The sequence below is a fragment of the Martinezella tropici genome (genome assembly GCF_008370325.1).
Taxonomy (GTDB): Bacteria; Pseudomonadota; Alphaproteobacteria; order Rhizobiales; family Rhizobiaceae; genus Rhizobium; species Rhizobium tropici_B.
The window spans coordinates 281,987-338,263 of record NZ_VNIP01000010.1; the positions used below are offsets into that span (position 1 = coordinate 281,987).

At 60.0% G+C, this 56,277-nt stretch carries 55 protein-coding genes and 1 riboswitch (1 of these 56 running past the window's edge); of the genes, 22 read left to right on the forward strand and 33 right to left on the reverse strand.

Features of this window, described 5'->3' with window-relative positions:
- The 3 genes in view from FP026_RS20205 to FP026_RS20215 are tightly spaced (each overlapping or abutting the next) and all read right to left on the reverse strand, a layout consistent with a single transcriptional unit that may run on beyond the window.
- Positions 1-228, reverse strand: the 5' portion of a protein-coding gene (locus FP026_RS20205; protein ID WP_149636391.1) for a Fur family transcriptional regulator. 171 nt of this gene lie to the left of the window's left edge; the window shows 228 of its 399 coding nt (coding positions 1-228); it begins with the start codon at positions 226-228; its stop codon lies off the left edge, out of view.
- Positions 225-1,052 carry a zinc ABC transporter permease subunit ZnuB gene (znuB, locus tag FP026_RS20210; protein ID WP_149636525.1) on the reverse strand — a complete coding sequence of 276 codons (828 nt, stop codon included), beginning with the start codon at positions 1,050-1,052 and terminating at the stop codon, positions 225-227. Before znuB ends, FP026_RS20205 begins: the two co-directional genes overlap by 4 nt.
- A complete protein-coding gene (locus FP026_RS20215) occupies positions 1,045-1,920 on the reverse strand; it encodes an ATP-binding cassette domain-containing protein (RefSeq protein ID WP_149636392.1) in 876 nt (291 codons plus the stop codon). Before FP026_RS20215 ends, znuB begins: the two co-directional genes overlap by 8 nt.
- A gap of 100 nt (positions 1,921-2,020) precedes the next feature.
- Here FP026_RS20215 and znuA point away from each other — a divergent pair, with 100 nt between their 5' ends.
- Positions 2,021-2,989: a zinc ABC transporter substrate-binding protein ZnuA gene (gene znuA, locus FP026_RS20220; RefSeq protein ID WP_149636393.1), complete on the forward strand. Its 969-nt coding sequence runs from the start codon at positions 2,021-2,023 to the stop codon at positions 2,987-2,989.
- Between the two features lie 91 nt (positions 2,990-3,080).
- Positions 3,081-4,286, forward strand: coding sequence for a zinc metallochaperone GTPase ZigA (zigA, locus tag FP026_RS20225; RefSeq protein WP_149636394.1), 1,206 nt, complete (start codon positions 3,081-3,083; stop codon positions 4,284-4,286).
- A gap of 187 nt (positions 4,287-4,473) precedes the next feature.
- Here the strand turns inward: zigA and FP026_RS20230 are convergent, their stop codons facing one another.
- The 14 genes from FP026_RS20230 to FP026_RS20295 form a co-directional block, all read right to left on the reverse strand.
- Entirely contained in the window at positions 4,474-5,196 is a 723-nt protein-coding gene (locus FP026_RS20230; protein ID WP_149636395.1) for a PAS domain-containing protein, read from the reverse strand.
- A 273-nt stretch (positions 5,197-5,469) separates the two neighbouring features.
- Positions 5,470-6,402, reverse strand: coding sequence for a lipid A biosynthesis lauroyl acyltransferase (locus FP026_RS20235; RefSeq protein ID WP_149636396.1), 933 nt, complete (start codon positions 6,400-6,402; stop codon positions 5,470-5,472).
- A 5-nt stretch (positions 6,403-6,407) separates the two neighbouring features.
- Positions 6,408-7,436, reverse strand: coding sequence for a zinc-binding dehydrogenase (locus tag FP026_RS20240; protein WP_149636397.1), 1,029 nt, complete (start codon positions 7,434-7,436; stop codon positions 6,408-6,410).
- Between the two features lie 54 nt (positions 7,437-7,490).
- Positions 7,491-8,771 (reverse strand): beta-ketoacyl-ACP synthase, encoded by a 1,281-nt coding sequence (locus FP026_RS20245; protein ID WP_149636398.1) that lies wholly within the window; start codon positions 8,769-8,771, stop codon positions 7,491-7,493.
- A 10-nt stretch (positions 8,772-8,781) separates the two neighbouring features.
- Positions 8,782-9,987 carry a beta-ketoacyl-ACP synthase gene (locus tag FP026_RS20250; RefSeq protein WP_149636399.1) on the reverse strand — a complete coding sequence of 402 codons (1,206 nt, stop codon included), beginning with the start codon at positions 9,985-9,987 and terminating at the stop codon, positions 8,782-8,784.
- Between the two features lie 46 nt (positions 9,988-10,033).
- Positions 10,034-10,507 (reverse strand): 3-hydroxyacyl-ACP dehydratase FabZ family protein, encoded by a 474-nt coding sequence (locus tag FP026_RS20255; protein WP_149636400.1) that lies wholly within the window; start codon positions 10,505-10,507, stop codon positions 10,034-10,036.
- Between the two features lie 122 nt (positions 10,508-10,629).
- Positions 10,630-10,908 (reverse strand): acyl carrier protein, encoded by a 279-nt coding sequence (locus tag FP026_RS20260; protein ID WP_041677496.1) that lies wholly within the window; start codon positions 10,906-10,908, stop codon positions 10,630-10,632.
- Between the two features lie 216 nt (positions 10,909-11,124).
- Positions 11,125-11,553 carry a L,D-transpeptidase gene (locus FP026_RS20265; protein ID WP_112343986.1) on the reverse strand — a complete coding sequence of 143 codons (429 nt, stop codon included), beginning with the start codon at positions 11,551-11,553 and terminating at the stop codon, positions 11,125-11,127.
- A 119-nt stretch (positions 11,554-11,672) separates the two neighbouring features.
- On the reverse strand, positions 11,673-12,653 hold the full coding sequence (gene cbiB, locus FP026_RS20270; protein ID WP_149636401.1) for an adenosylcobinamide-phosphate synthase CbiB: 981 nt from the start codon (positions 12,651-12,653) through the stop codon (positions 11,673-11,675).
- 86 nt (positions 12,654-12,739) lie between these two features.
- Entirely contained in the window at positions 12,740-13,759 is a 1,020-nt protein-coding gene (cobD, locus tag FP026_RS20275) for a threonine-phosphate decarboxylase CobD (protein ID WP_149636402.1), read from the reverse strand.
- Positions 13,756-15,063, reverse strand: coding sequence for a cobyrinate a,c-diamide synthase (locus tag FP026_RS20280; RefSeq protein WP_149636403.1), 1,308 nt, complete (start codon positions 15,061-15,063; stop codon positions 13,756-13,758). Before FP026_RS20280 ends, cobD begins: the two co-directional genes overlap by 4 nt.
- A complete protein-coding gene (gene cobA / locus FP026_RS20285; protein ID WP_149636404.1) occupies positions 15,060-15,908 on the reverse strand; it encodes a uroporphyrinogen-III C-methyltransferase in 849 nt (282 codons plus the stop codon). The genes FP026_RS20280 and cobA overlap by 4 nt, the downstream gene beginning before the upstream one ends.
- 289 nt (positions 15,909-16,197) lie before the next feature.
- Positions 16,198-17,157, reverse strand: a complete 960-nt coding sequence (locus FP026_RS20290; protein WP_149636405.1) for a nucleoside hydrolase — start codon at positions 17,155-17,157, stop codon at positions 16,198-16,200.
- A gap of 161 nt (positions 17,158-17,318) precedes the next feature.
- Positions 17,319-17,723, reverse strand: a complete 405-nt coding sequence (locus tag FP026_RS20295) for a cobalamin biosynthesis protein (protein WP_149636406.1) — start codon at positions 17,721-17,723, stop codon at positions 17,319-17,321.
- A 160-nt stretch (positions 17,724-17,883) separates the two neighbouring features.
- On the opposite strand from FP026_RS20295, the gene FP026_RS20300 reads away from it, so the two are divergent.
- The 3 genes from FP026_RS20300 to FP026_RS20310 all read left to right on the forward strand — a co-directional run bounded on the left by FP026_RS20300 (position 17,884) and on the right by FP026_RS20310 (position 19,935).
- On the forward strand, positions 17,884-18,669 hold the full coding sequence (locus tag FP026_RS20300) for a TSUP family transporter (RefSeq protein WP_149636407.1): 786 nt from the start codon (positions 17,884-17,886) through the stop codon (positions 18,667-18,669).
- Positions 18,670-18,769: 100 nt separating this feature from the next.
- Positions 18,770-19,135 (forward strand): nuclear transport factor 2 family protein, encoded by a 366-nt coding sequence (locus tag FP026_RS20305; protein WP_149636408.1) that lies wholly within the window; start codon positions 18,770-18,772, stop codon positions 19,133-19,135.
- Positions 19,132-19,935 carry a helix-turn-helix domain-containing protein gene (locus FP026_RS20310; protein WP_149636409.1) on the forward strand — a complete coding sequence of 268 codons (804 nt, stop codon included), beginning with the start codon at positions 19,132-19,134 and terminating at the stop codon, positions 19,933-19,935. The genes FP026_RS20305 and FP026_RS20310 overlap by 4 nt, the downstream gene beginning before the upstream one ends.
- 15 nt (positions 19,936-19,950) lie before the next feature.
- Here FP026_RS20310 and cobO read toward each other — a convergent pair whose 3' ends face one another.
- The 5 genes from cobO to cobU all read right to left on the reverse strand — a co-directional run bounded on the left by cobO (position 19,951) and on the right by cobU (position 27,149).
- The gene (cobO, locus tag FP026_RS20315) at positions 19,951-20,595 is read right to left on the reverse strand and encodes a cob(I)yrinic acid a,c-diamide adenosyltransferase (RefSeq protein ID WP_149636410.1); all 645 of its coding nucleotides are present in this window, start codon (positions 20,593-20,595) and stop codon (positions 19,951-19,953) included.
- On the reverse strand, positions 20,592-21,191 hold the full coding sequence (locus FP026_RS20320; protein WP_149636411.1) for a dimethylsulfonioproprionate lyase family protein: 600 nt from the start codon (positions 21,189-21,191) through the stop codon (positions 20,592-20,594). Before FP026_RS20320 ends, cobO begins: the two co-directional genes overlap by 4 nt.
- Positions 21,188-25,333 (reverse strand): cobaltochelatase subunit CobN, encoded by a 4,146-nt coding sequence (gene cobN, locus FP026_RS20325; RefSeq protein ID WP_149636412.1) that lies wholly within the window; start codon positions 25,331-25,333, stop codon positions 21,188-21,190. Before cobN ends, FP026_RS20320 begins: the two co-directional genes overlap by 4 nt.
- Before the next feature lie 236 nt (positions 25,334-25,569).
- The gene (cobW, locus tag FP026_RS20335; RefSeq protein ID WP_149636413.1) at positions 25,570-26,619 is read right to left on the reverse strand and encodes a cobalamin biosynthesis protein CobW; all 1,050 of its coding nucleotides are present in this window, start codon (positions 26,617-26,619) and stop codon (positions 25,570-25,572) included.
- A 5-nt stretch (positions 26,620-26,624) separates the two neighbouring features.
- Positions 26,625-27,149 carry a bifunctional adenosylcobinamide kinase/adenosylcobinamide-phosphate guanylyltransferase gene (cobU, locus tag FP026_RS20340; RefSeq protein ID WP_149636414.1) on the reverse strand — a complete coding sequence of 175 codons (525 nt, stop codon included), beginning with the start codon at positions 27,147-27,149 and terminating at the stop codon, positions 26,625-26,627.
- 141 nt (positions 27,150-27,290) lie between these two features.
- A riboswitch (cobalamin riboswitch) is annotated at positions 27,291-27,690 on the reverse strand.
- 180 nt (positions 27,691-27,870) lie between these two features.
- On the opposite strand from cobU, the gene FP026_RS20345 reads away from it, so the two are divergent.
- Positions 27,871-29,667 carry a chloride channel protein gene (locus tag FP026_RS20345; protein ID WP_149636415.1) on the forward strand — a complete coding sequence of 599 codons (1,797 nt, stop codon included), beginning with the start codon at positions 27,871-27,873 and terminating at the stop codon, positions 29,665-29,667.
- Between the two features lie 123 nt (positions 29,668-29,790).
- Here FP026_RS20345 and FP026_RS20350 read toward each other — a convergent pair whose 3' ends face one another.
- Positions 29,791-31,245 carry a cobyric acid synthase gene (locus FP026_RS20350; protein ID WP_149636416.1) on the reverse strand — a complete coding sequence of 485 codons (1,455 nt, stop codon included), beginning with the start codon at positions 31,243-31,245 and terminating at the stop codon, positions 29,791-29,793.
- A gap of 235 nt (positions 31,246-31,480) precedes the next feature.
- Here FP026_RS20350 and FP026_RS30295 point away from each other — a divergent pair, with 235 nt between their 5' ends.
- The 5 genes from FP026_RS30295 to bmt all read left to right on the forward strand — a co-directional run bounded on the left by FP026_RS30295 (position 31,481) and on the right by bmt (position 36,798).
- On the forward strand, positions 31,481-31,624 hold the full coding sequence (locus tag FP026_RS30295; RefSeq protein ID WP_188112638.1) for a hypothetical protein: 144 nt from the start codon (positions 31,481-31,483) through the stop codon (positions 31,622-31,624).
- 797 nt (positions 31,625-32,421) lie between these two features.
- Positions 32,422-33,420 (forward strand): ABC transporter substrate-binding protein, encoded by a 999-nt coding sequence (locus FP026_RS20355; protein ID WP_149636417.1) that lies wholly within the window; start codon positions 32,422-32,424, stop codon positions 33,418-33,420.
- Positions 33,421-33,668: 248 nt separating this feature from the next.
- Entirely contained in the window at positions 33,669-34,580 is a 912-nt protein-coding gene (locus tag FP026_RS20360) for an ABC transporter permease (protein ID WP_149636418.1), read from the forward strand.
- The gene (locus FP026_RS20365) at positions 34,573-35,625 is read left to right on the forward strand and encodes a quaternary amine ABC transporter ATP-binding protein (RefSeq protein WP_149636419.1); all 1,053 of its coding nucleotides are present in this window, start codon (positions 34,573-34,575) and stop codon (positions 35,623-35,625) included. Before FP026_RS20360 ends, FP026_RS20365 begins: the two co-directional genes overlap by 8 nt.
- 159 nt (positions 35,626-35,784) lie before the next feature.
- Positions 35,785-36,798, forward strand: a complete 1,014-nt coding sequence (bmt, locus tag FP026_RS20370; protein WP_149636420.1) for a betaine--homocysteine S-methyltransferase — start codon at positions 35,785-35,787, stop codon at positions 36,796-36,798.
- 107 nt (positions 36,799-36,905) lie between these two features.
- On the opposite strand, the gene glf is transcribed toward bmt, so the two are convergent.
- The 6 genes from glf to FP026_RS20400 all read right to left on the reverse strand — a co-directional run bounded on the left by glf (position 36,906) and on the right by FP026_RS20400 (position 43,431).
- Positions 36,906-38,081 (reverse strand): UDP-galactopyranose mutase, encoded by a 1,176-nt coding sequence (gene glf / locus FP026_RS20375; protein WP_188112639.1) that lies wholly within the window; start codon positions 38,079-38,081, stop codon positions 36,906-36,908.
- Positions 38,082-38,117: 36 nt separating this feature from the next.
- Positions 38,118-39,092 (reverse strand): hypothetical protein, encoded by a 975-nt coding sequence (locus FP026_RS20380; RefSeq protein ID WP_149636421.1) that lies wholly within the window; start codon positions 39,090-39,092, stop codon positions 38,118-38,120.
- Positions 39,093-39,174: 82 nt separating this feature from the next.
- Positions 39,175-40,107, reverse strand: a complete 933-nt coding sequence (locus FP026_RS20385; protein ID WP_149636422.1) for a glycosyltransferase family 1 protein — start codon at positions 40,105-40,107, stop codon at positions 39,175-39,177.
- A 134-nt stretch (positions 40,108-40,241) separates the two neighbouring features.
- A complete protein-coding gene (locus tag FP026_RS20390; protein ID WP_246665393.1) occupies positions 40,242-40,970 on the reverse strand; it encodes a phosphodiester glycosidase family protein in 729 nt (242 codons plus the stop codon).
- Between the two features lie 86 nt (positions 40,971-41,056).
- Positions 41,057-41,749: a 4Fe-4S dicluster domain-containing protein gene (locus tag FP026_RS20395; RefSeq protein ID WP_149636423.1), complete on the reverse strand. Its 693-nt coding sequence runs from the start codon at positions 41,747-41,749 to the stop codon at positions 41,057-41,059.
- Between the two features lie 101 nt (positions 41,750-41,850).
- Entirely contained in the window at positions 41,851-43,431 is a 1,581-nt protein-coding gene (locus tag FP026_RS20400; protein ID WP_149636424.1) for a trimethylamine methyltransferase family protein, read from the reverse strand.
- Positions 43,432-43,692: 261 nt separating this feature from the next.
- On the opposite strand from FP026_RS20400, the gene FP026_RS20405 reads away from it, so the two are divergent.
- Complete coding sequence (locus FP026_RS20405) at positions 43,693-44,394, forward strand: corrinoid protein (RefSeq protein WP_047633207.1); 702 nt, start codon at positions 43,693-43,695, stop codon at positions 44,392-44,394.
- 64 nt (positions 44,395-44,458) lie between these two features.
- On the opposite strand, the gene FP026_RS20410 is transcribed toward FP026_RS20405, so the two are convergent.
- Complete coding sequence (locus FP026_RS20410) at positions 44,459-44,620, reverse strand: entericidin A/B family lipoprotein (protein WP_149636425.1); 162 nt, start codon at positions 44,618-44,620, stop codon at positions 44,459-44,461.
- Between the two features lie 15 nt (positions 44,621-44,635).
- Here FP026_RS20410 and FP026_RS20415 point away from each other — a divergent pair, with 15 nt between their 5' ends.
- The 7 genes from FP026_RS20415 (at position 44,636) to FP026_RS20445 (ending at position 50,962) form a co-directional block, all read left to right on the forward strand.
- On the forward strand, positions 44,636-45,274 hold the full coding sequence (locus tag FP026_RS20415; protein WP_149636426.1) for a DUF1638 domain-containing protein: 639 nt from the start codon (positions 44,636-44,638) through the stop codon (positions 45,272-45,274).
- Positions 45,275-45,508: 234 nt separating this feature from the next.
- Positions 45,509-45,811 (forward strand): virulence factor, encoded by a 303-nt coding sequence (locus FP026_RS20420; RefSeq protein ID WP_015340223.1) that lies wholly within the window; start codon positions 45,509-45,511, stop codon positions 45,809-45,811.
- Positions 45,804-46,382: a methylenetetrahydrofolate reductase C-terminal domain-containing protein gene (locus FP026_RS20425; RefSeq protein ID WP_149636427.1), complete on the forward strand. Its 579-nt coding sequence runs from the start codon at positions 45,804-45,806 to the stop codon at positions 46,380-46,382. Before FP026_RS20420 ends, FP026_RS20425 begins: the two co-directional genes overlap by 8 nt.
- Before the next feature lie 3 nt (positions 46,383-46,385).
- Positions 46,386-47,492, forward strand: coding sequence for a methylenetetrahydrofolate reductase (locus FP026_RS20430; RefSeq protein WP_149636428.1), 1,107 nt, complete (start codon positions 46,386-46,388; stop codon positions 47,490-47,492).
- Positions 47,493-47,594: 102 nt separating this feature from the next.
- Positions 47,595-48,560: a methyltetrahydrofolate cobalamin methyltransferase gene (locus FP026_RS20435; protein WP_149636429.1), complete on the forward strand. Its 966-nt coding sequence runs from the start codon at positions 47,595-47,597 to the stop codon at positions 48,558-48,560.
- 2 nt (positions 48,561-48,562) lie between these two features.
- On the forward strand, positions 48,563-48,916 hold the full coding sequence (locus FP026_RS20440) for a hypothetical protein (RefSeq protein WP_149636430.1): 354 nt from the start codon (positions 48,563-48,565) through the stop codon (positions 48,914-48,916).
- Between the two features lie 45 nt (positions 48,917-48,961).
- The gene (locus FP026_RS20445; RefSeq protein WP_149636528.1) at positions 48,962-50,962 is read left to right on the forward strand and encodes an ASKHA domain-containing protein; all 2,001 of its coding nucleotides are present in this window, start codon (positions 48,962-48,964) and stop codon (positions 50,960-50,962) included.
- Between the two features lie 18 nt (positions 50,963-50,980).
- Here FP026_RS20445 and FP026_RS20450 read toward each other — a convergent pair whose 3' ends face one another.
- A complete protein-coding gene (locus FP026_RS20450; protein WP_149636529.1) occupies positions 50,981-51,880 on the reverse strand; it encodes a LysR family transcriptional regulator in 900 nt (299 codons plus the stop codon).
- 122 nt (positions 51,881-52,002) lie between these two features.
- On the opposite strand from FP026_RS20450, the gene FP026_RS20455 reads away from it, so the two are divergent.
- From FP026_RS20455 to FP026_RS20465, 3 genes are all read left to right on the forward strand, one after another.
- A complete protein-coding gene (locus FP026_RS20455) occupies positions 52,003-52,248 on the forward strand; it encodes a hypothetical protein (RefSeq protein ID WP_149636431.1) in 246 nt (81 codons plus the stop codon).
- 73 nt (positions 52,249-52,321) lie between these two features.
- Positions 52,322-52,528, forward strand: coding sequence for a hypothetical protein (locus tag FP026_RS20460; RefSeq protein ID WP_149636432.1), 207 nt, complete (start codon positions 52,322-52,324; stop codon positions 52,526-52,528).
- A 303-nt stretch (positions 52,529-52,831) separates the two neighbouring features.
- Complete coding sequence (locus tag FP026_RS20465; protein WP_348642322.1) at positions 52,832-53,851, forward strand: GlxA family transcriptional regulator; 1,020 nt, start codon at positions 52,832-52,834, stop codon at positions 53,849-53,851.
- A gap of 32 nt (positions 53,852-53,883) precedes the next feature.
- Here FP026_RS20465 and FP026_RS20470 read toward each other — a convergent pair whose 3' ends face one another.
- A complete protein-coding gene (locus tag FP026_RS20470) occupies positions 53,884-55,215 on the reverse strand; it encodes a diguanylate cyclase (protein ID WP_149636433.1) in 1,332 nt (443 codons plus the stop codon).
- Positions 55,216-55,402: 187 nt separating this feature from the next.
- Positions 55,403-56,233 carry a response regulator gene (locus tag FP026_RS20475; RefSeq protein WP_149636434.1) on the reverse strand — a complete coding sequence of 277 codons (831 nt, stop codon included), beginning with the start codon at positions 56,231-56,233 and terminating at the stop codon, positions 55,403-55,405.
- Positions 56,234-56,277 lie beyond the last annotated feature (44 nt).

The window sequence follows — 56,277 nt, forward strand, 5'->3', positions numbered from 1 at the left end:
GCAATCCTCGTTTGGATGGGCGCAGGCGACGAAGGAGTTGATACTCTCAAGCCGGTGCACCACGCCATATTCGAGCAGCTTGTCCAAGGCGCGATAGACCTGCAGCGGCGCGCGAAAACCTTGATCGCGCAGCTTGTCGAGAATGGTATAGGCGCTCAGCGGCGCTTCCGCCTTGGTCAGGACATCGAAAACAAGCGTCTGGTTCTTGGTGAGCATCGGAGTCGTCATGATGACTGTCCTCTCTGTTGCGCCGCTGGCGTGCCGGCCCTGCGAACGAGCGGCAGCAGACTGATGATAAACAAGACGAGCGCTGCAACGACGATGGAAGGCCCGGACGGCGTATCGTAACGCAGCGATCCGAAAAGGCCGCCGACAACAGCGATGGCGCCGAGCAGCGAGGCAAAAATCGCCATCGTCTCCGGCGTCGCGGCAAAGCGGCGCGCGGTGGCGGCGGGAATGATCAGCAGCGCGGTGATAAGAAGTATGCCGACGATCTTCATGGCGATCGCGATCACTACGGCCATCAGCAGCATGAAAAGCAGCCTCGCACGCTCAGGTCGCAACCCTTCGGCCTCGGCAAGCTCGGGATTGACGGTCGAGGCCAGCAGCGGCCGCCAGAGCCAGACGATCGCGGCCAGAACGAGGATGCCGCCGCCCCAGATCACCGCGATATCGGACTGGCTGACGGCCAGGATATCGCCGAAGAGGAAGGCGATGAGATCGATCCTCACCCAGCTCATGAAAGCGACGATGACGAGACCGATCGCCAAAGTCGCATGCGAGAGAATGCCGAGCAGCGCATCCGCCGACAGCGCCTGCCGCCGCTGCAGCAGCAGAAGCAGGATCGAGACGAGTGCCGCAACCGCAAAGACGGAGAGCGTGAGGTTGAGCTGGAAAAGCAGCGACAGCGCCACGCCGAGCAGCGCCGAATGCGAAATCGTATCGCCGAAATAGGCCATGCGGCGCCAGATGATGAAGCAGCCGAGCGGCCCGGTCGTCAGCGCCAGCCCGACACCGGCGACGACGGCCCGCAGGAAGAAATCGTCAAACATGGCGCTCTCCCTCGGCATGGTCATGGCCGTGATGATGATCATCATGATCGTCATGCGCATGATGATGGTGGCCGTCGTCGGCATGACAATGATCGGTTATTGAGCCGTCGGCATGCCGCACACGGCCATCGGGCAGATGCGTATGGTCGTGATGATGGCTGTAGATCGCCAGGGATTGCGCTGCGCGCGTGCCGAACAGCTTCACATATTCAGGGCTCTGGCTGACGCTCTGCGGCGTGCCGCGGCAGCAGACATGGCCGTTCAGGCAAACCACCGTATCCGTGGCCGCCATGACGACATGCAAATCGTGCGAGATCAGCAATATGCCGCAGCCTTGCGAATTGCGGATCGACTTGATCAAGTCGTAAAGCGCGATCTCGCCGCTGAAATCCACCCCCTGCACCGGCTCGTCCAGAACAAGCAGATCGGGCTTGCGGGCGATGGCGCGCGCAAGCAGCGCCCGCTGGAATTCGCCACCGGAGAGATACTGCACCTCGGCCTTGACGAGATGGGCAATGCCGACAGCTTCCAGCGCTGCGATCAGCTCGCGCTCCGGCAGAGGCCCAGTCAGCGTCATCAATCGCTGCACGCTGAGCGGCAAAGTCCAATCGATGGCAAGCTTCTGCGGGACATAACCGACCTTCAGATTGGCAATACGGTCGACATGCCCCTCGTCCGGCTTCAAAACGCCGATCGCCGTCTTGGCGCTGGTGGATTTGCCGGAGCCGTTCGGGCCGATCAGGGTGACGATCTCGCCTCGGCTCACGGAAAAATCGACGCCGCGCACCAGCCAGCGGCCATCACGGCGGACGCCGACATCATGGAGCGACACCAGTGGCCGGCTCTTGCTGTCGATGGAAGAAAGCATGAAATTTCCAATTGCACTATTGCGCCATGCTATCGCACACGTTATAGCATAACGCAATTGATGTAATAACATAACAGACCCATTCAAGGGCATTTATCGCATGAACGCAGCAAAAGCTTTTATTCCCCTCGCCGCCACCCTCCTGCTTTCCGGCCTGCTTGCCGGCACCGCCGCGACCGCAGCCGATGCACCAAAGGTCGTCGTCTCCATCAAGCCGATCCATTCGCTTGTCGCCGCGATCATGCAAGGGGTCGGCACGCCTGATCTGATCGTTGACGGCGCCGCCTCGCCGCATACCTATGCGCTGAAACCTTCGAATGCCCGCAGCCTCCAGCAGGCTAAGGTGGTTTTCTGGGTCGGGCCAGGCATGGAAGCCTTCCTGGAGAAGCCGCTCGCATCCCTCGGCGCCAACGCCACTGTCGTGGAACTCGACGATGCGCCCGGCATCACCAAGCTCAAATTTCGCGAGGGCGGCGCCTTCGAGCCGCATGACGACGGCGACGAACATGACGCCGGGGGAAATCATGCGCACGATCATGGCGACCACGATCACGGTGAGTTCGATACCCATCTCTGGCTCGATCCACACAATGCCAAGGCGATGGTCGCCGAGATCACCACATCGCTGGTCGCGGCCGACCCTGCCAATGCGCTGACCTATGAAGCAAACCAGAAGGCTCTGAACGACAAGCTTGACGCGCTGGATGCGGAAATTGCCTCCACGCTCGCCCCGGTAAAAGAAAAGCCTTTCATCGTCTTCCACGACGCCTACCAATATTTCGAGCATCGCTACGGCGTGCGCGTTTCCGGCTCCATCACGGTCAGCCCGGAAACCATTCCGGGTGCACAGCGCGTGGCCGAAATTCACAGCAAAGTCGCAGATCTCGGCGCGACCTGCGTCTTCGCCGAACCGCAATTCGAGCCGAAGCTGGTCAATGTGGTGCTCGAAGGCACGCAGGCGAAATCGGGCGTTCTCGATCCGGAAGCCGCAACGCTGCCGCAAGGGCCGGATCTCTATTTCGACCTGATGCGCGGTATCGCAAGTTCTCTGAAAGCCTGCCTCTCCTGAATGAGGCCACATACGCCGAAGGAAGCGAGTCAATTGCTCGCTTTTTTCATCGCAATAAATGTAATGATATTACATTACAAAAGAGGTTGCCATGAACAAGAAGCTTCCGGTCACTGTCCTCTCCGGTTTCCTCGGCGCCGGCAAGACGACACTACTCAACCATATCCTCAACAATCGTGAGGGCCTGCGCGTCGCCGTCATCGTCAACGACATGAGCGAGGTGAATATCGATGCCGCACTGGTGCGCGATGGCGGCGCCAATCTCTCGCGCACCGAAGAACAGCTGGTCGAGATGACCAACGGCTGCATCTGTTGCACATTACGCGAGGACCTGCTGAAGGAAGTGCGCCAGCTCGCGGAGCAGGACCGTTTCGATTATCTCCTGATCGAATCGACTGGCATCGCCGAACCCCTGCCCGTCGCCACTACTTTCGAGTTCCGCGACGAGGATGGCAGCAGCCTCTCCGACGTCTCCCGGCTCGATACGATGGTGACGGTCGTCGATGCCGCCAACCTTCTTGCCGATTATGGTTCGACGGATTTCCTTGCCGATCGTGGCGAAACAGCCGGCGACGGCGATAACAGGACCATCGTCGACCTGTTGGTCGAACAGATCGAATTTGCCGACGTCGTCATCTTGAATAAGGTCGGCTCCGCAACCGCCGAGCAGCGCGACGCGGCCCGCAAGATCATCGTCGGGCTCAATCCGGATGCCCGGTTGATCGAAACTGACTTTGGCATGGTTGAGCCGCAAGAGGTTCTCGGCACCGGCCGCTTCGACATCGACCGTGCTGAAACCCATCCGCTCTGGTACAAGGAGCTGCACGGCTTCAAGAATCACGTTCCGGAAACGGAGGAATACGGAATCCGTTCTTTCGTCTATCGCGCGAAGAAACCGTTCGATCCCACTAAATTTCAAGCCTTTCTCAATCGTTCCTGGCCGGGCGTTGTCCGGGCCAAGGGCTTCTTCTGGCTTGCGACCCGGCCCTATTATGTCGGCGAGATGAGTCAGGCCGGCGCTCTCGTTCGCACGAGCAAGATGGGGCTCTGGTGGGCTGCCGTGCCCAAGGACCAATGGCCACGCGATCCCTCTTTCAAACAGGCCCTCGCACCTTATCTCGACCCAATTTGGGGCGACCGCCGCCAAGAACTGGTGTTCATCGGCGCCGACCCGATGAGCGAGAAGCAGATCACGGCAGAGCTGGATGCTTGCCTCGTCAAGGCGGATCGTTTCACGCCGGAGCGCTGGCGGGACCTGCCCGATCCCTTTGCAAGCTGGAACAGGTTGACGGCATGAAGAAACCGAAAGTGATCAGGTTTCGCTGTCAATGCTTCGAGTGTGGGAGCGATGACACTCCGGCGGGCGACGGGTTGCGATCCGCCGCGGCCGAGCCGGACCGGAGCGACAGAAAATCAGGTAAAACGGATCCTCGCTTGATGGCGGATGCGATCGGAAAACTGCTGTTTGGGGCCTGAGCGCGAGGTCAGGCCACCAGCATGCCCGTGGGAACGGCGATGATCTCATGCATGACGAGTAGCGCGCCGATCACTTCTGTCTTGGCACGCAGCGGCGTCATCGTGCAGTGAAGCACCTTGCCGGGCTCCACCTGACGATAGGACGGATAGAGGCACTCCACCTTCTCGCCGGCAAAGCAGGCATCGAGCTTTGCCTTCACACTGCTTTCGAAATAGTCGGAACCGACGAATTCGGAGATATGGCGCCCGACGAGCTCCATCGATTTCGATTTCAGAAATTCCGAATTGGCCGCGTTGCTGTAGAGATAACGATAGTCCCGCGTGACGACCGCAACGCGATCCGGCAAGCTATCCAGAATGACATCGTTCAAAACGCTGCCTTCCTCGAATCCCAATTCATTGTCGAGACTGGTTTTCTCACTCGCAAACGCTCGCAGGACTTCGCCGGCCACTTGGTTTGCGCCGCCGAAATAACGGTCGATCAGCACCGAAAGCGAAACGGAATTGTGCATCACTCGCGACCGATCATCCGCTTCTTCCCGGATGAGATTGTTCATGAACTGGAGCTGCATGTAGATTTCGAGCAGGCTCGTGGCTTTGTACGCCAAAATCGCCGCGATAAGTGGCTCCAATTCACGATCAAGCGACGCTACAAGCTCGTCGTCGCCAAGTTTTATCGCACGCTGAATCTGATTACATTTCGTGGAGAAGGCATGAAAGAGTGCCAGCAAAATTGCCCTCCTGTCCCTGAACACAACAGGACGCAGGGGCCTCGTTTCCCGGCGTTGCCATGCCCAAAGATACTCAGTTTGGTGTCCGCATTCTCACCAAACTTTCTACATTGTGAATTAACATGACTTACCTGCACTTTCAATCCGGATGAATGGAAGTTCTCGGGAAAGGAGAACTTTCTGAAAAGCAAGGCTTACCGGAAGCAATGACTGCATGAAGGACAGGATGGAAATCTGCGCTTAGATCCGTCGCGCACGCGCCTGAATACAGGCCTAGAAAACGGTTTTCTTAATATTCCAGCGATCGTGATACCAGAGCCATTGTTCGGGATTTTCCCTTACCCAGCTCTCCACCTTGTCGTTCAGCATCTGCGCCGTCGCTGTTAGATCGAGGCTGCCCGCCTCGTTGCGCGGCATCTCAAGCTTCGGCTCGATTTCCAGCCGGTAGCGATTGCCGGGCAGCCGGATGCAGCGAGCCGGATAGACCTCGCAATTGAACTGGCGCACAAGTTTCGGCAAAAGCGGATTCGTCTTCACGTCCCGGCCGAAGAACCGGGTCTTCAAGCCCTTGCGAAATTTCTGATCGACCAGTACGCCGACACCGCGACCCGCCTCCAATTCCCTCGCAAGGCTGAAGGATGATCCGGCGTGAGACGGCACAAGACTGCCCATGCGTTTGGCGCGGAAGTCGAAGACTTTCTTCGCGACATAGGGGTTGTTCGGCGGACGGAACAATACGGTCACCGTCAGGCCGAAAGCGGCGCCGGCGACCGGCAGCAGCTCGAAATTGCCGGTGTGCCCGGTAAAGACGATGAACGGTCGCGGATTGTCCCTGAGATCGAGGAAAATCGGAATGCCCGAAACTTCGATCCGCCCGGGCTTGTCGCTATGGGGATCGAAGTCGAACAGCCGGTCGAGAAAGACATATTCGGCTGCAAGCCGGCCCATATTCCCCCAGCTTGCGCGTGCGATCTCCTCGATTTCCGCCTCGCTCTTTTCCGGAAAGGCATTGCGCAGATTGGTCAGCATCAGCTGATGCCGGCGCATTCGCGGGCCGATCTTGCGGGTCAGCCGATCGGCAAAATTTATGCCCGCATCCGCCGGAAACATCTTCAGGAAATTGAGGAATCCGAAAATGACCTGCGCCACCAGCCACTGCTGGAAATTTCTGAGCGCCAGGACGATCCGGGTGATGAAAAGCTTCACGCGGCTCAGTCCATCTTCAGGATGATCTTACCGAAGATCTGGCGCGATTCCATCCGCTCCAGCGCCCGGTCGATGTCACCGAAGCTCACTTCGGTATCGATGACAGGATGAACGAGGCCGCGTGCCATCTTCTGCATGGCATTGGCCATGTTCTCCATACGGCAACCGAAGGAGCCGAGCAGCTTCAATTGCTGCTGAAACAGCATCATCAGATTGATATCGGTCGAAACGCCCGAGGTCGAGCCGCAGGTCACGAGACGGCCACCGCGCTTCATGCAGAGCATGGAGCCGGCCCAGGTATCCTTGCCGACATGTTCGAAGACCACGTCGACACCCTTCTTCTTCGTCAGCTTGCGCACGACGCCCTCGAAGCGGTCGGTGCGGTAGTTGATGACGTGATCGGCGCCCAGCGCCTTCGCCTTCTCGATCTTGTCGTCGGAACCGACCGTGGTGATCACGGTACAGCCGATCTTCTTGGCAAGCTGGATAGCGGCAGTGCCGATACCCGAGCCGCCCGCGTGAACGAGGATCGTCTCGCCCGGTTCGAGCTTGGCATTGTCGAAGAGCATATGCTCGACGGTGCCGAAGGTTACAGGAGCAAGGGCCGCGCCGATCGCATCGACGCCGGGAGGCGCCGGAACAAGCAGGCGAGCCGGAAGATTGACCTTCTCCTGAGCGAAACCATCAAGGTGGAAGCCGTGCACGCCGCTGACATGTTCGCAGAGATTGTCGCGGCCTTCGCGGCAATGGCGGCACAGGCCGCAGGTCTGCGCGCCGTAGATCGATACGAGCTGCCCAGGCAGGACGTTGGCAACGCCCGGCCCGATCGCTTCGACGACGCCCGCGGCCTCAGCGCCGATGACCAGCGGCATCTTGCGCTTGGCGAATGCCATGCCGCGCCAGCCCCAGACGTCGATATGGTTGAGCGCGACGGCCTTAACACGCAGGGTCACCTCACCCGCGCCCGGCGCATCCGGCTCCGGCAGATCGGTGATCTCGAGTTTGCGGTCGTCGATCAGTTGCAAAGCACGCATGGCAAAGTCCCTCGCCCCTTGGGCGCAGTTGTATTCTGTTTTTCAGACGTCCGATTAAGCCGGTTCAAGCGCCATGACAAGGCTGGCATTCTGGCCGCCGAACCCGAAAGAGTTCGAAAGGACGGCGTTCACCTGCTTTTCACGCTTCTTGTTCGGCACCACGTCGAGGATGATCGACGGATCCGGATTGTTGTAGTTGATGGTCGGCGGCAGCGTGCCGGTGAGCATGGTCTGCAGCGAGAACACCGCCTCGACCGCGCCCGCAGCCGTCAGCGTATGGCCGATCATCGATTTGTTCGACGAAACCGGAATGGTCGGAAGCCGCTCGCCGAAGACGGCGGACATGGCACCATATTCCATCTTGTCGTTCTCCGGCGTCGAAGTGCCGTGAGCGTTGATGTAGCCGATATCGGCCTCTTCCATGCCAGCATCCGCAAGCGCGGCGCGGATCGTCGCGATCGCAGGGCCGCCATCGGGCGAAGAGCGCGTGCGATGGAAGGAGTCGGCCTTGTCGCCGGCGCCCTTCATGATACCGAGGATCTTCGCGCCGCGCGCAACCGCTGCTTCCAGCGATTCCAGCACCAGCGTCGCCGCTCCTTCGGCAATGACGAAGCCGTCGCGGTCCTTGCTGAAGGGCTTGGAGGCTTTGGTCGGCGGATCGTTCTGGGTCGACAAGGCCGACAGCAGCGAGAAGCGGATCAGCGCTTCGGCGCTGAGCGAGCCATCGGTTGCGACCGTGAGCGCCCGCGTCGTGCGGCCCTGGCGGATCGCCTCGATGCCGAGCTGGATCGCCGTCACGCCCGATGCACAGGCCGTCGACAGCGTCACCGGCAGCCCGCGCGTGCCGAAGCGATCGGCAAGGCGTTCGGAAATGGCGCCGAAAAGTGCCGCTTCATGGAAGGCAGGATCCGGACGCTCGCGCATGGCGGCGAGGAAGCGCTCATAGGCGTCACCCTGATGATCGGCCGGCGGTGAGCGGTCGGCGAGCTCGAAACGCGCGCTCCATTCCGGCTCGATCGGTGGCGCGGCCAGGAAGAGCGGTGCGTCGAAATCGCCCGAAATGCCGGCCTGCGCCAAAGCTTCGATGGTCGTTTCGCGGGCGAAGGCGTAGGAACGCTCGACGGCGTTCGGCGCCGGAATGTCGATGAAATCCACCGTGCCGGCGATACGCGTCGAAAGCCCGTCGGTCGGGAAGCGCGTAATGCCGTGAATGCCTGATGTGCCGGACGAAAGCGCGTTCCAGTTATCCTGCAGGCCCTGCCCCAGCGACGTGATGATTCCCATGCCGGTGACGGCGACGATCGGACGTCCGAGATGATCCTTGTAAGCGGTCATATCCTGCTCCTCACGCTTCAGCGGAAAGTACGGCGATGCCTTCACCGCGCGAATGCCCAACGGTCGTCACCACGGCCTTGCGCGCACCCGTCGCCATCGGCTTTTCGTGCCCGGCATCGAAGGGCGGCACCTTGGCCTGGCTGGCGACAGCAAGTGCCGCGAAGGCGAGCCCAAGCGGGAACTGGCTTTCCAGCCCGTGTCCGGAAATACCGGAATAGGCGCGGATGGCCGCGCCCGGAAGCTGCGCCTCGAGCACCGTCTTTTCGCGCTGGGCCAGATCGGGGATTGCCGTCGTCCCGGAAAAGACGACCGTCGCATCGCCAGACGCCTGCTTGGCCGCCGGTGCGAGCAAGCGCTCCAGCCGCGCTTCGAACTTGCCCTCGTCGCGACGACCACGATCACCCTCGACCGCATCGATGGTCGCATAAATATGCGCGCCGCGGCCTTCGGCATGGGCACGCGATTCAAGAACGAGGAAGGCGCTCAGCGATCCCATGATCATGCCGCCGTCTTCCGGCTTGCGCGACCAGACGGGATGCCAGTCACCCCGAGCATGGGCATTGATCGCCTCGATCAGCAGGATCATGTCCAGGCGCTCCGCTGAAAAGGCGCCCCCCACCAGAGCATGGCTCGATTCGCCCGACTTGATGCGATGAAAAGCGGTTTCGACGGCGGAAATACCGGCAGCTTCCTCACCCATGAAGGTGCGCGACGAGCCCGTGACCTTGTGGACGATCGAGATATTGCCTGCAAGCAGGTTGGAAAGCTGCGCCAGGAACAAAGTCGGCCGCAGTTCTGTGGTCAGTTTCTCGTTTAGAAGCAATTCGCGATCGTTGCGCTTCAGGCCTTCGTTGACGATCAACGTATCGACATTGGTGTCGCGCTCGCCACCGCCGGCTGCAACGATCATGTCCATGGTGCCGCAGGCTTCCAGATCATCCTTGAAGCCGGCATCATCAAGAGCAAGACCGGCGGTGAAGACGCCGATGCGCTGCCAGTTTTCCATCTGGCGCTGATCGCCCCGCTTGGGGATCTGCTGGGACCAGTCGATTTCAGGCAGCGGATGCACGGGATAGGGCTTGAACTTCTCGGTTTCGACGATGGTCGCCGGCGCCTTGTCGGCCTTCAAAAGGGCGATATGCGCGTCCTTGCCGACACCCTGACAGGTAACGACGCCGATACCCGTGATCACCACATCATTCTGAGCCTTGCTCATTCATCAATCCTCTTCGAATGCGGCGGTGCCGAACAAGCCCGCAGCATCAACCGTTGGCGGCGATGGCGTCGAGAAGCCCGACTTCGCCTGCCCGCTTGCGCACGATATCGCCTAGCGGCAACTCATTAAACGGCATGGTCCGCAGCTTCAACTGCGCATCGCAGACCTTCTTTCCGGCGATGGTGATGCGCGCCTTGGTGACGGCGAAACCCGAACCGTCATGCTCAAGTTCGGCTTCGATATCAAGTTTCGCTTCCGGCTCCACGAAGGTCCGCATCTTGGCGCCGTCGACCGACATCAGGAATGGCATATAGGCGAATTTCGTCGCGGCAAGCACGAGCATGCCGGAGGCCTGCGCCATTGTTTCGATCAGCAGAACACCCGGGACGAGCGGCATGCCCGGGAAATGGCCTTCGAAAACCGGGCTTTTCGCCGGAACGACGGAATGCGCCTTCAACAGACCCTTGGACAGATCGACGGATTCGATCCTGTCGATCATCTGGAAATATTCCAGCAGCATCAACGCCTCCGCTCCAACCCGATAACGCAGGATGCGCCGGGCCGGGACATGCTATTTAAGAATGAAACCGCCCGGCCGCCATATTCAGGGCGGCTGGGCGTCAAAAAATGCAAGGATGTTGCTCAGCCCTTGGCGGCGCGCAATTCATCGATCTTGGCGCAGAGATTCTTCAGCACGAAATACTCTTCGGTCGAGACCTTGCCTTCGTTGACTTCCTGCGTCCACTTCTCGAGCGGGATCTTGATGCCGAACTCCTTATCGATAGCGAAGACGATATCCAGGAAGTCCAGGCTGTCGATACCGAGGTCGTCGATCGTATGGCTATCCGGGGTGATCGTGTCACGATCGATTTCGCTGGTTTCAGCGATGATGTCGGCAACTTTGTCAAATGTAGCAGTCACTGCCCATACCTCTTGAAATAATAATTCACCCCCTCATAGGGAAATCCATATCAAAAGCCAATGGTTTCCACCAGAAACTCCGGCAATTTGGCGAAGCACTGTTGCGCAAACAGCAAAGTGACAATCGCGTCACAATTGCGGGATCAAGGGCGGCATGCGCGCAAGATGCGGCAGCATTGCGGCCACACCGAAGCGAAAGGCTTGCACGTTACGGCGCTAGTCGCTGATCACGATACGGGTATTGTGAAGCCCCGCATCCGATGTCATCGCGAAGAAGGTGGCGGCGTTGCGCGTATCGAGCCGCACGCAACCATGCGATGCCGGCCGGCCAAGCCGCCTCACCTCGTAAGTACCGTGAATGGCATAGCCGCCGTTGAAGAACACGGCATAGGGCATCGGCGCATCGTCATATTTTTTCGAGCGGTGATCCCTGGACAGCCATTTGGCGGTGTAGGAGCCGACAGGCGTGACATAGCCCGTGCGAGCCGTCGATACGCGCCAGCGATATTTAAAAGCCCCGTCCTCGGAAACGGTCATTGTTTGCGATCGAAGATCGACCACTGCAAGAACAGTTCCGGCATGAGCCGAAATGGCATGAAACTGCATGAACAGACATGCCGTTGCTACGAATGCGACACGCTTCATCTTGTCCCCTCCGACTGTTTGCTTCCTTCCGGAGCAATTCAGACGATGGGAGAGTCTATCGCTATGCTAATTATACCAAATTAATACATATAGTGAGCGATTGCTTAATTTAGGGGCGCTCACAGCAGCAGCAGAAATCCCAAAAAGGCGAGAAACGTCAGCATCGAGCATGCGGAATAGAAGATGGAAATACCGGCTTCGATATCGCTGACGGTAGCGGTGTCGCGGCCGGAGCCGTTGATCATCGGTTCACGCACGAGTTCCCCGCCATAGATTCGCGGACCGGCAAGCTGGATATCGAGCGCGCCTGCCATGGCCGCCTCCGGCCTGCCGGAATTGGGAGAACGGTGCAGCCCGCCATCCCGGACCGCGATGCGGATCGCGTTTCCAAGCGCGGAGATCCCCCGCTTGGCCAAGGCTCCGGCGGCAATCAGCAGAATGGAGAGCCGTGCAGCCGGCCAGTTGGCAATATCGTCCAGGCGCGCGGCGGCGCGACCGAAATCTATATAGGTCTCGGACTTATGGCCGATCATCGAATCGGCGGTATTGAGCATCTTGTAGAAGAACAGCCCCGGCAGGCCGAAAACGCCATACCAAAGGGCCGGGGCAACGACGCCGTCGGAAAAGTTCTCGGCGAGACTTTCGATGGCCGCGCGGCAGATCGCGGGCTCGTCCAGTGTCTCGGGATCGCGGCCGACGATGCGCGATACGGCGAGCCGACCGCCCTGCAGACCGTCCGCACGCAACGCTCGTGATACCTCGCCGACATGATCGGCAAGGCTTTTCTGCGCCAGGAAAACCGCCGCGAGTATCGCTTCGGCCAATATGCCGAGCCAGCCGAAGAAGGCGAAAAATCCGTGAACGGCCCAGCCGGCGATGACGGCTCCCATGAGCAGCGCGATGATCGACATGATCCCGTTGCGGCGGCGGAGCACGCCGGGCAGATGCTTTGCATTGAACCGGCCATCGAAATATGAAATCGCCCTGCCGAACAGCACGACCGGATGCGGAAAGCGCTCCCACAACCAGTGGGGATCGCCGACGATGCGGTCGAGCAGCAACGCAAGGACCAGAATGAGCAAATGTTCGTCGGCGGTCATGTCGAATAATCCTCTAGAGCATGATGCCGAAAAGTGTTTGAGCGGTTTTCGGCATCATGCTCTACTTCTTTGATTCTAGAGCGGATTCAGATTTTAGGTCGAACAGACCTAAAATCATCCGACTCTAGTGCCCCGGCGAGTCTTTGATCCGCTTCCTCATCCGGCGAAAGCCCGAAGCGCAGCCAATTGCGCGCATAATCGAACTTGCGAACCAGAATATGGCGGCGGCAGAGATGGGTATATATGCCCTCGGCGCGGTCGTCTGCAACCAGTGCAAATAGGGCGGTGCCTCCGGCGACATGTAGCCTCGAGCGACGAAGAACCGCCTCAAGAGCCGCGTGCCGCTCAAGAATACGATTGCGGATGGCGCTTGTGTCGCCATCCATGAGGGACGCCGCGATCGAAAGCGCCGGTCCGGAAACAGCCCACGGACCAAGCCAATCCTCGAAGCGATCCAAGATGGAGACCTCGGCAATCACGAAGCCGAGTCGCAGGCCGGCCAGGCCGAAAAACTTTCCAAAGGAGCGGAAGATAATAAGATTCGGCATCGAGGCGGCAAAAGGCGCCAAGCTTGCCGCCGGTTCGATATCGCCGAAAGCCTCATCGACCAGAAGAATGCCGTCGTGCTGGCGCTGCCTTTCATGCAGATCCCGCAACTGCTCGACGGACAGCGTCCGCCCATCGGGATTGTTGGGATTGACGGCAACGACGAGCCTGTCATCGACGGTGAGCTCGGCAATCGTCGAAACCAGGCGAACCCGCAGGCCCGCGAGCGTGAAGGCGCGCGCATATTCGCCATAGGTCGGAGAGAGGATCGCAACGCTGCCGCCGGGCACGAGCCTCGGAAGCAATTGAATGACCGACTGCGTGCCTGGAACCGGCAAGGGCAGGATATCGCCGCTGCGATAATAGCTCCTCGCCGCCTCTCGCGCTCGCTCCTGCAAGTGCTGATCCGGCAGCCGGTGCCATGCTGTGACGGGAATTTCGGGCAGCGGCACGGGATTGGGGTTGATGCCCGTTGACAGGTCCAGCCAATCCTCCGGACGTCCGCCATATTGGCGCGCCGCCGCGGTGACGCCGCCGCCATGAATAATCCTGCTCGTCATGCTGCATCACCGGCAAGATCGATCAGATGCATATAGGAGCCGGCGACATTGGCGCGTTGCAGACCAGCAGCGCCCAGATCGGCATCAAGCGCATCCCTGACCGCAAACAGGCGATCCGCCTTGCCTTCCGACACAATGGTCGAATAATGAAACTCATGCGCCGTCATCGGCTTGTCGAAGAAGGAGCCGGCAAGCGGCATCACGCGCCGATAGCCGAGATGACGCTGCCGCTTTTCGTAGCTGGTGACGACGGGCAATAGGCCGAGCATCCCGTGACGGACACCCGCAGCATCGACCAGCCCGTCGCCGAGCACCATGTACCCGCCGCACTCACCATAGATACGTGCTCCACGCCCGGCAGCAGCCTTCATGCCATCCTGGAAATGCCGGGCAGCGGCCAACTTTTCAGCGTGCAATTCCGGATAGCCGCCCGGCAGATAAACGGCATCGGCATCGCCCGAAGGCGCCTCGTCCGCAAGCGGGGAAAAGAAGGAAATCTCCGCCCCTCGGCGCCTCCAGCCGAGCAGCATATGCTCGTAGCAGAAGGCAAAGGCGATATCCCGCGCCACGGCAATGCGCTGACCAAACGGCATCAGACGGGCAATATTCGCAACGGACGAGCGGACGACATGCCGCTGCGCCGCCCGCAGGAGCAGTTCGAAATCGCAGGCTTTCGCAACGACCTCAGCAGCCGCTTCGATGAAATGCTCCAGCGCTCCATGCTCTCCCGCCTGCACCAGGCCGAGATGCCGCTCCGGCAATGCCAAGCTGGCATCACTGCGGATAACCGCGACAACAGGCATGCGTATGGCATTCAGCGCCTGGCGCAGCATTCTCTCATGCCTGTCGCTGGCGACGCGATTGAGGACCACACCGGCAATGCGGATATCGGCACGAAAATTGGCGAAACCGGCAACTACGGCGGCAACCGATTGCGACATACGCGAGGCGTCGACGACGAGCACGACGGAAAGACCGAGCAAGGCGGCAAGATCGGCCGGCGTCCCCGTGCCGTCAGCAGCACCGTCGAACAGGCCCATCATCCCCTCGATGACGAGCATTCGTCCGCCGGCGCGATGAAGTGCCGCGTTAGCGGAAATGAGTTCGGCTCGCATGGCCCAGGGATCGAAGTTGAGGCAGGCTGATCCGACCGCTGCCGCATGAAAGGCGGGGTCGATGTAATCCGGTCCGGCTTTGCCGGATGCGACCGCAACACTTTTGTTTCGCAGCGCCCGCAGCAGACCGAGCGTAAACGTGGTCTTGCCGGAGCCTGAAGAGGGTGCCGCGATCAAAAGGCCGCTCATGCCGGCACCTTGCGTCCGCTTTCGCCGGGCCTTTCAGCCGCCGGCACTAGCGTACGGCCGGAAAGTGCGCCAAGCCAATCCAGCGACGGCCGCAATTTCACCACCTCGCCGACGACGACGATGGCGGGCGGCTCGAGGCCGGAGGCTTCGACATCAGCAGGCGCACGCCCAAGCGTCGTCACCAGGACTTGTTGAGAGGGTGTGGCCGCATTGCAGACGAAGGCAACAGGCTCGTCCGCCGAACGGCCGGCGGCGATGAGATTGGCGCTGATCTGGGCGATGTGCTTCATCGCCATATACATGACGATGACGGGCGATCCCCTGCCAATCGCTTCCCAGTCGATAGCATCCGGTACGATGCCGGACGAATCGTGGCCGGTCAGGAAGGTGACGGCATGGTTGACGTCGCGATGGGTGACGGGAATGCCGGCATAGGCCAAGCCGCCGATCCCAGCCGTAATGCCGGGCACAATGCGGAAGGGAATCCCGTGCTCGACCAGCGTTAACGCCTCCTCGCCGCCGCGTCCGAAAACGAAAGGATCGCCGCCCTTCAGACGCAGCACGCGTTTGCCCGCCCGCGCCAGTTCCACCAGCCGCAGGGAAATGTCCCGTTGCTTCGCCGATGGCTTGCCGCCGCGCTTGCCGGCATATTCCAGCACAGTGCCCGGGCGGGCGAGCTTCAGGCAATCCTCATTCACAAGTGCGTCGTGCACGATGATATCCGCCTCGGCCAGCCCTTTGGCCGCCAGCAGGGTCAGGAGCCCCGGATCGCCCGGCCCGGCGCCAACGAGCCAGACCGACCCCGGCTCCAGGGCCGGCAGAGTGGAAAAAGCGGTATCGTTCATCCCATGTGTCCTATGCCCGGATGGGCGAAATTGCAATGTTGAGAACGGGATAAGACGGCCTCAGTTCGACACCGTTCCCGTTGCCGACATTACGCCACAGGACCGTTCCGCGTGAGCGATAGCACGCTATGAGCTTTTCCACCGGCGACAGAAAATGGAAAACGCACGGATTGATCGTGTGGCGCTCCGGATCCGATATGTCCGAAACTTAAATAGGCGCATGACAAGCCAAGGAAATGGCTTTTCAGCGAGATGTGAAGGGAGACGCGATGGCCTCCCTTCGCGGAGCTTAGTGTTTCACCTTGCCCACGATCACGTCGCGGATCAGATCGATGACCTGCTGCGAGCGAATGCCCGTGCACACGATCTGGCTCGGCAGATTGTCCCAATCGCCCGGCGGGAAATGACGGCCGTTCGGCTTGACGATCGTCTGGCCGTCGGCGATGCCGCCGCAGACGACGCGTACCGCGCCTTCGATCGTGTCGAATAGCTCGGGAGCGACAACATAGACGCAGGCGCAGCTGTCGTGCACCATCATGCCGTCTTCGACGGCGTGCTTGTAGAAATCGATATAAGACTGCGACAGGTCGGCCAGCAGCTGTACCGAAGGTCCGCCCTCCCTCGCCATATCGGCCAGATAGCGGCGGCTCATGGTCGTCACCGCCGTTACGTCGAGACCCACCACGACCACCTTCCAGGCTGCCGTCATGACGAAATCGGCGGCTTCCGGATCGCCGTGAATATTGGCTTCTGCCACTGGTGAAACATTGCCGGGCACATAGAAATTGCCGCCCATGATGACGACGCCCTTCACGAGCTTGGCGATTTCTGGATCGTGCTTCAGCGCCAGAGCCAGATTGGTCATGCGGCCGACGGCTACCAGGGTCACCTCGCCCGGATTGGCGCGAACGGTGTCGATGATGAACTGGTAAGCCGGCCGCGGGTCGGCCGGCAGATCGATCGTATCGGGTACCTCGATGTCGCCGAGGCCGTTATGGCCGTGAACCATGGTCGGCCACGGACGCTCATGCCGCGAAGGATCGAAAGTGACGCTGGCGCCGCGCGCGACCGGACAGGCAATATTCCACTCGCGCTTCAGGAACAGCGCATTGCGGGTCGTCGTATCCACCGAAGCGTTGCCGAAAACCGTGGTCACGCCAAGAAGGTCGATATCCGGGTGACGATGCAGGAAGAGAAGCGCCATGGCGTCGTCAACGCCCGGATCGGTATCATAAATGACCTTATGCATGATTTTTCCTTACCAACATACTGAATAAGCTTTATCTTTCGGAAATTTTCAACATCACGGATCGCGCTTGAACTATCGGCATACACGAGAACCGCGGACGGCGAAATGCCGCCGCGATCTCCTATGAGCCATTTGTGAGATTTGCGTGGCGAATTCGATGCTCAGGCGATCCTGGCGATCGCCGCCGTCGCAAAACTGGATTTGATCTTCGGGAGCACAAGCTCGGAATCAGGTCCGGCCGCCGCAAGCGCCGCCGCTTCCGCGACGCCATGACAACCGGCATGGGCGAAAACGAGTTCGGACGGATTCTTCAGCCTGGGTGTCTCCCGCTCCAATGCAGCCGCCTTGAAAAAGCGGACGGGAAGACGAAAATGCGTGGCGGTCTCGAGGATCGCCGGCTCATCCATGCGCGTATCGATCGACACGACGGCCAGAATCTCCTCGCTCCCGATCCCAGCCTCCTGAAAAGCCCTTTCCGCAAGCATGCGCATGTCGTTCCAATCGGTGCCACGCTCGCAGCCGAGTCCAAGAAGATAGCGGCGGATGGAATTGGCATAGGTCGTCATATTCACTCCCAACAGCGTCAACCGACATCACAGCTGTAGCGAGCGCCTTTCGGTGCGTCAATTTCGCTTGGTGTGTCCTGATGGCAATTGCCTTGTGACGAGCGAAGTGCCAGAAGGCCGCTGATTTCCCGCCCCAGAATTCCCATTCCAGAGTCCCCCCTTGTACGAGATCACATTTCAGGCCTTGCTCCTGCTGTTTGCCGCCGCATTCTTTGCCGGCTTCGTTGATTCGATCGCGGGCGGCGGAGGGTTGATTACCGTGCCTGCAATGTTGCTGGCAGGTATTCCGCCGCTGCAGACGCTCGGCACGAACAAGGTGCAGTCGATCTGTGGCGCGGCCTCGGCAACGATCGCCTATGCCAGGCAGGGACATGTCGAGCTTCGCGAGCAACTTCCGATGGCCGCAATGGCCGTCATCGGAGGCATGCTCGGCGCGTTGCTGGCAACCGTCATGCCGAGCGAAGTCCTGCGCATCGCCCTGCCCTTCCTGCTGATCGCCATCGCGCTCTATTTCGCCATCAAGCCCAATCTCGGCGATGTCGAAAAGCATCGCCGCTTGAGCGCCGGCCTTTTCGGCGTGACGCTCGTACCGCTGATCGGTTTCTACGACGGCGCATTCGGGCCAGGTACGGGTTCGTTCCTGATGCTCGCCTTCGTGACGCTCGCCGGCTTCGGCCTTCTAAAGGCGACGGCCCATACGAAGCTGCTCAATTTCGGCTCGAATCTCGGCAGCCTGATCGTCTTCATCTTCTCCGGCGCCATCCTTTGGAAAGTCGGGCTGACGATGGGGCTCGGCCAGTTCCTCGGCGCCCAGATCGGCTCCCGGCTTGCCATGCGGATCGGCGCTAAGTTGATCAAGCCGCTGCTGGTCGCCGTCTGCATCGCCTTCGCAGTCAAGCTGTTGGCAGATCCCACCCATCCCGTCAGGATCTGGCTCGGGCTATAAAAGAGCGCCTTTGATTACCTCCGACGTAATTGATAGTGCTTCGGTACGCGCCGATGATCGCCCTGCCTGAACGGTTCAGGCGATCCAAAGGAGTTGACCGATGACCGACGCAAACACCATTGCAAAACGCTATATCGCCATCTGGAACGAGGCCGATACCGACCGCCGACATGCGCTCATCGCCGCGGCATGGACGGAAAACTGCAGCTATGTCGACCCCATGATGCGTGCTGATAATCGCGAGCAGATACACGCGCTGGTCACGGCGGCGCACGAACGCTTCCCCGGTTTCCGCTTCACGCTCATCACCGATGGCGATCGTCACGACAACAATCTCCGCTTCTCCTGGGGCTTCGGACCGGTTGACGCCGAACCGCTGATCAAGGGCACGGATTTTGCTATCCTCGAAGGCGAAAGGCTGAAGTCCGTTCACGGCTTCATCGATCAGCTGCCGGCTGCCGCATGATGAACCCGGCCCGCTCTCTCGGCGATCATCTGCGCGAATGGCGGCAACGCCGCCGCCTGAGCCAGCTCGAATTCGCTCTTGAAGCCGATATATCGCAACGACATCTGAGCTTCATCGAGAGCGGGCGGGCACTTCCGAGCCGCGAGATGCTGATGCATCTCGCCGAACGGCTCGACGTGCCGTTGCGCGAACGCAACCCGATGCTTCTGGCGGCGGGCTTTGCTCCCGTCTTTCCCGAACGCAAACTGGACGACCCGGCGCTAGCTCCGGCGCGGCACGCCATCGACATGCTTCTGAAGGGACACGAACCCTTCCCGGCCCTGGCAGTCGACCGGCACTGGACGCTGATAGCAGCCAATGCCGCTGTCGCGCCGCTGCTTGCCGGCGTGACCAATATCTCACTGACCATAGCACCGATCAATGTCCTGAGGCTCAGCCTGCATCCGCATGGCCTTGCGCCCCGGATCGCCAACCTGGTCGAATGGCGCGCGCATCTATTGGAACGCCTGCGTCAGCAGATATCGGCAACCGGCGATCCCGTACTGACAAAACTGCTTGAGGAATTGTCGGCCTACCCTGCACCCGCGGCGCCGAAATCGGTGGCGCCGGAACGAGATTTTGCCGGCATTGCCGTGCCGCTCGAACTTGTCACCGAAGCAGGCCGACTCTCCTTCATCTCGACCACGACCGTCTTCGGAACGCCCGTCGACATCACGCTGTCGGAACTCGCGATCGAATCCTTCTTTCCCGCGAACCCGCAGACGGCGGAAGCGCTGAAGGCAATGCTGCCGGGCGGTTGAGCACTCGGCGAGTGATCAGAACTCGACGCCCGGCTGCCCCTTGATGCCCGAGCGGAACGGATGCTTGATCAATTCCATCTCGGTGACGAGATCGGCAATCTCGATCAGCTCCTCCTTGGCATTACGACCGGTCAGGACGACATGGGTCATGTAGGGCTTTTCAGTCTTCAGGAATTCCAGCACCTCGTTGATGTCGAGATAATCGTAGCGAAGCGCGATATTGATCTCATCGAGCAGCACCATGGAATTCCGCTCGTCGCGGATCAGCTCCTTGGCCTTTTCCCAGGCGGCGGATGCCGCCGCCACGTCACGGGCGCGGTCCTGAGTCTCCCAGGTGAAGCCTTCGCCCATTGTGTGGAACTGGCAGAGATCGGAGAAATGCTTCTCGATCAGGTCGCGCTCGCCGGTCCACATGGCGCCCTTGATGAACTGCACGACGGCGCTGGGCTTTCCGTGGGCGATATGGCGGAAGATCATGCCGAATGCGGAGGAGGATTTTCCCTTGCCCTTGCCGGTATGAACGATGATCAAGCCCTTCTCGTCGGTCTTGGTCGCCATGATCTTGTCGCGCGCGGCCTTCTTCTTGGCCATCTTGTCGGCGTGACGGGTATCGTCGTTCTTCGGTGCGTCCGCGCCGGTTTCGGCCAATTCGTCGCTCATTGCATTCTCCCTGATATGATCGATTTTTGTGCCAGCGGCCCGCCGCGCCAGAGGTAAAGCGCGACAAGCGGCTGGTCCTCTGTCCGCATGGCATGGCGGATATTCGAGGGGTGATGGATGATCTCACCCGACCAGCGCGGCAAGAACGGCTGCGCATCCTTGCTCCACAACGAGCCGTCGGTCAGAGGGATATAGATCTCCTCGGCCTCGTGATGATGATCCGGATAATGCACGTCTGGACCCAGCAGCAGGAAGCCGCCTGCCATCTTTTCGTTCGCAAAATGCCCTCGCGTGCCGAACAGCTCGACCCAGCCATATCGCTGCAGGAAATCGCTGCCGAAATCGGTGATGCCGTAGGTCTGAGCCCAATGCAGTTCTTCGGCAGCGGCAGAAAGCCCGTCAAATAGAACTCCTTCCGCTCCGTCGACCGGGCGATCAAGTTCTCGAAGATAGGCAACGACGGGCAGATCGCGCGGCGCGAGCGACCGCCCGGCCGTCGGCCAGTCGAAGCCCCCGATGAAGTGTTTCAGCATCGGATCTCCGCGCGACAGGAGATAGTCGCGAAACGCCACAAGAAGACTGTCGACGGCGCTCATGCCGCCGTCTCCTTATTCAGGCTTTCCAGATCGAAGCGCGCCGAATTACTCCTCGGCGTCCAGAGCTTGCGATCGATCGCCTCCAGCAGACGTTCCCGCATCTCCCGAAATGCTGCCGGGTTCTTCTCCGCCATGAAATCGCGCACATGCTGATCGACGACGAAGGCCTGATAGACGGCTTCAAAATGATGATTACGGACCGCCCCCGTGGTTGCGGCGAAGGCGAAGAGATAGTCCACGGTTGCAGCGATCTCGAAGGCGCCCTTGTAGCCATGGCGCATGATGCCCTCGATCCACTTGGGATTGACGACGCGCCCGCGCACGACCCGGCCGATCTCTTCTTCAAGCGAGCGGATCACAGGCTTTTCCGGCCTAGAATGATCGTTGTGGTAGATCGAGGGACGCGCACCACCAAGCTGCTCCGCCGCCGCCGCCATGCCGCCTTCGAACTGATAATAATCGTCGCTATCGAGCAGGTCATGCTCGCGATTGTCCTGGTTCTGCACGACCGCCTGGATCGAGCGCAACCGCTCCTCGAAGACGCCGCGCTCGGCCCTTCCCTCCTCGCCGGCGCCATAGGCATAGCTGCCCCAGACGAGATAGGCCTCGGCCAGATCCGCGCGCCGTTCCCACCCCTTCTCATCGATGAGAGCCTGCAGACCGGCGCCATAGGCACCGGGCTTGGAGCCGAAGATGCGATAGCCGGCCCTACGGCTGGCGGAGGCCTTATCGAGGCCGGCAGCTTCCAGCCGCGCGATCTCGCCGCGCATGCGCGCCGCAATCGGATTGTCGGCCGCATCTTCATCGAGCATGCCAACGGCACGGATTGCCTTGTCGAACAGGGCGATCTGCTCGGGAAAGGCATCGCGGAAGAAGCCGGATATGCGCAGCGTTACGTCCACGCGTGGCCGTCGGAGCATGGCAGGCGGGATGATCTCGTAGCCGGTGACACGTCGAGACGTCATGTCCCAGACGGGCTTGACGCCGATCAGCGCCAGCGCCTGCGCGATGTCGTCGCCACCAGTGCGCATGTTCGAGGTGCCCCAAGCTGTCAGGCCGAAGGAAACAGGCCATTCGCCATGGTCCTGAACGTAGCGGCGGATCAGCAGCTCGGCCGATTTTTTGCCAAGCTCATAGGCAGCTGGCGTTGGGACGGCGCGGCTGTCTACCGAATAGAAATTTCGTCCCGTCGGCAGAACATCCGGCCGACCCCGGGTCGGCGCGCCGGACGGGCCGGGAGGCACGAAACGACCGTCGAGGCCTTTGAGCAGCGCCGCAATCTCGGCATCGCCGCAGGCGAGGATGGAGGGCTGGAGCTTTGCGGCAATCTCGCCGAGGACCATGCGGGCGTTTGGCCAGGCGTCAGGACAGGCTGTTTCGCCATCCACGAGTTTCGCGGCCAGGAGTTCAATGCGCTCGACGGTATCGCCCTTAGTGCGCCAGGGGGCATCCGAGATGTCTTGGAGCATTAAGGGGCGTGGGCCGGTCCATTCGGCCGCCATGTCGCAGTCTAGCGGGTCGAATGGCTTGCTTAGAGAGATACCCCCCTCTGTCAGCTTCGCTGACATCTCCCCCACAAGGGGGGAGATTGTTCGGAGTATGCCGCCCGTCCATCCTGATTCATCACCAACCGCATCAGCGGATTCGATCGCCATTTGAGGCGATGTCATGCCACGGGCTACCAATCTCCCCCCTTGTGGGGGAGATGTCGCGAAGGCGACAGAGGGGGGTATAGCGCTCTCCCCACGCTCCACGCCCTCAAAAGCATCTCTTGCAATCGCCCGCTGCAGGCTCTGATCACCGCCCTCGCCCAGCCCGCGCGGCACTCTTGCCAGCGCCACCGTCAGATCCGTCAGCAGCCGCCCGGAGGGCGAAACGCCGAAGATGTGCAGGCCGTCGCGGATCTGCATTTCCTTGAGGTCGCACAGATAGGCATCAAGCTTGCGCAAGGCTTCGTCTTCGCCCTCGCCCCTGGCGATGCCGGCATCCTGATCGAGGCCAATATCGGCGACGAGATCGAGGATCTGCTTGCGGAGCAGACGGATGCGGCGGGGATCGCCGCCCGACGCCTCGTAATATTCGTCGACCAGCGCCTCGAGATCCTTCAGCGGACCGTAACTTTCGGCGCGCGTTAGCGGCGGTGTCAGGTGGTCGATGATGACGGCACTCGTGCGGCGCTTGGCTTGCGTACCCTCGCCGGGATCGTTGACGATGAAGGGATAGAGGTTCGGAAGCGGCCCGAGGATCGCCTCCGGGTAGCAGCTTTCCGACAACGCCAGCGCCTTGCCCGGCAGCCATTCGAGATTGCCGTGCTTGCCCATGTGGATGACCGCGTGCGCATCGAAAGAACGGCGCAGGAAGGCGTAGGAGGCGAGATAGCCGTGCGGCGGCACGAGATCGGGAGAGTGATAACTCTCCTTCGGATCGATGTTGTAGCCGCGCGCCGGCTGGATGCCGACAAGCACCTCGCCGAAGCGGGCGAACGGCAGGGCAAAGCCGCCATCCAACGCGTAAGGATCCACCTCCGGATCGCCCCAGCGACCTATAATTTCATCCTGAATCTGTTTGGGAAGCGATGAGAAGAAATCCTTGTAGTCGCTGAAGGAAAGCCTCTCGCGGACCACCCGTCCATCATGACCCGTATTTGTCGGGCATTCCGCCAGATGCCGCATCAGGGCATCGCCGTCGGCAGGCAGATCGGCAACGTTATAGCCCGCCGCCCGCATTGCCTTTAGCACTTCGATCGTGCCGGCCGGCGTATCGAGTCCCACGCCATTGCCTAGGCGCCCATCGCGATTGGGGTAATTCGCCATCACGAGCGCGACGCGGCGATCGCCGGGCAACGTATTGCGCAGCCGCGCCCAATTGGCAGCGAGCCGCGCGGTATAGCGCATGCGATCCTCGAGCGGCTCACTGGCGACGATATTGGCCTCGACCCGTTCGTCATAGCGAGCCGCAGCCTTGAAGGACACGGCACGGGCAAGAACGCGGCCATCAACCTCAGGCAAAGCCACATTCATTCCAAGATCGCGCGCCGAAAGCCCCTGCGAAGATGCCTCCCAGGCTTCTTTCGACGAAGCCGAGAAGATGGCCTGAAGGACAATGGCCTCCCCCGTTTCCAGCACCGTTGCCTGACGATCCGCACCCGGCGCCGAAACGGCAAAGCCTGTGGAGTTGATGACCACGCCCGGCTGCAGTTCAGTAAAGACACTTTCGAGAATGCCGACCGACACCGCATCCTTGAGACTATAGGCAAAGACCGGCAGCGGCCGCATGCCTTCGGCGATGAGCGCCTCTATCATGGCCTCGACGGGTTTGGTTTCACCGCTCTGGACGAGAGCGCGGTAGAAAGAAATCGCCACGGTTGGAAATTCGATTCCCGCTACCCGCTCCAAATCGATGGCAGCGTCAGGCGACTGTTTCAAAGGAGAGTTTCGCCCCTCATCCGCCCTCCGGGCACCTTCTCCCCGCAAGCGGGGCGAAGGGGGAGCCGCAGCCTCGATATGCCCCCTCTCCCCGTCAATACGGGGAGAGGGCTGGGGTGAGGGGCGAACTCTCCATTCGATTTCAAGTCTCCGCCATTCGTCCACACCGATCACGCCACGACCTGGCCACCAGATACCGGCCTTCATCAGAGGCACGGCAGGCATCGGTTTTTCCGCGCCCGAGAGCATCGCTTCGGCATAAGCGAGAAACGCCCTGGAATTCGCTTCCCCACCCTCGATCAGGTAGGACCAGAGCGCATTGAGATCATCGAGAGCGACGTTGGAGAATGGCGTCAGGCCGGGATCCGGCTTCGAATCCCCCGGCAGCACCGCAATCAAGGCGCCCTGGTGCGCCGCACAGGCATGCAGCGCTTCCAGCGCATAATGAAAATAGCTCGCCCCTCCCAGCGCCCGCACGATAATGAGCTTCGCATGCCGGGCCGTCCTGTCGATATAGGTATCGACGGACATCGGATGCTTGAGGCTCATCAGGCTCGCAAGCCGCAGGGAACGACCGCCCTCGCCGTGCGCAGCGGCGATCGCCGCAAGCTCGGTATCGGCGGCCGACAGAAAGAGGATATCGCCGGGCGACTGCCCGAGATCGATCGCCTCTTCGCCGTCGCTGATCGTTCCCTTTTGAGCTAGGAGGAGATGCATTACGCTTCAGAGTATGCGGCGGCATACCCCCCTCTGTCACATTGTGACATCTCCCCCACAAGGGGGGAGATCATTCGGTGCCATGCCGCGCCCGATCGGCCACCTGACGTTCCTGAAACTTCCGCGGTCGGCCGTTTCGCGACAACGTAGCCACGAGTTCCCAATCTCCCCCCTTGTGGGGGAGATGTCGCGAAAGCGACAGAGGGGGGTATTTCAGGGCAAAGACGCAACATCGATCAGACCAGCGCTTCGATCGCCTTGCGAACGATCGCCTCGTCCATCTCATGCAGGCCGATCACCACAAGTCGGGTCGCGCGCGCTTCACCCGGTGCCCAGGCGCGATCGAAATAAGTGTCGATGCGGCTGCCGACGGCCTGAAGCTGCAGGCGCATGGGCTTGCCGGGCACATCGACGAAGCCCTTGAGGCGCAGCACGTCATGCTCCGCAATCACGCCCTTCAGCGCATCGACGAAGGCGGCGGGGTCGGCAATCGGGCCGAGCTCGACGACGAAGCTGTCGAATTCGTCGTGGTCGTGCGGCGTGCCATCCTCATGCTCCAGCTCGTGATGGGATTTGCGGTTGACGATATCGTCTTCGGTGCCGATGCCGAGGCCGAGCAGGATGGCGGCGGGCACATCGCCGTTCTTCGCTTCGATGATCGTCGGCTTGCGAGCGGTGCGCGAGGCAACCTCGGCACGGACGCGGCCGAGACCGTCGACGTCGATCAGATCGGTCTTGTTCAGCACGATCAGATCGGCGCAGGTCAGCTGGTCCTCGAACAGTTCTTCGATCGGGCTTTCGTGATCGAGCGAATCATCCTCGACGCGAGCGGCCTCGACGGCGTCGTGATCGTCGGCGAAGCGGCCGGCGGCAACGGCGGCGCTATCGACCACGGTGATGACGCCGTCCACAGTCACGTGGGTGCGGATATCGGGCCAGTTGAAGGCGGCGACCAGCGGCTGCGGCAGCGCAAGGCCTGATGTCTCGATGACGATGTGATCCGGGCGCGCATCGCGCTCCAAAAGCTTCGTCATGGTGGGGATGAAATCGTCGGCAACGGTGCAGCAGATGCAGCCGTTGGTCAGCTCGATGATATCGTCTTCGGTGCAGTTCTCCGCGCCGCAACCCTTGAGCACATCGCCATCGACGCCGAGATCGCCGAATTCATTGATGATCAAAGCGATCTTCTTGCCGCCAGCATTCTGCAGGAGATTGCGGATCATCGTCGTCTTGCCGGCTCCCAGAAAGCCGGTGATGACGGTGGCGGGAATCTTTTCCTGGTTCATATGGATCAACCCTTCATTTTCAGCGGCAAGCCCGCTGCGATAAAATAAACTTCGGCACTTGCCGCCGCGACCATCTGATGCAGGCGGCCGGCATGATCGCGAAACTCGCGCGCCATGCGATTTTCCGGCACGATTCCAAGGCCGACCTCGTTCGATACGAGAACGAGCCGCGATCGTGCTGTCGGCAGAAATGCAGTCAGGTCGGCAAACTCCGAAACCATGTCCCGCTCCGCCATCATCAGATTGGTCACCCAAAGCGTCAGGCAGTCGACAAGCACCGCGCGCCCTTCGGCGTCGATCGCGGCGAGCCGGCTGACGAGATCGATCGGCTCCTCATGCGTCTGCCATAGATCGCCGCGGCCGGCACGATGCTGAGCGATCCTCTCGCGCATCTCATCGTCCCACGCCTGCCCTGTCGCCACATAGTGACGTTCGAGACCGGTGTTGGAAATCAGGGATTCGGCGAAACTGGATTTGCCGGAACGCGCGCCACCGAGGACGAAAGCAGCTCGGGAAGTCGAAAATGACATGCGCTATGCCCGCTCCCACGCGGAAGCGAGGGTCGGCAGCACGTCGCTGGAACCGGGAAACGGGCGCCTACACGCCGAAAACTCATCTTGCGCCATGACAACCTCCGTGCTGGCAGCGGAACTCACGTCCCAAAACAGGCTCTGCGCCCGGCACGCATGGCAGGTCTCCTGGCTCGCGGATAAGGCGCCGCGACGGGGGCGGACCGAAATCGGTCGCCCCCGATCGTGCGCCAGCGGGTCTTCCTCGCCTTCCCGGCAATGCATCATGAAAAGGCGGACGATTCGTAGACTTAAGAGGCGTCCAGCCCCGGTTGATCATGACGCCATACCAGTGGCTTTTTCGAATTGAGCCTGCCCCGCCCCGTTCGCCCGATGCGAACCATCAACGGAATCGGCTTCAAATCGAACGAAAAACCCTGACCGCTCTACAGTCGCGGGGTCGGCTGTGATGAGAACGCCCGGATTGGGTCCGTCCCTTCACATTCCCTTTTCATCCCATGCGACAGATCGCCGCCCGGGAACCATTCGTTATGCCGGTAATGATTAGGCTTTCACTGAGTTCAAGTCAATCAAGGGCATGGATGCGACGCCGAACGTCCCGATTGCGAAATCGACCCAACATTCCCGCAAAATCAGCGGCTTTTTTGCCGCATTTCTTTGATGTTAGAAGTTTATAGAGGGTAAGCCCTCACATTCGAATAAAACATATCGTTCGTTTCCAATGCTGCAGAAATTCCAACCGCGCCGCCTCGGCGTCTTGTCCGCCCTGTTCGATCTCGGTCGGTTCAGGGCATTGCTGCGCCGTGGCGAATTGGGACTTGTTTTCGCCGGCGCGCTGGCGGGAATAGCCTCGGGTTGCGCCGTAACGGCGATGAGCTATATCTCGCGCAAGCTTCACAGCGTCATCTACGGCATAACCGACTATGAGCGCCTGAGTTCGGCGGCGGTGGCGATTCCCGACAAATCGGTGCTGTTCATCGCGCCGATCGCCGGCGGCATCATCCTCGGCATCCTGCTCTATATATTGTCGCGCACGCGCAAGAAGCCGATGGTCGACCCGATCGAAGCCAATGCGCTGCATGGCGGTCGCATGTCGCTCACCGACAGTATCCTCGTCGCCGTGCAGAACCTGATCTCGAATGGATTCGGTGCCTCAGTTGGCCTCGAGGCCGGCTATACCCAGCTTGCCGCCGGCATCGCCTCGAAATTCGGCTACAAGATGCAGATGCGCCGCGCGGACCTGCGCATGCTCGTCGGCTGCGGCGCAGCCGGCGCGATTGCCGCCGCCTTCAATGCGCCGCTCACCGGCGCCTTTTACGCCTTCGAGCTGATCATCGGCACCTATTCCATTCTCACGCTGACGCCTGTCGTCGTTTCGGCCCTGATATCGACGATGATCGCAAGGCTGCTGGCCGGCGATGACTTCGCCATCGATATCGGCCATATCGGATCGATCGCCCCTGCCGATTATCTCCCGGCCGTTTTGCTTGGCGCCTTCTGCGCCGGCGTCGGCATCCTGATCATGCAGGGCGTCGCCTGGACCGAGGAACTCGCGCGCAAGAGTTCGATCGCGCCACCCTTCCGCCCGGCACTCGGTGGCCTTGTCGTCGGAAGCCTGGCGCTGATCTCGCCGCAGGTTCTGTCGGCGGGACACGGCGCCCTGCATCTCAACTTGTCGACGGACGTGACGCTCGGGGCTTTGGTCGGGCTGTTCCTCCTCAAATCGCTAGCCTCAGCGGTCTCGATCGGTTCCGGTTTCAGAGGCGGCCTATTCTTTGCATCTCTGTTCATGGGTGCGCTTCTCGGCAAAATCTTCGCCTATTGCGCCCCCTATTTCGATCACAACGCGCTGACGCCCGCTGTCTACGCCGTGGTCGGCATGAGTTCGCTGGCTGTCGCCATCATCGGCGGCCCGCTGACGATGACGTTTCTGGCGCTGGAGATCACCGGCGACTTCCCGATCACCGCCCTCGTGCTGGCCGCCGTCATCACCTCCTCGCTCGTGGTCCGCACCAGCTTCGGCTACTCCTTCGCCACTTGGCGCTTCCATCTGCGTGGCGAGAGCATCCGCAGCGCCCATGACGTTGGCTGGATCCGCAATCTCACGGTCGCCCGCATGATGCGCCCTGACGTACATACGGGAAGCATCGACATGAGTATCGAGGAGTTCCGCAAGAATTTTCCGATCGGCTCGGCCCAGCGCGTCATCCTGATCGACAAGAACGAAAAATACTCGGGAATGGTCCTCGTGCCCGATGTCTATGCGAGCCCGGTCGAAAAGGATGACGAGGAACACGGACTTTCCGATTTCATCCAGCTGCGCAACGAATTCCTGCAGCCGCAGATGAACGCCAAGCAAGCGGCCGCCATATTCGACCAGACCAAGAGTGAAGCGCTCGTCGTCGTCAACGATCTGATCGAACGCAAGGTGATCGGCCTGCTGACGGAAAGCTATACGCTGCGCCGCTACAGCGAGGAACTCGATCGCCGCCGCCGGGAAGTCTCCGGCGAACTCTAAAGCAGGTCGCTGACCTAAAGCAATTCCAGGAAAAGTGCATAGCGGTTTTCCGTCCGGAATTGCGTAGAAACAAAAGGCTAGGGCGTTTTCGCGATTCGAAGAAAAGCAGAAACGCCCTAGGTGTTACCGAACCAGGCTGTCGAGCCAAGAGGGGTCGAGCACGCTCTCCAATTCCCCGGCAACGTCGTCCAGCGCCGCATCGACGCTGGCGCGATAGTCCATGCGCTCGCCGGTGAGGCCGAAGCTTGCGAGCAACTTTGCCCGATAGGCATCGCTGCCGAAGAGCCCGTGTAAATAGGTGCCCATGATGCGCCCGTCTGGCGATACCGCTCCGTCAGCCCGGCCGTCGATGACAGTCGAGGGGCGTTCGCAGTCCGCACCTCGCGTTACCCCGAGATGGATTTCATAGCCCGACAACGGCACGTCATATTCCCTTGAGACGGCAGTGCTGTTGCGCACCGTCTTTTCCGGCGCCATTTCCGTCTCGATATCCAGCAGGCCCAGCCCCGGTGTCTCGGTGACCGATCCTTCGATGCCGAGCGGATCGTAAACGGTATGGCCGAGCATCTGATAGCCGCCGCAAATGCCGATGACGCGGCCGCCGCGACGCACATGTGCAACGATATCGCGGTCCCACCCCTGCTCGCGCAGATCGAGGAGGTCACCGATCGTGGACTTAGAACCCGGCAGCACCACAAGTCCCGCATCGGCAGGCAAATGCTCGCCCGCCCGGACAAAGACGAGATCGACGTCGGGCTCGGCCCGCAGCGGATCGAGATCGTCGAAATTGGCAATGCGCGACAGCACCGGCACGGCGACCTTCAGCGCGCCGGAGGAGCCGCGCGCCAGCCGCTCCAACACCACGGAATCCTCGGCCGGCAGGCGGGCCGCTGCTTTGAGCCATGGCACCACGCCATGGCATTGCCAGCCCGTGAAGCCGCCGATCGCCTCGATGCCCTCTCCGAATAGGGAGACATCGCCGCGAAACTTATTGATGATGTAGCCGCGGATCATCCGGCGGTCTTCTTCCGGCAGGATATGGTAGGTGCCGACCAGCGACGCGATCACGCCGCCGCGGTCTATGTCACCGACCAGCACGACGGGAACATTGGCGCGCGTCGCAAAGCCCATATTGGCGATATCGCCCCGTCGCAGATTGATCTCGGCGGGGGAACCGGCCCCTTCGACGATGACGAGATCGGTTCCAGCACGCATCGAAGCAAAACTTTCAAGCACCGCGCCAAGCAATTGCGGCTTCAGCGCCTGATAATCCCTGCCTTTGGCATGGCCCCAGACCTTGCCCTGCACGATAATCTGGCTGCCCGTCTCCGATTGCGGCTTCAACAGCACCGGATTCATATGCACGGATGACGGCACACGCGCCGCCAGCGACTGCAGCCATTGAGCGCGGCCGATCTCGCCGCCATCCTCGGCAACGGCGGCATTGTTGGACATGTTCTGCGGCTTGAACGGACGGACCCTCACACCCCTGTTGGCGAACAGCCGGCATAGCCCTGCGACCAATACCGTTTTTCCGACATCGGAGCCGGTTCCCTGCAGCATGATCGCTTTTGTCATTCCCTACCACCTCGATATGCTGCAGCCACTGAAAACGCGGAGTTTCGCCTTGATTTCGCCACCATCTTCAACGGCTGGAAGCAACAGTTCAGATACAAAAATGCATCACTTCAAAATATGCTCTGTTTGCGACATTGGATGACGATTTCATCCATTGTGAGTTACGCTGGAGAGGATTATCTCCATCGCGAAAACAAACAACGAAATGGGCCGATCCGGCTCGGAGGATACCCCAATGCTCTTCATCTTCAACAGACAGAATTCCATCCAGATCGCCTGGAATGGCAAGCTTCCGGCCCACCGCCCGGAGAACCGCCTGCAGCAGCTCGATACCCGCTTCGGCACTGTCGGCTTCATCCGCACCTATAGCGTCGGCTGATATCCGGTCAAGCCGCAAGCCTGCGCGCATCAAGCCGCCATGCGACCGCATCGGCGGCTTTTAATTTTGACTTCAAAAGTGAGTTGCAGCACCGGCGCGCCTCAAAACGGCACGCCTGAAACGCGAAAACCGCGCGATCCGGAGATCAACGCGGCTTGCCAAAAAACGCCGGCTTCCCTGCACATACACCGCAAGGTTCGCTTTCTCCGGGACGCAATACCTGATCCGAAGAAGCAGCGGTGTGTCCCCCGCCACGTCTCGATTGATAAACCGACATCGTTACCGTAGGGTTATTAAGTACTTAAATTAGAGTGAATCTGAAATTTTTTTGAAAATTCTCTCCTTTGCATTGAGAAATAGCAAAGGACGTAAATTGAACACAAAACGTCTTTCAGGGACGCGATATTTGAGCCGCATTTAACTCCGCACCCAGAGAAGTGCGTCATCGAAGCCCCGCATTGCCTGTTTTGCAGCCATGAATAGCAGAAAACAGGCTAATTCAGACGCTTATATCAGCTTCTCCAACAGACGCGATAACTCCGAATGGCCGGCGGGCTGTTGATTTATTCATTCAAATCCTTACGCTGCCTGCTGTCGATGCAAGAAACATCCGGCCGCGACAGAGTTCCGCGGTCGCAAAAAGACCAGATGCACGACGGCAGCAAGGGGACCGTGCTCGCATCGTCAGCGGCGTAGGAACGGTTGCGGTTGAACCGCGCTGACAGGGGATCGACAGAAATCGAAAGCGTTTGGGGTCGATTTTCGCAATGTAACGAAAAATTGGGAGACATCATCAAATGAAGAAGCTACTCGCTTCCGCCATCTTTGCATTTGGCGCCTATGCTTTGGCTGGCTCGGCGCATGCAGCGGAATGCGGCGACGTATCGATCGCCGAAATGAACTGGGCCTCCGCCGGCGTTGCCGCTCAGGTCGACAAGATCATCCTTCAGAACGGCTATGGCTGCACTGTCACCTTGGTAACCGGCGACACGCAGCCGACCTTTACCTCCATGAACGAAAAGGGGCAGCCCGACGTCGCACCCGAACTTTGGGTCAATGCCGTGCGCACGGCACTCGACAAGGCCGTTTCCGAAGGCAGCCTGATCGAGGCGGCACCGCTCCTGAGCGATGGCGGCGTTGAAGGTTGGTGGATTCCGAAATTCGTTGCCGACGCCCATCCCGACATCAAGACCGTTCAGGATGCGCTGAAGCATCCGGAACTGTTTCCCGCCCCGGAAGATCCGTCCAAGGGTGCTGTCTATAACTGCCCTGCGGGCTGGAACTGCCAGATCTCCACCGCCAACCTCTATAAGGCACTCGGCGCTGAAAAGCTCGGCTTTACGCTGGTAGACACCGGTTCCGCTGCAGGCCTCGACGGCTCGATCGCCAACGCCTTCGAAAAGAAGACCGGCTGGCTCGGCTACTACTGGGCTCCGACAGCCATCCTCGGCAAGTACGAGATGGTTCGCCTGAGCTTCAACGTGCCGCATGACAAGAAGGATTGGGATGCCTGCACGTCGCAGCAGGATTGCGCCAACCCGAAGGTGAACTCCTATCCGGTTTCGGACGTCTATACCGTCGTAACCAAGGCCTTTGCCGCAAAGGCCGGCGTCGCCATGGACTACATGAAGACCCGCAAATGGGATAACGCCACCGTCGGCAAGGTTCTCGCCTGGATGACCGACAACCAGGGTACCAACGAGGATGGCGCCAAGTACTTCCTCAAGACCTATCCGGACATGTGGACGAAATGGGTTTCCCCGGAAGTTGCCACCAAAGTGAAGGCTTCGCTCTAATCCCTGTCGTGAAATCGGCGGCTGGCCAGCGCCTGCCGCCGATTTCCCATTCGCCGGAATCGGCACCAGCGGCTCCAATTGCTGACGGGATGACACGCCGCAAGGTCGCAACGAGTGCAGATCAGCGAAGGCGAATGCTGTAAGAATTGAAGGGCAGCCTGAAGAACCGGTCGCAGCGCTGCAATGCCGTTCGAGCATGAAGGCCACATGCGCGGACAGGATAGAACCGGATCAAGAAGGGGAAATACATGGCTATTCAGTGTACGATCCTGCCGGATGTGCTTTGCAATTTTCCGGCAATAAACGAGTCGCTCATACGCGCCGCACGCAAGAACATCGATGATGGGTTCAGGGCATCGGTGCGCGCCTACGGCAATCTCATCGACGCCATAGTGCAGCCACTGCAATGGTTTCTGAACTATCTGGAATGGCTCTTCACCAACACGCCTTGGTTCATTGTGCTTGTCGTCATGATGCTCGTCGTCTATGCCGCCAGCCGCAACCTCAAGATCGTCGCCGGCACCGCCATTTCCATGATTCTCATCGGCGTGTGCGGCCTTTGGGGCGATACGATGATCACGCTTGCCATGGTGACGGTCTGCACGCTCATCGCCATTGTCATCGGCCTGCCGATCGGCATCCTGATGGCGCGCTCCGACCGGCTGCAGTCGATCGTCAATCCGATCCTCGACGTCATGCAGACCATGCCGAGCTTCGTCTATCTCATTCCCGTCGTCGTGATCTTCGGCATCGGCAAGGTGCCTGGCCTCATCGCCGTCGTCATCTATGCCGTCCCGCCGATGATCCGCCTGACCAATCTCGGCATCCGGCTCGTGGACAAGGAAGTGCTGGAAGCCGCCGACGCCTTCGGATCGTCGCATCGCCAGAAGCTGTTCAACGTACAGATCCCGCTCGCGCTGCCCACCATCATGGCGGGCATCAACCAGACCATCATGATGTCGCTCGCCATGGTCGTCGTCGCCTCCATGGTCGGCGTCGGCGGGCTCGGCAAGAACACGCTGCAGGCGATCAACAACCAGTTCTTCACCGTCGGCTTCCTCAACGGCTTCGCCCTGGTTGCCATCGCCATCATTTTCGACCGCACGAGCCAGGCCTATGGCAGACGGCTCCAGAAGCACTCGGAGGTCATTCATGGCTAGTCACGCAATCCAGATAAAAAGCCTCTACAAGATCTTCGGCCCTCGCGGTCGCGACTATGTGGACCAGGTCAAGAACGGCTTGGGCAAGGCCGAGCTCAACGAGACGCATGGTCACGTGCTCGGTCTGCAGGATATCAACATCGACATGCCGGCCGGCGCCATCACCGTCGTCATGGGCCTTTCCGGCTCGGGCAAGTCAACGCTGATCCGTCATATCAACCGGTTGATCGAGCCCACTGCCGGCGAAGTGCTCTATGACGGCATCGACGTCTGCAAAATGAACGAAAACGACCTGCGCGAATTCCGCCGCCATAAGACGGCGATGGTGTTCCAGAAATTCGCGCTGCTGCCGCACCGCACGGTGATCGAGAACACGATCTACGGCCTGGATATCCAGGGCGTGCCGCGTTCCGAAAGCGGGAAGAAGGGTCAGTACTGGATCGAACGCGTCGGCCTCAAAGGCTTCGAGAAGCACTATCCGAACCAGCTTTCCGGCGGCATGCAGCAGCGCGTCGGACTTGCCCGGGCGCTGACGAATGATGCAGATATCCTGCTGATGGACGAAGCCTATTCGGCGCTCGATCCGCTGATCCGCGTGGATATGCAGACCGTCCTGCTCGATCTTCAGAAGGAGCTGAAGAAGACCGTCGTCTTCATTACCCACGATCTCGACGAGGCGCTGCGCCTTGGCGACAAGATCGCGATCCTGCGCGACGGCAAGGTCGTGCAGCAGGGAACCGGCCAGCAGATCGTGCTGCAGCCGGCGGACGACTACATCACCGCCTTCGTCAAGGAGGTGAACCGCGGTCGCGTCATCCAGGCCCAGACGATCATGAAGCCGCTCGGGAGCGAGGTCGTCACCGCACGCGTGCCCGGCGACATGACGCTGGAACTTGCCGCCAAGCAGATAACCGAAGCAGGCCAGACCGGAGCGCTCGTCACCGACGCTGGCGGAAAACCTGTCGGCATCATAGACCTGCAGAGCATCATCGCCGCCATGGTCACGCCTACGACCCATGAGACAGCCGAGATGGCAGCGGCCTAAACGGCAGAAGCCCAGCAACGAAAGCGCCCCTCCAGGGCGCTTTTTTCTTGTCTCGTCGCCACATCGAGACAAGCGGGTCATCTAGTCATTGTGTTCACATAAAGAAATGTTTATATCTGCATTCGATATCCAGATATTCGACGCATCCGAGGACAAACCATGACCGTCGCCATCAATCCCTTGACCGATCTTCTTGCTGAAAAGGGCGTGCTGCTTGCCGACGGCGCGACGGGCACCAATCTTTTCGCGATGGGCCTCGAGGCCGGCGAAGCGCCCGAGCTCTGGAACGAACAGCATCCGGAGCGCATCACAAAGCTGCATCAGGATTTCGTCGATGCCGGCGCCGACATCATCCTGACCAACACCTTCGGCGGCACCCGTCACCGGCTGAAGCTGCACCATGCTCAGGATCGCGTGCATAGCCTCAACAAGACGGCCGCCGAGATTGCCCGTTCCGTTGCTGACAAGGCCGACCGCAAAGTCATCGTCGCCGGTTCCGTCGGCCCGACGGGAGAGTTGCTGATGCCGCTCGGCGCGTTGACCTACGAAGACGCCGTCGCAGCCTTCGTCGAGCAGATCGAAGGCCTCCAGGCTGGAGGCGCCGATGTCGCCTGGATCGAAACCATGTCCTCGCCCGAGGAAATCCGCGCCGCAGCCGAAGCTGCCGCCAAGGTCGGCCTGCCCTATACCTATACCGGCTCGTTCGACACGGCCGGCAAGACGATGATGGGCCTGCATCCGAAGGACATTCACGCTGTCGCCACCGACATTGGCGAAGGCCCGCTCGCCGTCGGCGCCAATTGCGGCGTCGGCGCTTCGGATATCCTGTCGAGCCTTCTCGACATGACCGAAGCGGATGCCTCCGCGATCGTTATCGTCAAGGGCAATTGCGGCATTCCGGAATATCGCGGCGCCGAAATCCATTATTCGGGCACGCCGCCGCTGATGGCCGATTATGCGCGCCTTGCACGCGATGCCGGCGCCAAGATCATCGGCGGCTGCTGCGGTACCTCCTGCGGCCATCTCGCTGCCATGCGGCAGGCGCTGGACAGCTACGTGCCCGGCCCTCGCCCGACATTGGAAACGATCATCGAAAAGATCGGTCCCTTGCGCAACAAAACTGCCGCCGAAAGCGGCGCGACCCCGGCTCGCGAACGCCGCAGGCGCTCTTAAGCAATCTGAGGAAAGCCCGGCAACCGGGCTTTCCTCTGCAAATCCGGCATTCTCTCCATCAGCCTTGTTCAGGGCGGTCATGTGCGCGCTCCGAATATCGGCGTGTACTATCTTTCACCGCCGATAGCGCGGCCTTCGGCGAAATGCGGAACGATGCGGCTGTCGAAGGCCTTCAAGGCGGCTCCGATGGCCTGATGCATGTCGAGATATCGATAAGTGCCGAGCCGGCCGCCGAAATGGACATTCGTCTCCGCCTCGGCCCGCTCGCGATACCGCAGGAAGACGTCCTTGTCCTGCCGCGTATCGATCGGATAATAGGGTTCATCGACGCGCTTCGCCGATCGTGAATACTCCCGCACAACGACCGTCTTTTCAGTCTGGTAGCTTCGCTCGGGATTGAAATGACGAAACTCGAGGATACGCGTGTAGGGAATTGTTTCATCGGCATAATTCATGACCGCCATCCCCTGGAAGTCACCGGTGTTCAGGGTCTCCCTTTCGAAGTCGATGGTGCGCCAGCCCAACTCGCCTTCGGAATAATCGAAATAGCGATCGATGGGGCCGGTGTAGACGATCGGGAGACCGGCCGGCAGCGTTGATTTCAGCGAGAAGAAATCGACGCCGAGCGCAATCTGGATCCTCGGATGTTTCAACATCCTCTCGAAGATCGCTGTATAACCATCGACCGGCAGACCTTCGTATCTATCGTTGAAGTAGCGGTTGTCGAACGTATAGCGGACCGGCAGACGCGTGATGATATGTTCGGGCAGGTCGCGCGGGTCCGTCTGCCACTGCTTGGCCGTATAGCCGCGGATGAAAGCCTCATATAATGGCCGGCCGATCAGCGAAATCGCCTTCTCTTCAAGGTTTACCGGATGACGCCCGGCCATCTCCGCCGCCTGGTCGGCAATCAGTGCCCTCGCCTGGTCGGGCGAAAGGCGTCGATTGAAGAATTGCGAGATCGTGCCGAGGTTGATCGGCATCGAATAGACCTGATCGCGATAGGTCGAATAGACACGATGCTTATAGTCGGTGAATGCGGTGAACCTGTTGAGATAGGTCCAGACCAGTTCGTTCGGCGTGTGAAAGAGATGCGCGCCGTAGCGATGAACCTCGATACCGGTCTCGCTGTCGAACTCGCTATAGGCATTGCCGCCGATATGGTTCCGGCGGTCGATCAGGAGCACGTTCTTCTGCAGCTCGTTGGCCACCCGCTCCGCGAGCGTCGCGCCATAAAAGCCGGCGCCAACCACGAGCAAGTCAACATCGGCGAAATTGATCATGATCGCGAGACCAATCCTCTTGCCGCCAACCTTCGATCAGACCTGCCCGAACACACTGAAGACCTCCAATTCGAACTTTGTTTCTTCGACGGCAATAGAGCGCCGATAGACACCGAAATCCTCGAACCTCTCCGAGAAATTCTGGATCACGTCATCGATCGCTCTTGAAATCTCGTGCGTTCGCTGGGGATGATTGCCGAACTTGTATTTGGCCGGAATGGGCAAATCCTCGAAATTGTTGGCCGAGCCATTCCGGCCGGTGATCACGCAGCATCCGAGCAGCGCTGCTTCGCGCGGCATGCGATCCTTGCCGGCATGAGGACCGAAGTCGACGTAAAGCTTGGCTTGCGCCATGTTTTGATGGACTTCAGCAGGCGACATTTTGCTCAGGATCTTGAACTCATATTGCGGACACATGGTCGCCAGTTGGCGCCCGAAAGCCTCGGCCTTGTTGTTGAACAGAACCAGATCCCGCCGTTGCTGAATCGGCTGTGGCGCCACGTTGTTTGCCAGCGTGGTAAAATCCGAGACCCGCAAGACATCGCTGAAGCCCAAAATACTGAGCTGTGCCGTGGCATAAGAGGATTGCGACAACATCTTGCAGTCGTTCGCCAGAAGGAACGGCACGCCGCCCAACGGCATCAGATGCCCCATGCCGTAATCGAAACTCAGCCACCAATAGGCCTTAACCGCCTTCTTGAAGAGTGGAATCAGATGCGGCCATATCTCCGGAAACACCACGATCGCGTTTTCGTTGTCGATAATATAGTCCGAGCTTTCGGTTGCGTAGGCCCGATATTGCGGATGGACGGCATTCTCGTATTCCCGAAACACCATCGTGGTTTCCCCCTCAGGGGATGGCATCAGGGAGTGATCGGATCCATTGGTATAAACCATTCTGGCGCTACGTCCGATTTTGGTCAGCCGTGCGCAAAGCTGGTGAAGGGCTTCCGGACCGCCCGTCATATGATTGGGTGGGCAGAGGATATAGATCGTTTCATTTCCAGTCATAGTCGCAATCCGCCTTCATATGTCGTTTGCCGATCCAGCCGCCGCGGGCACCCCGGTTCGCTGTCAAAATGCTCTAAGAAACCTAGCCGCCTCTCGCCATCAAAGCGGAAAGAATGGTCGCCTGCTGGCGCTCGCACATCAGGCCGAAGCCGCGGCTTGCAATTGCCGACCGCTTCTCCTCGTCGCGAACGAGTTCGATGCAGGTTTCGACGAGCCGGTCATAATCGCAAAACGCCATGCCTTCGGCAAAAGCGGCCACTTCAGGGTCATGGATATTGCCTTCGCTTACGACGCAAGCGCCATTGGCAAGCAGGAAGGAAACGCGGCAAATCTCGAAGATCGCGGCGTCGAAATGATGCACGTTGAGGACGATTTTGGAGCGCCCGATGAAGGCGTCGCGCTCGGTGCCGTATACACCGAACAGGTGAACGAGGTTCAGCCCACTTGCTTGCAGCGCCACCAGCACATTCTTGCGGCGCTCGTTGACCGAGCCGTAAAAGAGAACGTCGATATCCTTTACCGGCGTTTGGGGCACCCGCGTCAGGTGCCTGTTGTATCCCACATCAAGAATTTCGGCGGGAACGCCGAGCTTGGCTAGTCCCTGGCGATTGCGCTCGCTGTAGTCGAGCACGGCGAATTTCTTGAGCAGTCCGAGATACCGATGATTGATCCAGCTGCTTTCAGCCGAGACCTGCTCCATATTCACGATGATGCTCTCCGGCGGCAGCCATTGCGCCGCGACCGACGGCAGCAAATTTGCGCCGTAAACGATCGGCACCCGTCCGTTCCAGTCTCGCGGATCGGTAACCAGAGGCGCACTGCCGCCGAGTTCGGCAAAGGCGTAGTGAAGACCGAGGGCAACATCCTCGAAAGCGCGGCTATGAATATAGCCCTCTGGACTGACGATCCAAATGCAGTGCCGATCCTTGTGATGCTCCCAACCGAAAGGAAAGGCTGGCAGGGCGTGTTCCGCGCCATGCGATGCGACAGTCTGTTTCTCCGCTTGCGCGTGCATGTTGATCCTTCTCAAAGACTCGCTGGAACCCCTCGCTTAAAAACTGCGCGATGGGGCTTGCTCAAACCTTGCGAGGCCAAGAGCCGGTGGGGAGAGCTTCGGGAAGGCGACCTTGCCTATATGTGGAAGCTGGCTTAGCCCGGCAGCACTTGCGTCACCGCAATGATCGGGCCGAGCGGAAACAGGCTGTCGCGCCTTTGCCATTCCGGAATGTCCAGGCTGGAAATGCTGCCGTCGAGAAACAGTGCATTCGGACATTTCAGATCGTCGCGGAATAGCGTCGCAAAATCGTGGAAGCGCACCGAGCCATCGGAAATCGCGAACACGACGAGCCCATCGACGGTGACGCCGACGCCGTTTCGTGTCTTGAGACTGGTGCTGTCGGCCAGAAACGACGGATGGAGCTTGCCATCGATGACGAGCATCGGGCCGGACTGGGTCGCATAGAATGGCTTGGTGCCTGAAGCAGCGAAGGCCTTGCTTTCCATGATCCCGGCCTTGCCCAAGCCGGCATAGAAAACCCCGTTCGGCAGCAGATGGAAATTGCCCCAGCCCTTGTTGGTGTTGATCGCCTTTACCTCGCGTCCGTTTTCGATGAAGAGACCGACGGGAGACTGATCATCGAGATACATGCCGCCGTTCATGGCAAAGCGCACATAGATCCGATCCTGGCGCAGATCCATTTCCAGCGCCCGGAACGAGCCGTAAGGCTTGCCGCTGCGGTCATTCTGGAAAATCTGGATATCGTGGCGGGCGGGATCGAAAGTACAGATCGTATAGCCATCGCCAAGATGCTGAACCTTGCGGCAGGCTTCGCCAGCCGATGCCGTGGCGGCGCAGGCAAGAACGACAAGGATGATCATCAATCGAATCAAGCGCATGGCCCCGCATGAATAGCACAAGCCTCAGAACGCATCGCAATGCGGCGAAACAAGGAACGCGTCGAAGGTTAAAGCTGAAGCGCCGCCATATGGAAGGCAAGCTGCTCGGAGGGATAACGATAGCCGGCCCCCACCGGACAGGCATTGCGGGAGAGACAGCCGCCGGTCATGCAACCAGCCTGCCCTTTCTGCGTGCGCAAATGTGAGCGACAGCCCTGAACATCGAAACCCGCCGTGGTAACGGCCCCGACGGGACAGGCGGCAAGACAAGGCTTCTCCACGCATGACGCACATGGATGCGGAGAAGACGCTATCGTCTGGGCCTCCCTCAAGTCCTCGGCAAATCCCAGGGCACCGCGATAACCATGCCATAGGCCGTATTCCGGATGGATCAATATGCCGAGCGGCGATGCCTGCAATCTCTCGGCCTGCATGGCCCAGCGCTGGAACGGCTGCCAGGGCGGATCCGAAGGGAAATAGACTGTTGCCTCCAACATCGCCGCGACCGGCCGGATAATCGCTTTCGACCAATCGTCGAGAGGATTCATGGATATCCCGTTGTCTGGCATATCTCGCCAAGCCGAAAACGCCGGCCAGATCGAGCCGCCGATATTGCCCAGCAGCACGACACCGCGCGCAGGCGTGCCATCCGTCAGCAGCGGCCCCTCGCCTTCATTGAAGGACAAGCTGCCGCGAACGAAAACTCCGTGGACACCGAGTGTCGCACGGAGCTGTTCGAAAATGGCAGTGCCGCCGTTCATCGCGGCCCCTTATATTCATAGTGCGGCCGCCAGACTTCCTTCTGGATCAGGTCGGCAACGCGCGTGGCACCGCCTTGCTCCCTGGCGGCCTCGGGCTCTCTTCAAGTGAAGGCGTCTGGCATGGAATCCTTGCGCGTCTGGATATAGGCGAGCAAGGCTTCGTCGATCGCCGGATCGAGCGGAGGCGCTTCGTAATGATCGAGCCAAGAGCGGCAAAGCGCGTTGGCCCGTTCCTCGACACGCTTCTGGCCTTCGATCTCCCATTGCTCGAAAGAATTGTTGTCGGCAAGCGCCGAGCGATAGAAGGCGGACTGGAAATTCGCCTGCGTGTGGCCGCAGCCGAGGTAATGGCTTCCTGGTCCGACTTCGCGGATGGCGTCCAGCGCCTGGCCGTTGTCGGAGAGATCGATACCTTCCGCCATCTTCTGCATCATGCCGAGCTGGTCCTGGTCGATCATGAACTTCTCGTAGGAGGATACGAGACCGCCCTCGAGCCAGCCGGCCGCATGCAGCACGAAATTCGTGCCTGCCAGCAGCGTCATGTTCAAGGTGTTGGCGGATTCATGCGCTGCCTGCGCATCCGGCACCTTCGAGGCGCAGAGCGAACCGCCGGTACGGAACGGCAGACCGAGACGCCGAGCGAGCTGTGCTGCGCCATAGGAGACGAGCGACGGCTCCGGCGTGCCGAAGGTCGGGGCGCCCGACTGCATGGAGATGGATGCGGCGAAGGTGCCAAATAGGACCGGCGACCCCTTGCGGATCAGCTGCGTGAAGGAAGCGCCGGCCAGCACTTCGGCAAGGATCTGCGTCAGCGTGCCCGCCACCGTCACCGGGCTCATCGCGCCCGAGAGGATGAAAGGGGAAACGACCGAGGCCTGATTGTGCCGTGCATAGACCTTCAAGGCGCCGAGCATGGTCTCGTCGAACACCATCGGCGAATTGGCGTTGATGAGGTTCAGCGTCACGCAATTATTCTCGACGAACTCCTCGCCGAAGACGATCTTCGCCATCGCGATGGTGTCTTCGGCACGCTCCGGTGCCGTGACCGAGCCCATGAATGGCTTGTCGGAATATTTGATATGGCTGTAGACCATATCGAGATGGCGCTTGTTGACCGGGATATCCACCGGCTCGCAAACCGTGCCGCCGGACGAATGCATCGACGGCGCCATATAGGCGAGCTTCACGAAATTGCGGAAATCCTCGATCGTCGCATAGCGGCGGTTGCCCTCGAGGTCGCGCACGAAGGGCGGTCCGTAGACAGGCGCGAAGATCGTCGCCTTACCGCCGACATGGGCGTTGCGGGCACTGTTGCGCGCATGCCAGGTAAATTCTTTCGGAGCTGTCTTCAGAAGTTCGCGGCAGAGCCCCTTCGGGAAATGCACGCGCTGGCCGCGCACGTCGGCACCGGCTTCCTTCCAGAGCGCCAAGGCCTCCGCATCGTCACGAAACTCAATGCCGATTTCCTCGAGCACCGTGTCGGCATTGCGCTCGATGAGCTGCAGACCTTCTTCATCGAGCACTTCGTAGACGCCGACCTTCCGGACGATATTGGGAAGCGAAGGGGCCGGTCCGCCGCCGCTGCGCGAGGCGCGCCTTGCCGCGGCACCCCTGCCTTCTCCTCGCGAACGCCGCCCGCCGCCTTCGCTGCCTGCAGCCGATTGTTCAATCATATCGTCCATGATGTTTCCTCACTCCTGCGCATGAATGCGTCTGTCATGACCCTATGCTACCCGATTCCGCCAAGCGGACGTTCCTTAATGCGCCAGCAATTAGCATAGGACAGACATCGATGCGGCAATATCCACTGTTCTCCATTCGTCGCGATTGATCCGTGCGACGTCGCTTTCAAAAAGAGTTTTGGCAGACTTCGGGTCTATCGGTAATAACGACACTGTTTTATACAAGCCTCTGATGCATTGCACGAAAATGGGATGGAGCGCATGTCTGACGACGAAATCATTCTTGCTGAACTTTCTGATGAAGAACTCGTGCAGCAAATGCATGATGACCTGTATGACGGCTTGAAGGAAGAGATCGAGGAAGCGACACAGATCCTTCTCGACCGCGGCTGGACGCCTTACGATGTTCTGACACAGGCGCTTGTCGAAGGCATGCGCATCGTCGGCATCGACTTCCGCGATGGCATTCTCTTCGTTCCGGAAGTTTTGCTTTCCGCCAATGCGATGAAGGCCGGCATGGCTATCCTGCGTCCGCTGCTGGCGCTGACCGGTGCACCCAAGCTCGGCAAGATGGTGATCGGCACCGTCAAGGGCGATATTCACGACATCGGCAAGAACCTCGTCGGCATGATGATGGAAGGCGCCGGTTTCGATGTCATCGACCTCGGGATCAACAATCCAGTCGAGAACTATCTCGACGCCATCGAGCGCGAACAGCCTGACATTCTCGGCATGTCGGCGCTGCTGACGACCACCATGCCCTACATGAAGGTCGTGATCGACACGCTGAAGGAAAAGGGCCTGCGTGACGACTATGTCGTGCTGGTCGGCGGCGCGCCACTGAACGAAGAATTCGGCAAGGCCGTCGGTGCCGACGCCTATTGCCGTGACGCCGCCGTGGCGGTCGAAACCGCCAAGGAATTCATGAAGCGCAAGCACAACAGCCTGGCTGCCGGCGCCTGATTGCTTTATTTCTCCGAGCCGGCGACAAAAAGCTTGTCGCCGGCCCATGGGCATCCCAAATGGGTTACTGAGCAGCCTTCTTGACGGTATGACCGGCATCTTCCGTCGCGTTGACGGCGTTTGCCGTATCCCTGCCCATGCCACGAATGGTGTTGGAGCACGAAGCAAGCACCATAAGCACGGCTAAGGCAGCGGCGATTTTGCTTGATGTCGATACGGTCATCATCAGGAGCCCCTTTGAATGGATGTTGATCGGCAAGATTCGGAGAAAAACCCTCCGACCGACAAACGCGCGGCAACTCAAAAAGTTCATGTGATCGCGTGCGGCGCAATCGCGCGCGAAATACTGGCGATCGTCAGAATAAACAGGCTCGACCATATCGACCTGCACTGTCTTCCCGCAATCTACCATTCCTATCCGCAGAAGATCGCACCGGCGCTGGAACAGGCGATCGTCGATGCCCGCTCGCGCGGGTTCGAGAAGATCTTCATCGGCTACGCAGATTGCGGCACCGGGGGAGATATCGACAGGATTTGCGAGCGCGAGGGAATAGAACGCCTGTCCGGCCCGCACTGTTACTCCTTCTTTACGGGCAACGAAGCTTTCGCGGCGCGTGACGATGATATCACGTCGTTTTTCCTGACCGACTTCCTAGCTCGTCAGTTCGAATCCTTCGTCATCGTCCCATTGGGCCTGGATCGTCATCCCGAGCTGCGCGACATGTATTTCGGCAACTACCGCAAGGTCGTCTACCTTTCGCAGGAAGAGGATCCCGCGTTGCAGGCGAAGGCGGAGGAAGCCGCCGCCTATCTCGGGCTGGATTATGAATATCGCTTCACCGGCTATGGCGACCTTGCCCGCGAACTGTCGGTCGTCTGATTGCGACGCCCTGTCGTTTCCTGCCGGCTGCTTCTTTGTCGTCACCGACATGCTGGACGAGTGAGACGCATTCAATCACAGTTCGAACCCGGTAATTTCAAAGGAAAATGCCCGTTGGGAACGCTTTCGGATAAGCTTTTCATGCGGCGTCGCTTTTCGGCACGTGGCGCGTCGTGGGGAGCGCAGTCCGACGGTCGGCCGGCGTGCATTCTTGTGTGAAGAGGAGATTTGTGCATGGCAGATCGCATTGTCGTCTACTGGCGGGACATTCCGGCCCAGGTGATTATCAAGAAGGGCAGGCAGACGGCAAAACGCGAGCTTTCGCTGCGCTTTACCGAAGCGATAGACATGTGCGCCATGCGCACGGGTGCAGCCGAAACCGACGACTATCTTGCCGAATGGCGCAAGGCCGATCCCGTGCCGGTATCCGACGAACTCGAAGCCGAGGCAGATAAGGCGGCAAGCGAGCTCGAGGCCGCCTATGATCGCGAGCGGCTGGTAGCGCTGGTGAAGGCCGGAGGCCGCGATAATGGCTGATGCCGTCCAGAAGCCCGGCAATGCCGCGGCGGGAGCAAAGGCTGCCAGCGGCGCCTATACGCCATCGGGCGTCTCTCCCAATCGCCGCGCCCGGCGCAAATATACCGTCCGCCTCTGGGCCGTCCGTCACTCGCGCTTCTTCGAATGGTTCTATCGTCGCTTCGCCGACGCCTTCCTCCTGCTTCATCCGCTGTGGAAGGCCTTCGGCTACGACCGCGTGGAGCGCCCGATCACCTTCATCGAACGCAATGTGAAGGGCTTCCTGTTCGATTGCCGCATGTGCGGCCAGTGTGCGCTGTCATCGACTGGCATGTCCTGTCCGATGAACTGTCCCAAGCAGCTGCGCAACGGCCCCTGTGGCGGCGTTCGCGCCAACGGCAATTGCGAGGTAGAGCCCGATATGCCCTGCGTCTGGGTGCAGGCCTGGAACGGCTCGAGGAACATGACCCACGGGGACGCGATCCTCAACGTGCAGAAGCCCGTGAACCAGTCGCTGCGCGAAACATCTTCGTGGCTTCGCGTCACGGCGGAGGCCGCCGCAGCCCGCGAAGCGGCGAAAAAGGAAGCCTGAGCGATGTCGCATATCGATGAAAACCCGCTTGGCGTTCATCTGCCGCTCGATCCTCTGCCCGGCCATTATTCGCTGGGGCGGCTGGAACGCGTCCTTCGCCGCGGCGAATTCGCGGTGACCGCCGAGCTGAACCCACCCGACAGCGCCAATGCCGAAGACGTCTACGAGCGCGCCGCCATTTTCGAAGGCTGGGTCGATGGCATCAACGCGGTCGACGCCTCCGGCGCCAACTGCCATATGTCCTCGGTCGGGATTTGCGCCCTGCTTACACGCATGGGCTATGCGCCCATCATGCAGATCGCCTGCCGCGACAAGAACCGCATCGCAATCCAGGGCGACGTGTTGGGTGCTGCCGCCATGGGCGTCTGCAACATCATGTGCCTGACCGGTGACGGCGTGCAGGCGGGCGATCAGCCGGGCGCCAAGCCTGTCTTCGATCTCGATTGCATGTCGCTGCTCGAAACGGTGCGCATCATGCGCGACAACGCAAAATTCCTCTCCGGCCGCAAGCTGACGTCACCGCCGAAGGTCTTTCTCGGCGCCGCCATCAATCCCTTCGCACCGCCTTACGATTTCCGCCCCTATCGGCTGGCGAAGAAGATCGAGGCCGGCGCGCAGTTCGTCCAGAGCCAGTATTGCTACGACGTGCCGATGTTCCGGGAATACATGAAGAAGGTGCGCGATCTCGGCCTGACTGAGAAATGCTTCATTCTCGTCGGCGTCGGTCCCCTTGCATCGGCAAAGACCGCCCGCTGGATGCGCTCCAACGTGCCGGGCGTCCATATTCCCGATGCCGTCATCAAGCGCATCGAGGGCGCACAGGACCAGAAGAAGGAAGGCAAGCAGCTCTGCATCGACATCATCAACGAGGTGAAGGAGATCGAGGGCGTTTCAGGCATTCACGTCATGGCCTACCGCCAGGAGGAATATGTCGCCGAAATGGTGCATGATTCCGGCGTGCTGAAGGGCCGCCAGCCTTGGAAGCGCGAGGCCAGCCGCAGCGACGCCCTGGTTGCCGAGCGCCTGCACCAGATCAGCGAAGGCCGGGAAGAAAACCAGCAGGCGATGGCGGAAATTGCAGCCCACCATACGCCGCCGCAGACGCATTGAGTTCGATAGATAGAGGCAGGTCAGGAGAGGAACCGGCCGGCTTGTAACCCAAATCACCGCGCGATAGACCTGCTATCGAGCCAACTGACCAGAGGATCAGATATGACGCGTACCATCGTTGCCTCCGCCACCCGCGAGATCATCATAGGCTTCGACCAGCCCTTCTGTGTGATCGGCGAGCGCATCAACCCGACGGGGCGCAAGAAGCTCGCCGCCGAGATGATCGAAGGCAATTTCGACACCGTCATCAAGGACGCGCTGGAACAGGTCGCCGCCGGCGCGACCATGCTCGATGTCAATGCAGGCGTCACCTCGGTCAATCCGAACGAGACCGAACCGGGCTTGCTGGTGCAGACGTTGGAGATCGTGCAGGGCCTGGTCGACGTGCCGCTTTCGATCGACAGCTCGGTCACGGCAGCGATCGAAGCCGCACTCAAAGTCGCCAAGGGCCGGCCGCTAGTGAATTCGGTGACGGGGGAAGAGGAAAAGCTCGAAGCCATCCTGCCGCTGGTCAAGAAATACGACGTGCCCGTCGTCGCCATCTCGAATGACGAGACCGGCATTTCCATGGACCCGGATGTGCGCTTCGCCGTCGCCAAGAAGATCGTCGAGCGCGCCATGGATCATGGCATCAAGCCGCACGACATCGTCGTCGACCCGCTCGTCATGCCGATCGGGGCGCTCGGCGATGCCGGCCGCCAGGTCTTCGCGCTGCTGCATCGCCTGCGCAACGAACTCAAGGTCAACACCACCTGCGGCCTTTCCAATATTTCCTTCGGCCTGCCGCATCGCCATGGCATCAATGCCGGTTTCATTCCCATGGTTATTGGCGCCGGCATGACCTCGGCGATCATGAACCCTTGCCGACCGCAGGAAATGGAAGCCGTGCGCGCCGCCAACGTGCTGAACGGCACCGATGCTAATTGCACCAACTGGATCATGACATACCGTGACTACAAGCCGGCCGAAGGCGGTGTTGCCGCGGCAGCAACGGCTGCTCCTGCTGCCGGTGGCGGACGCCGCGGCGGCCGTGCTGCGCGCACGGGCGCAGGCGCTGCGAGGGAGTAGCGATGACCTATCCGAGCCGCCGGCTTTCGGACGATCTCGCCATCTTATGGATCGAGGCACCCATGGTGATTGGGATGCGCCTGTCGCAAATGTGGATGACGGCTCTGACCGGCGGCCGCGTAAACACGGCCGAATTCAATCGGATGATCACCGAAAAGATGGCCGCCGCCAGCGAAAGTGTCATCGCTGCGAATATGGCGATGGCTGAAGAGAACATTGCGGCGATGACGGCAATCGCGGCGGGGCGCAAAACCTCGACGCACCTGGCGGCAGATTCGATCGCTCGTGCGGCCGTCAAACCATACAGCAAGCGCGTTCGCTCGAACGTGCGCCGCCTTAGCAAACAGAAAGGCTGATCCGTGGCCGAAGCCGGTGACAGCGCGAACCCCCTCGTCCTTTTCATGCCCTCCGGCAAGCGCGGCCGTTTTCCCGCGGGAACCCCGGTGCTGGAGGCGGCGCGCCAGCTCGGCGTCTATGTCGAAAGCGTCTGCGGCGGTCGGGCCACCTGCGGGCGCTGCCAGGTTTCGGTGCAGGAAGGCAACTTCGCCAAGCATAAGATCGTCTCGGCCAACGACCACCTTTCGCCGATCGGGCCAAAGGAGCGGCGCTATGCCGAGGTGCGCGACCTGCCCGAAGGCCGCCGCCTCTCCTGCTCCGCGCTGATCCAGGGCGATCTTGTCATCGATGTGCCGCAGGATACCGTCATCAATGCGCAAGTGGTGCGAAAGGCGGCCGACGAGCGCGTCATCGCCCGCGACGCGGCCGTGCACATGTGCTACGTCGAGGTCGAGGAGCCCGACATGCACAAGCCGCTCGGCGATCTGGATCGCCTGAAAGCGGCAATCGCGGCGGACTGGAAATACGACAATCTCGAAGTGGATTTTCACCTCATTCCGCGGGTGCAGTCGATCCTGCGCAAGGGTGAGTGGAAGGTGACGGCTGCCATTCACCGCGATCAGGATAGCGAACGTCCTCGCCTGATCGCGCTCTATCCCGGCCTGAAGAACGAGGCATATGGCATTGCCTGCGATATCGGTTCGACGACGATCGCGATGCATCTGTCGTCGCTGCTGTCGGGTAGAACCGTCGCTTCGGCCGGCGCCTCGAACCCGCAGATCCGCTTCGGCGAGGATCTGATGAGCCGTGTCTCCTATGTCATGATGAACCCGGACGGCCGCGAGGCGATGACCAACGCTGTCCGCGAAGCCTTGAACGGCTTGATCGACAAGGTCTGTGCCGACGGCGGCGTATCGCGCGAGGATATTCTGAATGCCGTTTTTGTCGGCAATCCGATCATGCACCACCTGTTCCTCGGCATCGATCCGACCGAACTCGGCGGCGCCCCCTTCGCCCTTGCCGTATCGGGTGCGGTGCATCTGAAATCGGCCGAGATCGGCCTGCCGATGAATGCCGGCACCCGCATCTACATGCTGCCCTGCATCGCCGGCCATGTCGGCGCCGATGCGGCTGCCGCCACACTAGCCGAGGGGCCGCATCGCCAGGATGAGATGATGCTGCTGGTTGACATCGGTACGAACGCCGAGATCGTGCTCGGCAACCGCCATCGCGTCGTCGCCGCCTCCTCGCCGACCGGCCCCGCTTTCGAGGGTGCTGAGATTTCCAGCGGCCAGCGCGCAGCGCCTGGTGCGATCGAGCGCGTGCGCATCGATCCCGTCACGCTGGAACCACGCTATCGCGTCATCGGCATCGAACAGTGGTCGGACGAGCCGGGCTTCGAGGAAGCCGCCGCCAAGGTCGGTGTCACCGGCATCTGCGGCTCGGCGATCATCGAAGTCGTCGCCGAAATGTTCCTGACCGGCATCATCTCGGAGGACGGCGTCGTCGATGGTTCCATGGCGGCACGCTCGCCGCGCATCCTGCAGAACGGCCGCACCTATTCCTATCTGCTGCGCGACGGCGAACCGCGCATCACGGTGACGCAGAATGATATCCGCGCCATTCAGCTTGCCAAAGCCGCGCTTTATGCCGGTGTCAAGCTGCTGATGGACAAGCAGGGCATCGATCATGTCGACCGAATCGGCCTTGCCGGCGCTTTCGGCACCTTCATCGATCCGAAATATGCCATGGTGCTCGGGCTCATTCCCGACTGCGAACTGGACAAGGTAAAAGCCGTCGGCAATGCTGCTGGCACCGGTGCGCGCATGGCGCTGCTGAACCGCGGCCATCGCCGCGAGATCGAGGAAACCGTAAGCAAAATCGAGAAGATAGAGACGGCGCTTGAATCAAAATTTCAAGAACATTTCGTCTACGCTATGGCCCTGCCGAACAAGGTGGACAACTTTCCGGAGCTTTCGAAGGTCGTCACCCTGCCCGAGCGCAAGCAGATCTCCGATGACGGCGGAGAAGGCGGAGGCCGCAGACGCCGCCGCAACCGCGAATAGGAAATGGCTGGCCGCGCATCACGCGGCCATTTTGCGCCCGATCTCAACGAAGGCCTGGCGAATACTGTCGGCAACCGCCTTCATCGGTCCAGTCATCTGCGATGCCGTCAACAGACGAATGTCGAAGGACGTCAATTCCGGCAGACCCTCATTCGGCCCCAGGATCTCCATATCGTCGGTGATGTAGGAGCGCGGGAATGGCGCGACGGCAAGATCGGAGACGATTGCAGCGCGCTGCGCCATCGTATGGGCACTGAGATAGGAAACGCGATAGGGGCGCTTCTGCCGTTCCAGCTGCGCCATCGCCTCCGATCGCCAGATGCAGCCCTCCTCCCAGATGGAAATCGGCAGCGGATCGCGGCGATAGGCCGTGCCGCACTTGGCACCGGCCCAGACGAGACGTTCGGTATAGATGACCTCCCCTTCCGTCGGGAAAGGCCGCGTCGCGCAATTGATCAGCGCCAGATCCAGCCGCTGCTCCTCGATGCGCTTCTTGAGCTGAATGCTCATGTCGACGACGACGTCCACCATGATGCCCGGATAGCTCTCTGAAAAACTCCTCAGGATCGTCGGCAGCAGACGCTCGCCAATATCGTCGGGAGCGCCAAGCCGCACGACGCCGCTGAGCTCCGGCATGATGAAACGCGAGACGGCCTCGTTGGAGAGCGCCAGGATATTGCGGGCGTAGGAAAGCAGCATCTCGCCGTGCTGCGTCAGGCTGACCGAGCGCGCGTCGCGCAGGAACAGCGTCACGCCGAGCTGCTCTTCCAGCTTCTTGATCTGCATGGAAACGGCAGACGGTGTGCGAAAGACGGCATCGGCGGCCGTGGAGAAATTCCCCGTTTCGGCAATCGCGACGAAGGTGCGCAGAACTTCATTGTCAAGCAACGGTATGGGCCGGCGGAACGGTACGGTCATATCAGTCATCTTTCAATTTTTCTGATCCTAAACACCATATCATTTCATTTGTCTGAATGTCAACGAAGCACCATATTAGGCGTAATGGAAATTCACGCAGACAGTCGTAAAGGAGAAAAACCATGGCTGACACGGCATTGAGCGAAGTTTCTCGCCTCTACACGCTCTTACGCGTACGAAAAATTCAGCGGACGGCGCAACATACACTCGATGAGATCGCCACCCACTTTCCGGCTCATCTGATCGACGACGTCAACGCCCGCGGCCTGCCGCCGGATCGGACCCTGTCGATCCTCGAGCGCAAGCCCGGCAAGGTGCGTTCGTTCAAAAATACTGATGGCAATCATAAGATCTATTCGCTTGATTGATCAATATGCCGGATCCATATTGTATCCGGTAGGCGTGACATTTTGAGCGGTTGACACTGAAAGGAATCCGCAAATGACAACGATGACCTATAGACAGCCCGGCAGGATGCGGAACTCGTTTCCATCAGGCGGTAGCTACGTGCCCTTCATCTCCCGCATCGCCCATCGCTGGCAGCAATGGCGTTCGCTTCGCGAGCTTGAGTCCCTGTCCGACGATCTGCGCAAAGACCTCGGCTGGCCGGCCGCAAACGAAACGAAGAATCCGAAAGCCATGCGATGATTGCAAAAGATCGAAAGCATTGAAGGCGGCGCTCAACCCCAACGAGTGTCGCCTTTTGAACATTTGATCATCTGAATGCGCATTCCCGAATAATTCCTCGAATTACCTTCATATACCTTCCTTTGCTCCAGGCAGATCGCCTGCCTTCCCATTCAATCCTCTTCTAGAGCGACATTTTTCCGAACAGGCGCAAATATCCCTTTGCAGCCGCGATTATCCATGCCAGTGTCGCTAATAGACCATCGGGCCGACGTATTTGACGCAAGGAATACGCAATGGTCCTTGAGCATGGATTTTCACGATATGAGCAAGACTCCGATTAAGACGCGTTCCCTGGTTTTCTTCCTCGTCCCGCATTTCACCATGCTGCCGTTTTCCGCCGCGATCGAGACGCTGCGGATTGCCAACCGCATGCTGGGCTATCCCGCTTATACGTGGCGGCTCGCCTCCGCGGACGGCCAGAAAGTCTATTCCTCCAGCGGCATCGGATTGGAGGTCAATTCATCCCTCATGGACGAGCGCCGCTATCTTGGCGGCGAGAACCGGCCGAACATGGTGCTGGTCTGTTCCGGCATCTATGTCGAGGAATTCCACAACAAGTCGGTCAATGCCTGGCTGCGCGAGACCTATAATCGCGGCGTCGCAGTCGGCAGCCTCTGTACGGGCGCGCATGTGCTCGCCCAGGCCGGATTGCTGAACGGCAAGCGCTGTGCGATCCACTGGGAGAACCTGCCGGGCTTTTCCGAGACCTTCCCGCAGGCGGAAGTCTATGCCGATCTCTACGAGGTCGACAGCAACATCTACACCTGCGCCGGCGGCACGGCTTCGCTCGACATGATGCTGAACCTCATCGGCCAGGACTTCGGCGAAAACCTCGTCAACCGCGTCTGCGAACAGCAGCTGACAGACCGCGTCCGCAGCCCGCACGATCGCCAGCGCCTGCCCCTGCGCGCGCGCCTGGGCGTCCAGAACGCCAAGGTCCTGTCGATTATCGAGCTAATGGAAAGCAATCTCGCCGAGCCGTTGTCGCTTCTGGAAATCGCCGACGATGCCGGCCTGTCGCGCCGCCAGATCGAGCGCCTGTTCCGCCAGGAGATGGGCCGCTCGCCGGCCCGCTATTACCTTGAAATCCGGCTGGATCGCGCCCGGCATCTGCTCGTGCAATCCTCCATGCCGGTCGTGGAAGTCGCCGTTGCCTGCGGTTTCGTCTCCGCCTCGCACTTCTCCAAGTGTTATCGCGAACTCTATAACCGCTCGCCCCAGCAGGAGCGCGCCGAGCGCAAGCTGACCATGTCGACGAACCGCACAGGAATCGTCGTCTAAAGGCCTGAGCAAACAAGACTATGGGGCGCGGCCTATTGGGCCGCCTCCTGGGCCATCTTGAAGTCCGAATAGACCTGATTGCGGCCATTGTGCTTCGCCATATAGAGAAACTGGTCGGCGGCGTTGAGATAGTTGTCGAAGGCTTCGTATCCGGCGATCTCGGCAACACCGATGGAAACCGTCACCGACAATTCCTCGTCATCGGCATGGACCTTCAGATCCGCAAGGCTGAGGCGCACCTCATCGCAGACCGCGGTCGCTGCGCGTGAATTCATTTCGGTAAAGAGAATGGCGAACTCCTCGCCGCCAAGGCGGGAGAGCAGGTTGTCGCTGCCTTCAAAAAGCGCACCGAGCCTGCCGGCAACGGCCTTCAAGACCTGATCGCCGATCTCGTGACCATAGGTATCGTTCAGATTCTTGAAATGATCGATATCGAGAATGGCGACCGAACTCGGACGCTGGCGGCGCAGGCACTCGTTTACGAGACGCGGACCGTGGTCGTAGAAATAACGCCTGTTATAAAGGCCCGTTAGATAATCGCTCGCCGCCGCCGCGCGCAATTGCTTCAGCTGTGCCAATGTCTCGACGTTCAACGCTATACGACACTGCAGTTCCTCTGGAACGAAGGGGCGATAGATGAAGTCGCTCGCACCGGCCTTCAAGAAGGTCGCGGACAGCAATCGGTCAGTCGATGACGAAATGCCGATGATCCGCATCCGGTCCGAACCAAAACGATGGCGGATGCGGCGTGTCAGTTCGTGCCCATTCATATCGGGCATGTTGTAGTCGGTGACGACGACTTCGATATCGTCGAACTCCTCGAGCGCCGCCAGAGCTTCGATGCCGGTGCCGGCTTCGGTGACCTTGAATTGCTGGGCATATAGCAAATCCGTCAGCATCTTTCGGGCCGACGGCAGATCGTCCACAACCAAAACGCGTGTCGATCGATTGGCGATGGCGCGCCTGACCGATGAGACCAGATTATCGAGCGCAAACTCGCCGTCCTTGAGCACGTAATCGACGACGCTACGCTCCATGATGCGGTTACGCGTTGCGACATCGAAAGAGGCAGTGAAAACGATGGTGGGAATACTATGGGCGACCGCGACATCCAAAGCCTCGCCATGGGGGGCGTCGGGCAAATTGAGGTCGATCACAGCCATGGTGAAGCCATGGCCCGCATTCGCCAGCGCTTCGTTCAGCATTTTCAGCGATGGGCAATGCGTGACCGCCAGGCCGAGCTCGGTCTCGAACCGATGCGAAAGCACGGCGGAAAACATGCGGGAATCCTCCACCAGAAGTATCTTCTGGTGACCGTTGCGGTGGCCGCTGCCATCGCCGAGGGATCCCACATGCAGTACCATTTCCCTTCAATTCCTCCCACGCCATAGGCGCCTGAATCTCAGTCAATCGCAGGGTCTGCCAAACCGTTCTTCACCTTATCCTGAATAGGATTCGTGAAAAAATTGGAACCATAGATTGCGGAGATTTATACAAAAATGATTTTTCCTCACGTTTTTTTTGAAGCTGACTTGCCCGCTTCCGCAATGCCTAGGCGGGTTCCTCCACTTTACGCGCCGTCTGGATCTGCAGCAGCGTATCGAGATTCTGATTCACGCGGCAGTAGAATTCCTCGTCGATGAATGGCCGCAGGATGAAATCGTTGCCGCCGGCCTTGAGGAACCGTGCCGACAGCAGCCGGTTGCTGGACGATGAAACGCCGATGATGCGCAGCTCGTGCGAGCCGGTGGTGGCGCGAATGCGCCGCGTCAGTTCGAAGCCGTCCATGTCTGGCATGTTGTAGTCCGTGACCATAAGGCCGATATCCGGACTGGCCTTCAGGATTTGGAGCGCCTTGGCGCCGCTCTCAGCAACGCTGACACGGAAGTTATAGCGCTTGAGGCGGCTGGACAGCAAAGCGCGCGCCGTGGCACTGTCGTCGACGATCAACACATGATGGCGGTGGTTGGTGAGAAAGCGGCAGATCGATTCCGCCAGCATGTCGACTGCGAACACATTGTCTTTGAGAATGTAGTCGACGACATCCCTGGCGATCAGCTCGTCGCGCGTACCTTCCAGGAAGGTGCCGGTGAAGGCGATGGTCGGAATGCTGAGATCGACCAGATAAGCCAGGGCTTCGCCTTTCTCGGCGCCCGGCAGGTTCATATTCGAGATCGCCAGCTTGATCGGCTCCGACGACTTGTCATAGGCAAGCTGTAGCTCCTCGAAATTCCGACAAATCTCGACATCGATGTCCAGAAGCTCCTTGAGCCTGGCACGGATCATCGCGGTAAATAGATTGGAATCCTCGACGAGAAGAATGCGCGAGCCGGCAAGAGACGCGCCGGAATATTGCATCCCCGAAACACCCAGAAATGGCATAATGAAAACCTGTTATTGGAAATGATCCCCTCTGTACTTTTTTA

What these genes read in the sequence shown, in the direction of transcription:
- znuB (WP_149636525.1), bottom strand. Translation starts at nt 1,052, where the DNA reads ATGTTTGACGATTTCTTCCTGCGGGCCGTCGTCGCCGGTGTCGGGCTG.
- FP026_RS20215 (WP_149636392.1), bottom strand. Translation starts at nt 1,920, where the DNA reads ATGCTTTCTTCCATCGACAGCAAGAGCCGGCCACTGGTGTCGCTCCAT.
- znuA (WP_149636393.1), top strand. Translation starts at nt 2,021, where the DNA reads ATGAACGCAGCAAAAGCTTTTATTCCCCTCGCCGCCACCCTCCTGCTT.
- zigA (WP_149636394.1), top strand. Translation starts at nt 3,081, where the DNA reads ATGAACAAGAAGCTTCCGGTCACTGTCCTCTCCGGTTTCCTCGGCGCC.
- FP026_RS20240 (WP_149636397.1), bottom strand. Translation starts at nt 7,436, where the DNA reads ATGCGTGCTTTGCAACTGATCGACGACCGCAAACTCGAGATCACCGAT.
- FP026_RS20245 (WP_149636398.1), bottom strand. Translation starts at nt 8,771, where the DNA reads ATGACCGCTTACAAGGATCATCTCGGACGTCCGATCGTCGCCGTCACC.
- FP026_RS20250 (WP_149636399.1), bottom strand. Translation starts at nt 9,987, where the DNA reads ATGAGCAAGGCTCAGAATGATGTGGTGATCACGGGTATCGGCGTCGTT.
- FP026_RS20255 (WP_149636400.1), bottom strand. Translation starts at nt 10,507, where the DNA reads ATGCTGCTGGAATATTTCCAGATGATCGACAGGATCGAATCCGTCGAT.
- FP026_RS20265 (WP_112343986.1), bottom strand. Translation starts at nt 11,553, where the DNA reads ATGAAGCGTGTCGCATTCGTAGCAACGGCATGTCTGTTCATGCAGTTT.
- cbiB (WP_149636401.1), bottom strand. Translation starts at nt 12,653, where the DNA reads ATGACCGCCGACGAACATTTGCTCATTCTGGTCCTTGCGTTGCTGCTC.
- cobD (WP_149636402.1), bottom strand. Translation starts at nt 13,759, where the DNA reads ATGACGAGCAGGATTATTCATGGCGGCGGCGTCACCGCGGCGGCGCGC.
- FP026_RS20280 (WP_149636403.1), bottom strand. Translation starts at nt 15,063, where the DNA reads ATGAGCGGCCTTTTGATCGCGGCACCCTCTTCAGGCTCCGGCAAGACC.
- cobA (WP_149636404.1), bottom strand. Translation starts at nt 15,908, where the DNA reads ATGAACGATACCGCTTTTTCCACTCTGCCGGCCCTGGAGCCGGGGTCG.
- FP026_RS20290 (WP_149636405.1), bottom strand. Translation starts at nt 17,157, where the DNA reads ATGCATAAGGTCATTTATGATACCGATCCGGGCGTTGACGACGCCATG.
- FP026_RS20295 (WP_149636406.1), bottom strand. Translation starts at nt 17,723, where the DNA reads ATGACGACCTATGCCAATTCCATCCGCCGCTATCTTCTTGGACTCGGC.
- FP026_RS20305 (WP_149636408.1), top strand. Translation starts at nt 18,770, where the DNA reads ATGACCGACGCAAACACCATTGCAAAACGCTATATCGCCATCTGGAAC.
- FP026_RS20310 (WP_149636409.1), top strand. Translation starts at nt 19,132, where the DNA reads ATGATGAACCCGGCCCGCTCTCTCGGCGATCATCTGCGCGAATGGCGG.
- cobO (WP_149636410.1), bottom strand. Translation starts at nt 20,595, where the DNA reads ATGAGCGACGAATTGGCCGAAACCGGCGCGGACGCACCGAAGAACGAC.
- FP026_RS20320 (WP_149636411.1), bottom strand. Translation starts at nt 21,191, where the DNA reads ATGAGCGCCGTCGACAGTCTTCTTGTGGCGTTTCGCGACTATCTCCTG.
- cobN (WP_149636412.1), bottom strand. Translation starts at nt 25,333, where the DNA reads ATGCATCTCCTCCTAGCTCAAAAGGGAACGATCAGCGACGGCGAAGAG.
- cobW (WP_149636413.1), bottom strand. Translation starts at nt 26,619, where the DNA reads ATGAACCAGGAAAAGATTCCCGCCACCGTCATCACCGGCTTTCTGGGA.
- cobU (WP_149636414.1), bottom strand. Translation starts at nt 27,149, where the DNA reads ATGTCATTTTCGACTTCCCGAGCTGCTTTCGTCCTCGGTGGCGCGCGT.
- FP026_RS20345 (WP_149636415.1), top strand. Translation starts at nt 27,871, where the DNA reads ATGCTGCAGAAATTCCAACCGCGCCGCCTCGGCGTCTTGTCCGCCCTG.
- FP026_RS20350 (WP_149636416.1), bottom strand. Translation starts at nt 31,245, where the DNA reads ATGACAAAAGCGATCATGCTGCAGGGAACCGGCTCCGATGTCGGAAAA.
- FP026_RS30295 (WP_188112638.1), top strand. Translation starts at nt 31,481, where the DNA reads ATGCTCTTCATCTTCAACAGACAGAATTCCATCCAGATCGCCTGGAAT.
- FP026_RS20355 (WP_149636417.1), top strand. Translation starts at nt 32,422, where the DNA reads ATGAAGAAGCTACTCGCTTCCGCCATCTTTGCATTTGGCGCCTATGCT.
- FP026_RS20360 (WP_149636418.1), top strand. Translation starts at nt 33,669, where the DNA reads ATGGCTATTCAGTGTACGATCCTGCCGGATGTGCTTTGCAATTTTCCG.
- FP026_RS20365 (WP_149636419.1), top strand. Translation starts at nt 34,573, where the DNA reads ATGGCTAGTCACGCAATCCAGATAAAAAGCCTCTACAAGATCTTCGGC.
- bmt (WP_149636420.1), top strand. Translation starts at nt 35,785, where the DNA reads ATGACCGTCGCCATCAATCCCTTGACCGATCTTCTTGCTGAAAAGGGC.
- glf (WP_188112639.1), bottom strand. Translation starts at nt 38,081, where the DNA reads ATGATCAATTTCGCCGATGTTGACTTGCTCGTGGTTGGCGCCGGCTTT.
- FP026_RS20380 (WP_149636421.1), bottom strand. Translation starts at nt 39,092, where the DNA reads ATGACTGGAAATGAAACGATCTATATCCTCTGCCCACCCAATCATATG.
- FP026_RS20385 (WP_149636422.1), bottom strand. Translation starts at nt 40,107, where the DNA reads ATGCACGCGCAAGCGGAGAAACAGACTGTCGCATCGCATGGCGCGGAA.
- FP026_RS20390 (WP_246665393.1), bottom strand. Translation starts at nt 40,970, where the DNA reads ATGATCATCCTTGTCGTTCTTGCCTGCGCCGCCACGGCATCGGCTGGC.
- FP026_RS20395 (WP_149636423.1), bottom strand. Translation starts at nt 41,749, where the DNA reads ATGAACGGCGGCACTGCCATTTTCGAACAGCTCCGTGCGACACTCGGT.
- FP026_RS20400 (WP_149636424.1), bottom strand. Translation starts at nt 43,431, where the DNA reads ATGGACGATATGATTGAACAATCGGCTGCAGGCAGCGAAGGCGGCGGG.
- FP026_RS20405 (WP_047633207.1), top strand. Translation starts at nt 43,693, where the DNA reads ATGTCTGACGACGAAATCATTCTTGCTGAACTTTCTGATGAAGAACTC.
- FP026_RS20410 (WP_149636425.1), bottom strand. Translation starts at nt 44,620, where the DNA reads ATGATGACCGTATCGACATCAAGCAAAATCGCCGCTGCCTTAGCCGTG.
- FP026_RS20415 (WP_149636426.1), top strand. Translation starts at nt 44,636, where the DNA reads ATGGATGTTGATCGGCAAGATTCGGAGAAAAACCCTCCGACCGACAAA.
- FP026_RS20420 (WP_015340223.1), top strand. Translation starts at nt 45,509, where the DNA reads ATGGCAGATCGCATTGTCGTCTACTGGCGGGACATTCCGGCCCAGGTG.
- FP026_RS20425 (WP_149636427.1), top strand. Translation starts at nt 45,804, where the DNA reads ATGGCTGATGCCGTCCAGAAGCCCGGCAATGCCGCGGCGGGAGCAAAG.
- FP026_RS20430 (WP_149636428.1), top strand. Translation starts at nt 46,386, where the DNA reads ATGTCGCATATCGATGAAAACCCGCTTGGCGTTCATCTGCCGCTCGAT.
- FP026_RS20435 (WP_149636429.1), top strand. Translation starts at nt 47,595, where the DNA reads ATGACGCGTACCATCGTTGCCTCCGCCACCCGCGAGATCATCATAGGC.
- FP026_RS20440 (WP_149636430.1), top strand. Translation starts at nt 48,563, where the DNA reads ATGACCTATCCGAGCCGCCGGCTTTCGGACGATCTCGCCATCTTATGG.
- FP026_RS20445 (WP_149636528.1), top strand. Translation starts at nt 48,962, where the DNA reads ATGCCCTCCGGCAAGCGCGGCCGTTTTCCCGCGGGAACCCCGGTGCTG.
- FP026_RS20450 (WP_149636529.1), bottom strand. Translation starts at nt 51,880, where the DNA reads ATGACCGTACCGTTCCGCCGGCCCATACCGTTGCTTGACAATGAAGTT.
- FP026_RS20455 (WP_149636431.1), top strand. Translation starts at nt 52,003, where the DNA reads ATGGCTGACACGGCATTGAGCGAAGTTTCTCGCCTCTACACGCTCTTA.
- FP026_RS20460 (WP_149636432.1), top strand. Translation starts at nt 52,322, where the DNA reads ATGACAACGATGACCTATAGACAGCCCGGCAGGATGCGGAACTCGTTT.
- FP026_RS20465 (WP_348642322.1), top strand. Translation starts at nt 52,832, where the DNA reads ATGAGCAAGACTCCGATTAAGACGCGTTCCCTGGTTTTCTTCCTCGTC.
- FP026_RS20470 (WP_149636433.1), bottom strand. Translation starts at nt 55,215, where the DNA reads ATGGTACTGCATGTGGGATCCCTCGGCGATGGCAGCGGCCACCGCAAC.
- FP026_RS20475 (WP_149636434.1), bottom strand. Translation starts at nt 56,233, where the DNA reads ATGCCATTTCTGGGTGTTTCGGGGATGCAATATTCCGGCGCGTCTCTT.